The organism is Sunxiuqinia indica (assembly GCF_009847015.1).
GTDB lineage: Bacteria > Bacteroidota > Bacteroidia > Bacteroidales > Prolixibacteraceae > Sunxiuqinia > Sunxiuqinia indica.
In genome coordinates this window covers 57,672-111,968 of the sequence record NZ_WVEM01000017.1, presented here as the reverse complement: position 1 = coordinate 111,968, position 54,297 = coordinate 57,672, and the positions used below count along the sequence as shown (strand labels likewise).

At 40.4% G+C, this 54,297-nt stretch carries 35 protein-coding genes and 1 pseudogene (1 of these 36 cut by a window edge); 3 read left to right on the top strand and 33 right to left on the bottom strand.

The genetic code is table 11. The features are described 5' to 3' along the window. Positions 1-292: 292 nt before the first annotated feature. Complete coding sequence (locus tag GR929_RS19625) at positions 293-1,687, top strand: hypothetical protein (RefSeq protein WP_159523085.1); 1,395 nt, start codon at positions 293-295, stop codon at positions 1,685-1,687. 662 nt (positions 1,688-2,349) lie between these two features. Here the strand turns inward: GR929_RS19625 and GR929_RS19620 are convergent. Together GR929_RS19620 and GR929_RS19615 are read right to left on the bottom strand one after the other, a co-directional pair. Next, entirely contained in the window at positions 2,350-3,117 is a 768-nt protein-coding gene (locus tag GR929_RS19620; RefSeq protein ID WP_159523083.1) for a 4Fe-4S cluster-binding domain-containing protein, read from the bottom strand. Then, positions 3,117-5,345 carry a pyruvate formate lyase family protein gene (locus tag GR929_RS19615; protein WP_159523081.1) on the bottom strand — a complete coding sequence of 743 codons (2,229 nt, stop codon included), beginning with the start codon at positions 5,343-5,345 and terminating at the stop codon, positions 3,117-3,119. Before GR929_RS19615 ends, GR929_RS19620 begins: the two co-directional genes overlap by 1 nt. Before the next feature lie 108 nt (positions 5,346-5,453). Here GR929_RS19615 and GR929_RS19610 point away from each other — a divergent pair, with 108 nt between their 5' ends. Further along, the gene (locus GR929_RS19610; RefSeq protein WP_159523079.1) at positions 5,454-6,293 is read left to right on the top strand and encodes a helix-turn-helix domain-containing protein; all 840 of its coding nucleotides are present in this window, start codon (positions 5,454-5,456) and stop codon (positions 6,291-6,293) included. A 7-nt stretch (positions 6,294-6,300) separates the two neighbouring features. On the opposite strand, the pseudogene GR929_RS19605 reads toward GR929_RS19610, so the two are convergent. After that, positions 6,301-6,645: pseudogene (locus tag GR929_RS19605) on the bottom strand (FAD-dependent oxidoreductase); the annotation flags it as partial. 163 nt (positions 6,646-6,808) lie between these two features. Continuing rightward, a complete protein-coding gene (locus tag GR929_RS19600) occupies positions 6,809-8,224 on the bottom strand; it encodes a sulfatase family protein (RefSeq protein WP_201301067.1) in 1,416 nt (471 codons plus the stop codon). Positions 8,225-8,462: 238 nt separating this feature from the next. Here GR929_RS19600 and GR929_RS22210 point away from each other — a divergent pair, with 238 nt between their 5' ends. Beyond that, on the top strand, positions 8,463-8,597 hold the full coding sequence (locus GR929_RS22210) for a helix-turn-helix domain-containing protein (RefSeq protein WP_159523091.1): 135 nt from the start codon (positions 8,463-8,465) through the stop codon (positions 8,595-8,597). Between the two features lie 7 nt (positions 8,598-8,604). Here the strand turns inward: GR929_RS22210 and GR929_RS19590 are convergent, their stop codons facing one another. The 29 genes from GR929_RS19590 to GR929_RS19450 form a co-directional block, all read right to left on the bottom strand. Next, the gene (locus GR929_RS19590; protein ID WP_201301066.1) at positions 8,605-10,263 is read right to left on the bottom strand and encodes an FAD-dependent oxidoreductase; all 1,659 of its coding nucleotides are present in this window, start codon (positions 10,261-10,263) and stop codon (positions 8,605-8,607) included. A gap of 120 nt (positions 10,264-10,383) precedes the next feature. After that, positions 10,384-12,660 carry a beta-glucosidase BglX gene (bglX, locus tag GR929_RS19585; protein WP_159523073.1) on the bottom strand — a complete coding sequence of 759 codons (2,277 nt, stop codon included), beginning with the start codon at positions 12,658-12,660 and terminating at the stop codon, positions 10,384-10,386. Positions 12,661-12,685: 25 nt separating this feature from the next. Next, the gene (locus GR929_RS19580) at positions 12,686-14,782 is read right to left on the bottom strand and encodes an alpha/beta hydrolase family protein (RefSeq protein ID WP_159523071.1); all 2,097 of its coding nucleotides are present in this window, start codon (positions 14,780-14,782) and stop codon (positions 12,686-12,688) included. Between the two features lie 248 nt (positions 14,783-15,030). Next, positions 15,031-16,242 carry a glycoside hydrolase family 88 protein gene (locus GR929_RS19575; protein WP_159523069.1) on the bottom strand — a complete coding sequence of 404 codons (1,212 nt, stop codon included), beginning with the start codon at positions 16,240-16,242 and terminating at the stop codon, positions 15,031-15,033. 46 nt (positions 16,243-16,288) lie between these two features. Beyond that, complete coding sequence (locus tag GR929_RS19570; RefSeq protein WP_159523067.1) at positions 16,289-18,745, bottom strand: glycoside hydrolase family 2 TIM barrel-domain containing protein; 2,457 nt, start codon at positions 18,743-18,745, stop codon at positions 16,289-16,291. Between the two features lie 26 nt (positions 18,746-18,771). Beyond that, complete coding sequence (locus GR929_RS19565) at positions 18,772-20,499, bottom strand: family 43 glycosylhydrolase (RefSeq protein ID WP_201301065.1); 1,728 nt, start codon at positions 20,497-20,499, stop codon at positions 18,772-18,774. 5 nt (positions 20,500-20,504) lie between these two features. Then, complete coding sequence (locus GR929_RS19560) at positions 20,505-21,890, bottom strand: sulfatase family protein (RefSeq protein WP_159523065.1); 1,386 nt, start codon at positions 21,888-21,890, stop codon at positions 20,505-20,507. 20 nt (positions 21,891-21,910) lie between these two features. Continuing rightward, positions 21,911-22,585 carry a GDSL-type esterase/lipase family protein gene (locus GR929_RS19555; RefSeq protein ID WP_159523063.1) on the bottom strand — a complete coding sequence of 225 codons (675 nt, stop codon included), beginning with the start codon at positions 22,583-22,585 and terminating at the stop codon, positions 21,911-21,913. A gap of 168 nt (positions 22,586-22,753) precedes the next feature. Next, positions 22,754-23,887 carry a glycoside hydrolase family 172 protein gene (locus tag GR929_RS19550; protein WP_159523061.1) on the bottom strand — a complete coding sequence of 378 codons (1,134 nt, stop codon included), beginning with the start codon at positions 23,885-23,887 and terminating at the stop codon, positions 22,754-22,756. Positions 23,888-23,910: 23 nt separating this feature from the next. Beyond that, positions 23,911-24,768, bottom strand: a complete 858-nt coding sequence (locus tag GR929_RS19545) for a carboxylesterase family protein (RefSeq protein WP_159523059.1) — start codon at positions 24,766-24,768, stop codon at positions 23,911-23,913. 18 nt (positions 24,769-24,786) lie between these two features. Further along, entirely contained in the window at positions 24,787-26,919 is a 2,133-nt protein-coding gene (locus GR929_RS19540) for a glycoside hydrolase family 2 TIM barrel-domain containing protein (RefSeq protein ID WP_159523057.1), read from the bottom strand. 7 nt (positions 26,920-26,926) lie between these two features. Beyond that, positions 26,927-28,819: a glycoside hydrolase family protein gene (locus GR929_RS19535; protein ID WP_159523055.1), complete on the bottom strand. Its 1,893-nt coding sequence runs from the start codon at positions 28,817-28,819 to the stop codon at positions 26,927-26,929. Then, complete coding sequence (locus GR929_RS19530; protein ID WP_159523053.1) at positions 28,819-30,594, bottom strand: T9SS type A sorting domain-containing protein; 1,776 nt, start codon at positions 30,592-30,594, stop codon at positions 28,819-28,821. Before GR929_RS19530 ends, GR929_RS19535 begins: the two co-directional genes overlap by 1 nt. A gap of 8 nt (positions 30,595-30,602) precedes the next feature. After that, a complete protein-coding gene (locus GR929_RS19525) occupies positions 30,603-32,108 on the bottom strand; it encodes a glycosyl hydrolase (RefSeq protein ID WP_159523051.1) in 1,506 nt (501 codons plus the stop codon). Between the two features lie 212 nt (positions 32,109-32,320). Next, positions 32,321-33,013 carry an MORN repeat-containing protein gene (locus GR929_RS19520; RefSeq protein WP_159523049.1) on the bottom strand — a complete coding sequence of 231 codons (693 nt, stop codon included), beginning with the start codon at positions 33,011-33,013 and terminating at the stop codon, positions 32,321-32,323. 69 nt (positions 33,014-33,082) lie between these two features. Further along, on the bottom strand, positions 33,083-34,573 hold the full coding sequence (locus tag GR929_RS19515; RefSeq protein ID WP_159523047.1) for a RagB/SusD family nutrient uptake outer membrane protein: 1,491 nt from the start codon (positions 34,571-34,573) through the stop codon (positions 33,083-33,085). A gap of 29 nt (positions 34,574-34,602) precedes the next feature. Next, positions 34,603-37,980, bottom strand: a complete 3,378-nt coding sequence (locus GR929_RS19510) for a TonB-dependent receptor (RefSeq protein WP_235934495.1) — start codon at positions 37,978-37,980, stop codon at positions 34,603-34,605. A gap of 135 nt (positions 37,981-38,115) precedes the next feature. Further along, positions 38,116-39,306 (bottom strand): FecR family protein, encoded by a 1,191-nt coding sequence (locus tag GR929_RS19505; RefSeq protein WP_159523043.1) that lies wholly within the window; start codon positions 39,304-39,306, stop codon positions 38,116-38,118. Positions 39,307-39,378: 72 nt separating this feature from the next. Then, positions 39,379-39,978: an RNA polymerase sigma factor gene (locus GR929_RS19500; RefSeq protein ID WP_159523041.1), complete on the bottom strand. Its 600-nt coding sequence runs from the start codon at positions 39,976-39,978 to the stop codon at positions 39,379-39,381. Positions 39,979-40,038: 60 nt separating this feature from the next. Further along, the gene (locus tag GR929_RS19495; RefSeq protein WP_159523039.1) at positions 40,039-41,451 is read right to left on the bottom strand and encodes a sulfatase; all 1,413 of its coding nucleotides are present in this window, start codon (positions 41,449-41,451) and stop codon (positions 40,039-40,041) included. Between the two features lie 41 nt (positions 41,452-41,492). Further along, positions 41,493-42,275 (bottom strand): 3-keto-disaccharide hydrolase, encoded by a 783-nt coding sequence (locus tag GR929_RS19490; RefSeq protein WP_159523037.1) that lies wholly within the window; start codon positions 42,273-42,275, stop codon positions 41,493-41,495. A gap of 121 nt (positions 42,276-42,396) precedes the next feature. Further along, entirely contained in the window at positions 42,397-43,182 is a 786-nt protein-coding gene (locus GR929_RS19485) for a hypothetical protein (protein ID WP_159523035.1), read from the bottom strand. 102 nt (positions 43,183-43,284) lie between these two features. Then, positions 43,285-45,282: a hypothetical protein gene (locus GR929_RS19480; RefSeq protein ID WP_159523033.1), complete on the bottom strand. Its 1,998-nt coding sequence runs from the start codon at positions 45,280-45,282 to the stop codon at positions 43,285-43,287. 4 nt (positions 45,283-45,286) lie between these two features. Next, positions 45,287-46,579 (bottom strand): acetylxylan esterase, encoded by a 1,293-nt coding sequence (locus GR929_RS19475; protein WP_159523031.1) that lies wholly within the window; start codon positions 46,577-46,579, stop codon positions 45,287-45,289. A 23-nt stretch (positions 46,580-46,602) separates the two neighbouring features. Then, positions 46,603-48,132 (bottom strand): glycoside hydrolase family 28 protein, encoded by a 1,530-nt coding sequence (locus GR929_RS19470; protein ID WP_159523029.1) that lies wholly within the window; start codon positions 48,130-48,132, stop codon positions 46,603-46,605. A gap of 9 nt (positions 48,133-48,141) precedes the next feature. Next, on the bottom strand, positions 48,142-50,469 hold the full coding sequence (locus GR929_RS19465; protein ID WP_159523027.1) for a GH36-type glycosyl hydrolase domain-containing protein: 2,328 nt from the start codon (positions 50,467-50,469) through the stop codon (positions 48,142-48,144). Between the two features lie 35 nt (positions 50,470-50,504). Continuing rightward, the gene (locus tag GR929_RS19460; RefSeq protein WP_159523025.1) at positions 50,505-51,749 is read right to left on the bottom strand and encodes an MFS transporter; all 1,245 of its coding nucleotides are present in this window, start codon (positions 51,747-51,749) and stop codon (positions 50,505-50,507) included. A 23-nt stretch (positions 51,750-51,772) separates the two neighbouring features. Next, complete coding sequence (locus GR929_RS19455; protein ID WP_159523023.1) at positions 51,773-52,564, bottom strand: polysaccharide deacetylase family protein; 792 nt, start codon at positions 52,562-52,564, stop codon at positions 51,773-51,775. Positions 52,565-52,659: 95 nt separating this feature from the next. Then, positions 52,660-54,297, bottom strand: partial view of an alpha-L-rhamnosidase-related protein gene (locus GR929_RS19450; protein WP_159523021.1) — the 3' portion only. Its footprint extends 750 nt past the window's final position; only the last 1,638 of its 2,388 coding nucleotides appear in the window; its start codon lies off the right edge, out of view — the gene reads right to left on this strand; it ends in the stop codon at positions 52,660-52,662.

Sequence of the window (54,297 nt, the reverse complement as noted above, 5' to 3'; positions counted from 1 at the left end):
TTCTGCAAGCTTTTTCCCTAATTTACTAATAACCTTGCAATTTAACACCTTGAAATCACGGATTTTATTCACACTACCTGTTGATAACCAGTGATTTATTTTGTTTTTAAGGATTGACTAATTAACTTGGATAAGAGTCGTTAAATTGATCCGCTATGGCAGCATAGCGGATCAATATTTCATTTATCAATTCACCAACCTACACCAAAAAATCATGAAAATTTTCCTCCTTATAATTTTAACATACCTGTCCGTAAATCTTTCCCTGGCTCAAAAAACAAAACCGATACGAATGTCTGACTTTATGGGAGCAAACACCAATGTAGCATCCTATGATCAAGACTACCTTGAAGACTTGTCTAAATGTGTGAAATGGATCCGGGAGTACCACAATTGGGCTCACTATGAAAGTACAAATGACTATTTCAAATGGGATGATTTCACGCAGGATCAAAAAGGGAACAATTGGCCTCACCACACAAAATTCATCGAAAAATGCAACGAATTGGGAGTGAATGTTTTGATTGATGTTTTAGACCTTCCCGAATGGATAGGTAAGGAGGATCATATTCCAAATAGTTCGGGCGACGGATCCAAAGCTACCGATTACCTGGAAAGAATTGAGTTCGTTAGCCAACTGGTCGCACGATATGGATCTCAAAAAATTGATTCATCATTTCTAAAAACGGCCGATAAACTTAGTGGTCTTAATTACATTACCTATTATGAAGATGATAATGAACCGGATTACTGGTGGTGGGAAACTAAATGGCCTGCGGAACATTACGCCAAATATTGTAATGCAGTTCACGACGGCACAGGCGTACAAACAAATTCCAAGCATCCCTTACTTGGCATAAAAACAGTAGACCCTAATGCTAAACATGTTCTTGCAGGTCTGGCAAAAAAGGATACGGTATATCTTCAAAAAATATTGGATAGTTCCAATGGAAAAGTACCATTTGACGTGGTCAATATTCACATGTATTGCACTGATGATACTAATGGTTATTCTCCCGAAAACGAGAAATACGGATTTGAAAAAAAGCTCACTCCTCTTTTAAACTGGAGGGACCGAACTATTCCGGGAATGCCTTTTTGGATGACAGAGTTTGGTTGGGATACCTACATTGACCAGAATAAACAGCATTCATGCACTTATATCGATTTTGAGCAACAAGCCAATTATTTGCTCCGATCCTACTTCATTTTATTAAAGATGGGATTTGAAAAAGCGTTTATGTATATGGCTTCGGACCATAATAGCCACGATACCATTAAATATGCATCAAGCGGCTATTTCTTTGACAATCGACTGGCTCAGAAAAGAAAACCTTCGTTCTACTACCAGGTACTGGCACAAAATATTCTGGGTTCTTCGATTTTTAAAAAGGTTATTTCTTTTGCTGAAATATCAGGTACCAATGAAAACTATTGCTTCGAATTTGAAAATTCAAATAAATCTGAAAAGATTTATGTGCTCTGGACCAGGGAAACTAACTCAAGCAACGACACGGGCGCAACCTCTGCTTATCAGCTCGATTTAGGGTTTAAACCAACGTCTGCCTATTCCGTTCTTCCGAAAGACAAGCATGAAAATGGTGAAAAAATAGATGCTGATATAAATGGAAAGACAATAAATCTAAAGCTAACAGAAACTCCACAATTTTTGATCATTTACCATTAACAATCGTTGGGATCCACACCATATAATCAAAAAAACTTTCATAAGATTCGAATTATGCTTCAAAATCGGGATTTTCATACTGTTTTCTTGTTGGACGAAGTCACCAATAAATTAATCGTTCCTCTTGGAATCTATCAATGACGATAAGAAAGAATAGCAGACGTTAAAGTTGATCTAAACGTCAAAAATGATACGGTTAACAATTTAGTAGATGCTACTTCCATCCGGGCTACCACAATAATTTTACTGTCTGACAAATACACCATTCTATCCCGGCCTTAAAAAAATTGCTGAAGTTTTAGATGTAGATATCCGAGAATTATTAGCACCTACAAAAATACTCATGACTAATTGTTTCAATATTATTCTTTAAAAACCTATCCTTGATTTCCTGATTTGTCTGGATGACTGCATTTGAATGCATTTTTGCCTCGAACTGTATCTTAAAAGGTTACAAGACCACTAAAACCCATAGAACCTTACATCTCAAACACACAATAATATATTAACTACAGGCAAGTTAAAGCACTTTCCCCATGAAAGCAAAATAGAATTAGGGATAAAAAAATCATACAATCTTTTGGGCAACAGCTTCGCCCGCGAAACTTTTTAAGAAGCCACAAACATCACTAAATGATCGTACCGAAAAATCAAACTACCACTTATCTATCTCTTACAACGACCTTACTACAACCATGCTCAATAAAAAAAGCCCTATAGTGATCAATCATTTGTTTTGACACATTTCCTCTCGGGAGGTGAGAGTCAACTTTTCTTCCAAGTTTTATATACTTCACATTTCCCATCGAGTGCCAGGGTAATATATCGACTTGAACTAATGAAGGATATTTATTTCCCATTCCGGCAATTGCCTGCAGATGCTCTTCCTGATCATTTACTCCTGGAACTAACGGACAACGAAGAATTACACTTGCTTTATTTTTTAATAGAAACTCTAAATTATCCAGAATTCCTTTCAGCGGTCTCTTTGTTAATTCAGAATGAGACAAAGGATCTGTAACCTTATAATCAAACAAATACAGATCAGTAAAAAGCAGCGTCTTTTCTACGATTGTTCTCGATGCATAGCCCGAAGTATCCAATGCAGTGTGAATGCCCGCCTTTTTCAATTCCTGTAAAAACTTTAACGTAAATAAGGGTTGCATCAAAGGCTCACCTCCTGATATGGTTACTCCTCCTCCACTCACATTATAATATGCCAGATCCTTCTTACACTCCGCGACGACTTCCGACAGTTCAACAACCCTGCTACCAAACTGTCCTATTTTCATTTGTTGAGTTTCTGGATTATGGCACCAAATACATCTAAGAGGACATCCCTGCAGAAAGACAGCTGTGCGAATTCCTGGCCCGTCAACTACTGACGTTCGGTGTATATCTGAAATTATTCCTTTCAAGTTATCAGACATTAATACTCCGTTCGAGAAATAACTTCCATCTGTGTAGCTAGATCAAGGTCAATAAACCTCGCTGAAAAACCACCAACCCGTACCAAAAGATTCGCATACTTTTCGGGTGTTTCGAGTGCTGCAATTAAATCATCGCGATTAGTCGTGGTAATCATTATCTGCGTACCACCTTGTAAAAAATAAGTATTGAATAGCACGCGATACAAATCCTTATTTTTCGCTGGAAAAGCCGATGATACCTTCACATTCTGGACTGCTCCAGCATGAATCGACGGATCAGGTTTTGCCTGCGAATTAAGAAGAGCCGTTAATCCATTTCGATCACTACCCGCAGCAGCTGAATTACCAGGAACTAAGGGGTCTCCATGATTTCGTCCATCAGCCGAAGCAGAAGTTTGTCTTCCCCAGAGTGTATTGTGATTGTTGTTTATAATTACAACCAAAAAATGATGAAGACCTGTCCCTACTATTGACCCCTGCGTTTCGTTACAGACATGATCATGGACGCGCATCTGCATACGGTCGGCAGTATCATTGTCATTTCCAAATTTCGGAGCTTCCCTGAATGCTTTTTGCATCGTTTCGTAGCCTTGCCAATCAGCTTTCAAGGCTGTTAGCAATTCCTCAGCCGAATATTTCCTTTGACTGTAAACAAGCTCATCAATCGCTGTCAGACTATCCGCGGTATTATTATTCCCATAAGTTTCGTTGGTTCCACCAAGGAACTCAATTCCCCCATCAAATATTGAACGCCCTTTTTCTAAACAATTATCATATAAAACACTAATTAACGAGAAAGGACATTCCTTGCCGGTCCCCTCATAAATCTGATACTGAGCGAGAGCTCCAACCTCAAGAAAATAAGTCACCGTTTTTTCGTATGCTCCCAAAAGCTGTTCGAAATTTTGATAGTTAGCTATTGCGCCGTAGTCAGGAGCCAATCGCTTCTGATCATGAATTCTTCGACCGTTATTCATTGCCAGTTCAAGACACATTTGCAGATTGATGATGAAATTCGGCGTTCCGCAGCTACGATTTTCTATCATATATTCGCCACACCCGAAAGGGATATACTGTTCGGCTGTTTGCCTGTCAATCCTGAAAGCCTTTTCAACAGCCGGAACATTTACATCATCATTGTAGAGCATTGGAAATGTTTTGCCTTGTCCGATGACGTCATAAGCCTTACTTATTAATTCTTCATTTTGGCCTTGGTAAAACCGCAAAGTCAATTGGGGCATCGGAAGGCTTAATCGTTCGGTCGTTTCCATGGCCAACATTGCAAATTTATCAGCTGCCGCTTCGTTTTCTCTTCCGACTCCACCGATGACAATGCGTCCGTCAAAATGCCAAATTTCTTCTTCGATAATCGTATAAAAATTCTCCATTAACTCCAACGCTTCCTCCCAACTTATTCGGCCGGTGGCAAGGTCATTCTCCCAAAGAGGTCCCAATACCGTATCAAGACGACCAAAATTGATGACTCCGGCAATCGTTTGAACCAATAGAACCAACTGAAGGCCTTCATGAAAAGTAGCAGGCGCTTGGTACAATATCCCGCTTAGGGCACGAAGCATTTTTTCTGTTTTCTGAGATGGAGGAAGCTCCTGGGCTTTGCCGATGTAATATTCGACGCATTTTTTTATTCGAAAAACCGAATGAAGTGCACTTTGAAAGAAAGCGACTGATTCTGGATCATTGGCGTTATTGAGAAAGCAGGTTACTTCTTCCTCTAAGCCACCAATTCCTATATTACCTAACTTCTTTAGATTGACTTGCAACCCCGACATCCGAAAAAGTGCGTAAGCAGGATAATCTAAGTTTTTACCCCCGTCGTACACCCCAGGGAGTCTTCCCCTTATTTCAGGAGAAAATGACTTTAAACATTTTGCTGCTGTTGCTTCATTTGACCAGAATTCCCTCAAGGCTTTCCATTCCTCCAATTCTGTTTGAGAATACTTTATTACTGGGTTTTCGCCATCCCAACTCGTCGTGTCAAAATAAAATCCCATTCCTCCAACTTGTGGAGAATACCCCACCTCCGGGTACAATCTTTTTCCACAGAGTAAATCCGTCTTTCGAGGTGAAACCAGCACTCTCGGAAACTGAACATCTTCACACAAGGATTCACGCACATATTTATTCTGAGCTGATCCGGCTTTATATGCTTGTGTAAACTTCTTGGCGTAATCCAGGCCTAAAACATCAACGTCTCTATAAACTGCCATTTTTCTATGTTTAAATCTGCGTTAGTCTTCCAAACAAAAATACTCGACCGAAACATACTTTAAGTTCAAGCAAATGATAACTTTGTGCTATATATTGATATTATGCTTGTGAAAAATTTGAAATGGAAAACTATTTGCCCCAATGGATCGATTCATCTCGCCAGACTTTATGCTCGTGAATCAGAACATTGGCAACTTCACTCTCACGATTTCCATGAATGCTCTTTCATCATCGAAGGATCTGGCAAACAAACACTAACAAAAACGGACATGCATTTAAAATCGGGAGATCTTATTTTTGTATCGCCAAGAGATATCCATGGACTTAAAGCGAATACGAATAGTGCTCTCTCAATTTACAATGTTGCAATTGAACCTTCCATTGTTATGTCTTTTATTGATAGATACAAATTCCCACTCGATGCCTGGGAAGACAAAAATTCAGAGCCTGCTCGTATTGAACTAACGGAGACGGAACAAAAATCCTTCCTGGAACTAACCTCTCATATCGAGAAAGGATACCATGATCAATTAGATGCAGAATTTTTCCTTTATGGGCTTTTAAGGTTACTACGCCCTTCCCGCACCCCCCTTCTCCACGACGAAGCCCCCTATTGGTTACGAGAAGCATTGCAAGAAGCCACAAATCCTGAATACCTGAAATCTGGAATTAAAAAACTGGTTGAACTTTGCGGTCGTTCGCAAGAGCACATGACACGCACATTCAAAAAGTACATGGGAATTACTCCCACAACCTGGCTAAACAAACATCGCATTGCTCATGCCAAATATTTATTGGTTTCTACCCCTATGAGTATTCTTGAGATTGCACTCGAATGCGGCTTTGAAAGCCCCAGTAATTTTCATCACCTTTTTCGAAAAGAAACAGGAGAGTCGCCTGGACTTTACAGAAAACAGTCAACCGCAGTCCAACTGGGGTTCAAGTAAATCTAGTCTACTGGAGCCGCTGTTTATAATCCAGCAATTTCTCTCTTAACTGACGATATTCAACCTCCTGAACATTCACTTGATTGTCAATTGTCAAACTAGCCGCTGTGGCTGCCGACTGTCCCAACACCATGAAAACAGGCTCCATTCTGATAGATCCAAAAGCAATATGCGTTGCACTCAAACAAACAGGCACAAGCAAATTACTACATTCATCTTTTTTAGGAACACTTGAACGGTAATCAATTGGGTAGGGACCAAATCCTCCGACCTCTATGTTCCCTTCATTTTTCACAAATCCATCACTTGCAACATAGCGCTGAACATTGTGTGAATCCATAGCATACACTACTAAACCAACCGACCATCAAAGGCCAATGGGAAATAATACGGTTAACAAATCCTCACCGATCCATATACGATCATTTAGATGATCAAATTGAAAAGTTGTCTTTTCGTCTTTTGTACTGGCATAAAAAACAATATTACAAAATGTGGTTTTCTCATAAGTATAATTAGTTTTCGGTTCCGGGCATTGTCCCTCTTATTTGTTCTGTTTTTAATCGTTCTCCAGTTTCACGGTCGAACCAGTCGGGGGTTAAATTTTCAGGAGTTGTATCGCCGGTTTCGTTTTGCCAGTTCTTTAACAAAGCTCTCATTTCAACCAGTTTTTCATGATAACGACTTAGGGAAGCCACATTTAGCAATTGTTCTTTTTCAAGGTTAAGGTCAAAGAGTTCTTCAACAGGACGGGGCGTAACAAAAATATCAGCTTGTGCCGGTGTTAAGCTGCCAAGGTCGCGCAGTTCGTTCAGCGACGCTTGTGTTGGTGAGCTTTTCGAGTCGGCCGGACCACAATTACTGAGATTTGGTCGCGCATTAAAAAGGTAAAGAAAGTCTTTCGTCCTCATCATTCGTTCATGTGCTTCATAATCATGCCAGTTATGTTCTGAAAAAACCATCTGCCTGACTTCTGCTTCCGGGTTTTTCAGAATTGGCAGAAAACTTACTCCCTGGTATTTTTTGGGAACCGCAACATCGGCGATTTCCAGAATCGTAGGTGCGATGTCAACGGCACTAATCAGACTTTCGGTGTGACCTACTTTTTTATCAATTTGCGCAGGCCAGTAAACCACAAAAGGTGTTTTCATTCCACTGTCGTAAACCCGGGTTTTACACCGCGGGAACGGCCGGCCATTATCCGCCATAACAATAATAACGGTATTTTCCAGCACTCCCTGTTTTTGTAATTCTTTCTCAACCAGCCCAATATGATAATCAAAACGGACAATTTCGTTGTAATACGAGGCTATGTCCTGCCGCGTTTCCGGGGTATCATTGAAATATACCTGTACTTCAATATTTGCAGGATCATGTGTTATTTTAAAAGTATCGGCGCCCCACGGACGATGAGCATCGTACGATGCCAACCAAAAAAAGAAGGGTTTATCCTTAGGGCGTTCTTTAATAAATCGCACCCAGTTCGCTTCACCGCCATCGCCGTTATTATATCCGTTTCCATCGGTATAGCGATCAAAAGCCCGGTGTGTTGCTTCTCCCATGTGCCATTTGCCGGCATGAGCAGTGTAATACCCGTTTTCTTTTAACAATAAAGGAAAAGGGATTTCGGACTCGGGTAATGCGGTGTGCAGTTCCGCAGCACCATTCGAATGCGGGTATTTACCCGAAATTATGCTGCAACGACTGGGACTGCAGGAACTGGCGGTAAGAAAAGCATTATTGAAAAGTAATCCTTCGCTGGCAAGTTTATCGATATGGGGTGTTTTAACAACTTTATTTCCGTAACACCCGAAATCATTCCAGCTAATATCATCGGCAATAATAAAAACGAAATTAGGTTTTTGAGTACTGGAGCCTTGCGATTGGTTCATCCCTGTAAAAAAAGCGACTGTATACAAGACAAGTAACATTCGTGGAGGTTTTAATCGTTTTAGGTTCATTTGTTTTAGTTTAGTTAGTATTCAAGCCACGTTAAATTATTCCCGACACAAATAATCGCCAAAATATTTGTTGATTGAATCAAACCCCACCACCTAGTGTTCTCTCAGGTTATGTCATATTGCTCAATACATAAATCTAATAATATTATTTTTACCTCTCAATTCAAATTTCAATTAGATGTTCATATTCCACCGATAACCCGATGCAATAATTCATGAAATAGCTTTTGAATGCGGCTTTGAAAGCCCCTGTAATTTTCATCACCTTTTTCGAAAGGAAACAGGAGAATCGCCAGGACTTTACAGAAAACAGTCGCCGGCAGTCCAACTGAGGTTCAAGTAAATTCAATCTACTGGAGCCGCTGTTTATAATCCAGCAATTTTTCTCTTAACTGACGATATTCAACCTCCTGAACATTCACTTGATTGTCAATTGCCAAACTAGCCGCTGTGGCTGCCGACTGTCCCAATACCATGAAAACAGGTTCCATTCTGATAGAGCCAAAAGCAATGTGCGTTGCACTCAAACAAACAGGCACAAGCAAATTACTACATTCATCTTTTTTAGGAACAATTGAACGGTAATCAATTGGGTAGGGACCAAATCCTCCGACCTCTATGTTCCCTTCATTTTTCACAAATCCATCACTTGTAAGGTATCTTTGAACATTGTGAGAATCCATCGTATACGCTCCAAGACCAACCGACAGTTCTGCGGAAATAGAATCCTGAGTACAATGATGTTGCGTCATCACATAGTCGCTAACCATACGGCGGGCTTCACGAATGTACAACTGTGGCGACCAGTTATCATATTCTATATATTCATCTTTTGGCAAACCCCATTTTTTATATTCATCTCTAATTTTTTGAGGAATACGAGGATGATTAGCCAAGGTCCACAACAATCCCAGCGTATAGTTTTTATGAGCTTTAATAATCGCCTCTCTGGTCTCATAGTCTCCGTCCGGATAGTCGTAATTCATTCCGATATAATCTGAAGAAAAACAGCCATAGTTATTGGAGTCCGTTTTCCTGTTTGGCATTTTCGACATGATAAATAGTGGCCACAAATCTGCCTTTTCAAAAGCCCGAAATAAAAGTTCATACTCTTGCTCATCGTACCCGGCTGGTTTCTTAATAGCAATTCTATTTTCGGGCAAATCAGTTAAGCACATCCGGAAACAATATGCCTGAATTTTTTTGTCTGCACTGCCTTCTTCTCCTGCTTCTTCGAAAACATTTTTCAACAATCCGCTCTCCGGATTTCCTGCTATCACATATGGGTCTACTCCATCCTTAAATTGATGATGTGTTGCCCGTTTGGTTTGCACTCCATTTAGGGACTCACCATACTGACTGACACTTTCCCGCCCAAACGTATACGATACTCCTGCTCTTGCCATCAGGTCTCCTTCATAGGTTGCATCGATAAACATTTTCCCTCGGAAAGCTTCTCCATTCTCCATGGAAATCGACATAATCTTTCCACCTTCCTTCGTTACCTCCTGGATTAGATCAAGCCTATGATTGAACCTAATATCAATAGCTTCTGAATTGACCATATTTTGAAATACAATTAAAGCCGCGGACGGCTCGAAGGTCCACATAGCATCTTCACTTTCTCCGGTTCTGGTTTGCCCTCCATCTTTGTATTCCGATCGATCCTGCCAATTCCAGTTATCCGCATTGTCATAATACTTTCTGATGTTCTGATAAAATTCCCGGGCAATACCACCAATGGCATGTTTTTTCCCAATGTCGGTCTGTCCTAGTCCACCAGTTGTCAAGCCTCCTATTCTTCCCGAAGGTTCTAGAACGATAACGGACTTCCCCATTCGCTTTGCCTGAATTGCTGCTGCCAACCCAGAAGAAGTTCCACCATAAATAATGATATCAGCTTCGTTGCTATTTCCAGCCCGTTGGCATGAAGATAACCCCGGCATTAGAAAAAGAATAATAGTACAACGTAAAACTAGTATTGAAAACGGACTTTTTATTCGATTCATTTTTATTAAATTATTTCGTTAGAGTTATCACTCCTGTTCCATATATAAATTCACATATCAACAACCGAACACAATGCGTCACAACCAAAACTTCAGATTTAAAATCTAATGTTTTTCGATTTACTTCAAATAAAATTGGCTTTGGAGTCCTTCGCTTGAGTTTGTCCCCACCCATAAATGAAATTCGCCAGGTTCAGCTTCCCAAACGCCTTTTTTACTATAGAATGTCAGATCTTCCACAGTTAATTCAAACTCAATTTTTTTTGTCTCTCCTGACTTTAGAAAAACCTTTTTGAAATTTTTTAGCTCTTTTACCGGTCGAGTCACACTTCCTACTAAATCTCTAATATAAAGCTGAACCACTTCTGTCCCATCCATTTCTCCTGTATTCTTCAAATTAACTGCAACTTTCAGCGTATCACCCTTCGTTATATCCCGATTGCTGAGCTCCAATCCTGAATAGTCGAAAGTTGTATAGCTAAGTCCGTATCCAAATGAAAATAGCGGACTAACTTTTTCGTCGACATACCTGGTCGTAAACATATAGTCTTCTTCATTCTCTGCCGGACGACCCGTGTTTTTATGATTGTAGTATATCGGACATTGCCCAACAGTGCGAGGGAAAGACATTGGTAATTTACCCGAAGGATTATAATCTCCGAATAAAACATCAGCAATTGCATTTCCTGCTTCCGATCCTAAATGCCAGGATTCGACGATTGCCGAAACATGTTCTGCCATCCAACTAATAGCCATCGGCCGACCATTCATCAAAACAACTACAACATTTTTATTCACGGCGCAAACAGCCTCAAGCAACTCCTGCTGAAGTCCTTTAAGTCCAATTTCAGATTGGCTTCTTGCCTCTCCTGATTGGAAACAATTTTCGCCCAATGCCAACACAACCACATCGGCATCTTTTGCAGCTTCAACTGCTTCTGTCAATCCTGTTCGATCTGTTTCATTAATTTGTACTAAAGTCCCGAATTGAGGAAGGTTTTCAGCAAAAACAGGTCCCTGTTCAAAGGTTACAAGGCTTTTATTTTCGACAGCATTCTGGAGTCCTTCCAGTAACGATACAGCCATATTTCGTCCGCCTCTTCCTCTCCAGTTTCCCAACGGAGTATCTTTGTCATCGGCTAGATCACCGATAACCGCAATTTTCTTATTTTCTTTGCTTAATGGCAGCAACTGATTTTCATTTTTCAACAAAACAATACTTTTTCGAGCCACATCACGGGCTTTTTCCAGGTGTTCAGCACTAAGGAAAACCTCTTCGACATTTTGATTGCAATATCGGTATGGATCATCGAACAATCCCAACCTGAATTTAATAGTCAGAATCCGCCGAACTGCATCATCAATCAGTGCTTCATCAACCTCCCCTTTTTCGACCATTCCAATAAGATTTGGAAAATAGCAATGTCCTTCCATGTCCATATCAGAACCTGCTGTGATCGCTAAAAGAGCAGCCTCACTTTTATTGGCAGCCACTCCATGAAAACGCATTTCATCAATCGAAGCCCAATCAGACACAACAAAGCCATCAAATCCCCATTCTCCTTTTAAAATATCTCTCAGTAAATGAGCATTGCCAGTAGCCGGGATTCCATCAACCTCGTTAAACGAGTTCATAAATGTAGCAACTCCCGCATCTGAGCATGCTTTGCAAGGAGGAAGAACAACATTTCTCAGTGTTGACTCACCGATATCAGCGATGTTATAATCACGTCCTCCTTCAACAAAGCCGTAGGCTGCAAAATGCTTGGCACATGCGGCAATGGTGGTTTCATCAGTTAAATCTCCCCCCTGAAAACCTTCAACTTGAGCCTTTGCCATAACAGATCCTAAATAAGGATCCTCGCCTGCTCCTTCCATTACGCGCCCCCACCGTGCATCTCGCGAAATGTCAACCATAGGTGCAAAAGTCCAATGTAAACCATCAGCAGCAGCCTCTTTTGCAGCTACCCTTGCACTGGTTTTTACTGCTTCAACATCCCAACTTGCAGCTGCCGCCAACGGAATAGGAAATATGGTTTTATATCCATGAACAACATCGTATCCAAAAATCATTGGAATTCCCAGTCTACTGTTATTCACAGCCATCTCTTGTGCTTTACGAGTGGCCTCAGCTCCAGCTATGTTCAACATAGAACCAGCCAAGCCATCTTTAATGTTTTTATGCATTTCTTGTGCTACCTTTCCATCAGGCACCGGACCTGTCATTTCCCATCGGGTGGAATACTGTTGTAATTGACCGACTTTTTCTTCCAGGGTCATTCTTGATATCAAATCCTCAACTTTATTCGAAATATCATCGCCTTTTGCCATGATTGCAGATGAACCGACCATAACGAGGCCAATTATCAGAATTGCTGAAAATGTATTTTTTAACATTATAATTTTTTTTAATTTGTTTTTTTTAAAGTATTCTCTCTATTTGTTCACTCTGATTATTCTTTCCGGAAAACAACGTTTTTATCTTATCATCCGCTCCTTGTAATGCGAATGCCTTTTTCGGGAAGGAAAAAATTCTGATACCCGTTTCCTGAGAAACCGTCTCCCCTTTGGCATTAACCGGATTAATAATTATCAACTCGGAAGGTGCAAGTGATGCTTCCAGATACGACAGGTCATAGTATTGAACTGCTCCGGGAACTGCCGTCCAAATATATTTGGGGTGATAATAGCGCCTATTGATGATATCTTCAAACGCAACCAAAGGATTCACTAATATCGTTTTATCAATCTCATTCTGGAATGCGGCGAAATGCAGGTACGAAGAACAAAGTTCATCTTTTACCAATGAAGTAATGTTTTCAGGGTCAACATCTGGCCTTTGCTTGATATAATTAAAAAGCAACTGCATATCGCTGGCTTGGATACCTGCAATGCTTTTGCCCACGAGATTTGCTCCGATGAAAAGATTATAGGAAACTCCTTGAATAAAGGCGTCTCCTCGCTCATCCGTATTTTTCAATTCTCCTGTTCCCAGAACATCTGCGGCCAAAATTGAATAACCTTTTTCAATATACTTCTCAATCTCTGCTTCGTTTTTCAATAATTCCTCTTTTCCTGTAGAGTTGAAATACATTAACAATGGCCTTTTGTCATTGCTGTATGGTTTGATAAATACAAATGGAATGGGATACTCAAAATCCTCACTCTGAATAAAATACTTCTCAATTTTATAATTTCTCTTCTCAATCTTACCTGTAAATACCACTGACTCAATCTTCCGATCAGGATCATATCCGGAAAGCTCCTTAACCTTTTGAAGAATGACGTTTTTATTTTTATTCAGGCTAGAAGGATCGGTAACTGAACGCTGATTAATGTATTCTCCGGCTAAATCTTTATTTAAATCAAAAACAATTTTACTTTGATAGGAAGTGGTAACCTGCCCTGTTGGAGAAGCCTGTAGCTCCTCATCCGGGAATAAATCAATTTCTAAATCTTCAGATGAACCTGGTAGCTCCAATTTTTTTTGAAAAAACCGATACATACTTTCCCTATTCTTTTTTCTAGTAGTATGAGGCCCGTCAGCTTCCACCATAGTCATATTTTCTGAATGACCCAGTTTCCCGAAAATCTCCTTTGCATTAGCATACGTTTCCCGTGCTCCCTGAATGCTGAAAAAATCCTGAGTGGTTGTAATTATCATTGTAGGCTTAGGAGCACGAACCATCAATAAATCAGAGTGATCTATACCAAGCTTCAATCCGTTAAACATATTTTGTTCCGCATCCTGTGGCCCGATGGACTCAAGCAAGCGCCGGTGACTTGTAATGTAGCATTCAGGTGCAGAAGCGTAAATTCGTTTATCAACAGCTGAAAGCATTGCTGTTTGTTGCCCACCACCCGATCTGCCGGTCATTCCAATCCGGGTGGCATCAACTTCGGGACGTGAACTTAAATAATCCAATGCACGTATTCCATCCCATAAAAAGTAATCGTTGATAGAATATCCAGCTAATAAACATTGCCCGCCAGCAAATGAATGTTCTTGTGTACTTCCTCCTATATTAGACTTTTGGGTTTCTTCATTCAAATATTGAGTCCGCTCCCCCTGTCCGATCGGATCAAAAGAAAAGACAACAAACCCCTTTGTTACTAAATTATGTATGCTAATTTGGTATACCTTGTTGCGAAAAGAATTTTGCGAGTGACCAACCGAATAAAGAATCGCAGGACGTGGGTTCTTCATATTTTTAGGAATGAACAAACTTCCCGTCACATAAAATCCAGGGTGCGATTCATAAACAATTTTTTCAACCCGGAAATTTTCCCTTTCAAGCTTACCTGTAATTCTTGCATTCAACGGTGTCTTTTCAAATTTGGCAACCGGTGAAGTAAGTTTATCACGAGTCTGTTCCAAATATCTCCGCCAATCTTCGACAGACTGGAGCTTGGAAATTTGTACTTGTCGGTCATCCAGAGATTCTCCTGCTAAATCATAAATATATTGATACAAGGCATGCTGATTGTCCGTATATTTTATCCAAACTTTGTCCTTCATGTAGTTTGGATTTAACACCGAAAAATTATCCTGAGCAAATGACACGGAAAAGAAGTAAAGTAAAAAAAACAGGCAAAAAATGGATTTAAACATTCCCATAATATCTTCTTCCTTTATTATTGCAACTCACTGTATATTAATATTAAACACAAAACCTATCTATTCTATCTTTAGTTCTATAAACTTGGTAGCGACATATCTATTCCATCTCCACCCCCAAGCTCACTATTTATTTTGTGCTGTTTTATTCATCGATTTTTATACCTCATAAGCGCTTCTACATAATAATAATCGGCATAAGTCAACGGCACATCAACTTCTGAGTTGTGGGGTTTAGACCCAACACTGTGCATCAGAATAAAATTTCCGTTTTCTCCCACTTTAGCGGTATATTCATCCGAAGCCAGTGTCCGAATCTGCTTATCGGCAACAGTCAAATATTTATCCGCTAAATCTTTGTCTACATAACTGCTTAATTCTATTAAGGCTGATGCGATTAAGGCCCCAGCAGAAGCATCCCGTTCTTCTTTCGGAATTTCGGGAGCATCAAAATCCCAATAAGGAATATAATCCTCCGGCATATTTGGATGATTCAGTAAATAAGATGCAATCCGGTTAGCCTGATCCAGGTATCTTTTCTCTTTTGTTTCGCGGAACATAAAAGTAAAGCCATATAATCCCCAGGCCTGTCCTCTGCTCCAGGATGATTCATCGCTATATCCCTGGAACGTTTGTTGGGCATGCGGTTTAGCAGTCACCGTGTCATACGATACCACGTGGAAACAACTGTAGTCCGGACGATAATGATTGACCATTGTTTTATCGGCATGCGATACTGAAATATGCTTAAATATACTATCACCTGAAGCCTTCGATGCCCACAACAACAATTCCAGATTCATCATATTATCTATAATCACGGGGTACTGCCAGATTTTTTCATTGAAATCCCACGACTTGATTAATCCCATCTTTTCCCGGTATCGTGTTGACAACGATTTTGCCCCCGTAAGCAGTACCTCGTTGTATGCAGAGTCTCCTGTTATTCTCAATCCATTCCCGTAACTACAATACAGCATAAATCCAACATCATGATTACTTGTCATATACTTGGCATCTTCTATTCTTTGGGTATATTGTTGGGCGTATTTTAACAACTCTTCGTCACCACTATCCTCATATAAATACCACAAAACTCCGGGAAAAAAACCACTGCACCACCAACCATAGTCAGATGTAGTCATTTCTCCATCAACAAAGGATCGTGGCAAAACCAGAGGTTGATCCGCATATTTCTCTGCCATTAAAAGACTCTGCTTTACTGATTTATTTAACGCATCATTAATAACCTGCTCAATTTCCTTTTCCTTTGTATTCGTGCAACTTGCATTCAAAGTTAGTATCCCAATAAAGGCTACACACAGTACTTTTTGAAAAAGTCCTCTAATTTTAATCTCCATTTACTCTTCTTTTTTTTGTTCTGAATTTATTTTTATACTATAATATCTACTTAATCATTACGTCAATGCCATCAGATTTGAGTGACTTGGATTTGGCAGTAACATTTACATACCCCACTTTACCCCCTGGCCTTAAAATTGCCATACATCGACCTAAATATGTCATACAACTATCGGACTGAAAGCTTTTCATATCGGTAGGATTTCCGTTTCCAACTGCAATAATCTTTGCGTCGCCTTCAACCGAGAACGTTATTTTCTGATCATCATCCATCACCAATCGGCCATTCTCGTCAAGAATATTGATCTCAATGTATGCCAGGTCATTTTTATTGGCAGCGATCGCTTCCCTTTCTGCTTTTAACGCTATCTGAGACGCTTTCCCCGTTGTCTGAATGGTTTTCCGTCCGAGTTCGTCATCTCCGTTATATGCAATTGCTGTCAGCTCACCCGGTTGATATGGCACTTTAAAATGGAAAACATATTGGGAACTGTCGGTAGCAAATTTCTCAGCAACCTGCACTTCATTCAGCATCAGCGTCACTTTTTTAGCTGGAGAATACACGAATACATCCATCGGATGATTTTCAAAACCAGACCAATTCCAGCTTGGTAATTCATTCCGCCAGCCCCACTTGCTAATCTCCCATTGGTGTCCTTCCGGTGCCGGCTTCTCAACTGCTATCTCCAGACCACTTCTTCCCCAAACAACATCGCGGTAGTAGGATTGCGGCTTCTTAAAACCAAGCAGATCAATATCGCCGCAATATCCATTAAACCAGGGATAAGCCATTTGTACCGAGTCCAGAGAAGCCTGCCCAATGCCGGCCTCTCCAAGGTAATCCATCCCCGTCCAAACAAAATCCCCAATTACATAAGGCTTATCAAGTGCCATTTTGTAATTTTCATAGGCTTCAACTGCAAAAGTTTCGGAACCAATTATTACCCGTTCAGGAAAAAGCTGATGATCGTTTTCATATTGTTTCCACTGGTAATTATAGGAATGAACATCCATCAACTCGAATGCGGGTGCTGAATCTGACCACGGCCGATCCCCCGGATGGTTCCAGAAACCACAAATAGCCTGGGTAACTGGTCGGGTGTTATCCTTCTCCTTAATGGCCCGAATTAACTCTTTTGCAATACGGATGCCCGAAGAATCCGCCCGCTCATAAATCTCATTGCCATAACTCCAGGCAAATATGGACGGGTGGTTCCGATCGCGCATAACCATGCTTTGAATGTCCTTTTTTGACCACTGCTTAAAGTAACGATGGTAGTCATCCGGTTTCTTTGGTTCTTCCCAGCGGTCAAAAGCCTCATCCATTACCAAAATCCCAAGACGGTCGCAAGCATCTAAAAACTGTTGTGATGGCGGATTATGACTGGTACGGATCGCGTTAAAACCGTTAGCCTTCATCAGTTCTACCTTTCGCTGCTCTGCCCTGTCAAATGTTGCCGCCCCCAGGATGCCGTTATCATGGTGCAGGCAGGCCCCTTTCAAAATAACCGGTTCTCCGTTCAGCAGAAAACCATTGTCCGGGCTGAAATCCAGTGTCCGGATACCAAACCGGGTCTCCACAAGATCCACCAGGCTGTCTCCCTCCCTGATTTCCGTTCTCAATGTGTAAAGATTCGGGTGCTCAGGGGACCAGAGTTCCGGGTTTTCAATTTCAAAACTTGTTTCCATTGGCAGAGAGCTACCATCTGTAGGCATTTTCCCCTGCATTTCAACCAGGGTAATTCCTTCGGCATCTACAACCTCCTGCCGGAATACAAATGTCTTCACTTTTTCTCCCTGGTTTTGAACCGTTGTCGAAACGTCAATTGTAGCCCATTTTTCATCCACCCCAACTGTTTTAACAAAAACGCCCCACACCGGAATATTCAACGGGTCGGTCACCCGAAGCCAGACATGCCGGTAAATACCCGAACCGGAATACCAACGGCTGTTTTCGCCAATGTTCTTTGCGCGAACTACAAGAACATTCTCCTCGCCAGGTGCTTTTAAGTAATCGGTAAGGTTATAGTAAAAAGGTGTATATCCGTTGGGGTGAAAGCCAAGGTGATGCCCGTTGATCCATACGTCAGACTCCATATAAACCCCATCGAAATAAATGGTAAAAATCTTTCCCTGGTCCTTTGGAGAAACAGAAAAAGTCTTTCGGTAAAACCCGGTGCCACCAATCGTAAATCCCGTAGAGACTCCTCCCGGGCTGTTTTTAGAAAATGGCCCGATCACTCCTTCCCCTTCAGGCAGGTCTTCAATACTCCAATCGTGGGGCAAATCAAGCACTCGCCATGATTGATCATCAAAATCTGGTGAGATGGCGTCCTCATTCGATGTTTTTGCGAAACGCCAGTTATCATCGAACAAGCGCATTCGTTCAGTATTCGTTGGAGCAACAAAACTAATTTGCTTATTGTCTTCAACAGCAACTTTTTGTTGGCAGGACAACTGAACCAAAATCAGAAGAATAGACAGCGTTGGAATTGTTTTCATAACAGGTTTTTATGGTTGTAGATACCTTACTTTACATACTCCGTAATTTGACTTTTACCAACACCATTTTGATTAAACGATTCAATGGTAAAATAATAGGATAAGTTGGTGTTCAAACTGTTAATTGTAACAGAAGTGTCAGTATAAACTTGATAGGTATGGTAGAGTTTTCCGTTCTGTGATCCGTAACAGATGTTATAACCGTCGGCACTCTCACTCAAGCTCCAGCGCAAAGTTATACTGCGCCTGTCATCTTTTCTGTTCAGTACAATATCATTTACAGCATCAGGGGCTTTCCCGTTCCCCAAACCAAAAACCCGAAATCCTGAAATGGCAAAATTACCGTCAGGAACCTCAATGTTTTTGATTCTCAAATATCTGCATGTCTCTTTTTCAGGCAATTGAAAATACGCATGGCTACGATCATTCTGATTTTGAGATTGATCAATCAAAATTTTCCAATTATTGTTATCTACAGAATAGTCGATTACATACCGATGAAACACGCCATCGGGCCGGTCGTAAATATTGGTTTCATGCTCTGCAAAGTTGATCTGAATCGCGTAAACATCGTAGCTTTTCTCCAGATCGATTACCGCCCATTCATTTTCGCTTCCGGTTTTAGCTGACCAATAAGTTCTGATATCCTCATTTACCATATTTGAGGCAGGAAGCGAATCGATTGACGATGAAACCTGTACAGGTTTATTATAGGAAAGTAGCATCCATTCCGGAAAAACATCATCAAACGACGTTACCTTTTCTCCCGGAATTTGAATGGGAAAGTCGCCAAATTTGGTTACTGAATACAACTCACCGTCTTCATCAAAAAAAGTTGGGAAAAGCCCTATTCGTCGTTCAAATGGGTGTTTCATTGAAATACTCATTGTTCCAACATGCCAATAATTGCCGTATTTATCTTTGAATGTGCTTCCATGACCAGCCCCCGCAGCGAAACCTTCCGGCTTATATGCAAATGGATTATGTTTCGCAATTTTGTATGGCCCGAGCGGCGATCCTGCTACATATACCCCATCTGAATAGCTTTTGAATTCCGTTCCTGGCCCGGCGTATTGCAAATAATATTTCCCTCTATATTTGTTTACCCAAGCTCCTTCAATCCACGGATGATTATCAATCCGTTCATTATAGTCTCCGGGAACTTCCCAACCATGCTCATCCGTTTTAGCCAGAATAAACTCTACCGGATGTCCAATGGTATCAAAGTTATTTTTGTAATCAAGTTCAATTCCTTTGATGGGAAACCTGTGCGAACATTCCCAGAACAGGTACAAACGTTTATCATCATCCAGAAAAAATGCCGGATCCCAAACGGCAATGTCCAACGAATCTCTGGTTATCTCCCATTTGCCCGACAAAGGATCCCCGGATTTATAAATCGTACTTTTGGTTCTGGAAGATGCCAGAAAATAAAGTGTATCATTAATTTCAATAGCCGTTGGCGCATATTCTTCAGTGGGTATTTCATCTGTTTCTACAAAACTCCACTCTGCCAAATCTCTTGAATGCCAGTAGCCTCCGGTTTTTGATGCAAATAAATAGTACTGATCTCTAAAATAAACGACTGTTGGATCAGCAGCTTCCCTGCGAGAAGGATCTTCCAACTGAAAACGATAATCTAAATCCAGCGGATTACAATACGTTTTCAACTCTTTACGATCCTCCTTGCCGCTAATTTTACAGGCCGATGTAAAAATTATTAAAGTAATAATGGCTGAATAATACTTGATCATATCGTTTAATATAAGTCTAATTGATTGGTAACAGGTTTTAGCGTACTTCTATGGGCATCGACGAACGTTTTAATCTCCTCAATGATGTCTGGGTGTTCCGAAGCGACATCAAATCGCTCAGCCGGATCAACCTCCAAATCATAAAGCAATGGCGTTTCATGAACCACTAACGGATCACCTCCATAGCCGGATTTAGTCAGAAAATGAGCCTTGTATTTCCCTTTTCGAACGGCATAGATTTTTGTACCTCTGTAATAGATGATTTCGTTGCGGACTGGCTCATGACCTCCCTGGAGAAGCGGTGAAAGATCACTTCCGTCATAGATGCGATCTTGAGGTAAATCAATCCCACTCAGAGCACAAAAGGTCGGAAATAAATCAAGCGTAGATCCCATTTCCATGACGACTCCTGGCTCAACAATTCCCGGCCCCCAGAAAACGGTTGGCACACGCATACCTCCTTCATACGTTGATCCCTTACCCCCGGAAAGTAATCCTGCAGAACCACCATGAGATTGAAACATTAGCCAAGGTCCATTGTCCGAAGTAAACACAACCAATGTCTTTTTTTCTAGTCCATTATCTCTGAGTGCTTTCAATACCTGTCCGACACTCCAGTCAAGCTCCTCAATTACATCTCCATAACGTCCTCTTTTACTTGTTCCCTCAAATTCATCGGAACGGAAAAGCGGAACGTGCGGCATAGCATGTGCCAGGTAAAGCGCAAAGGGCTTGTCTTTATTTTTCTCGATATAAGCTATCGCTTCCTTCGTATAATTTTTGGTTAACTCAGTCTGGATCGCTTGTTCCTGAACAATTTCGTGATTCCGGTAAAGAGAGATCTGAAAATATTCCTGCTTCGGATGTCTACATGATTTCCAATAATCAATATTCGGATCACGATCCATGTCATTGCTGTATTTCAGTCCATAGAAATAGTCAAATCCGTGACTGGTTGGCAAAAACTGTGGTTCGTGTCCCAAATGCCACTTACCTATACACGCGGTATTGTAGCCGTGATCGCTGAGAATTTTAGCGAATGTAATCTCTGATTCAGGAAGGCCTCCTTTCGATTCGGGAAAAATAACCCGATGATTATCACTGCACATGCCATTACGAATTGGCAATCGGCCTGTCATAATGCCCGCCCTACTAGGCGTACATACAGAAGAAGAAACATAAAAATTGGTCCACTTTTGTCCTTCCTCTGCCATTTTATCCAAATTGGGAGTACGAATGGTAGGATGACCGAATGATCCTAAATCCCCATAACCAAGATCATCGCAAAAAATAACAATGTAATTGGGTTTCTCTTTTCGAATACTCTCAGCTTCTACACCAGAAGTGACTAGCAAGCCGAATACCAGTATGATTAATTGGTTTAAATTCATGATTTCGTTGGTTTAGTCTATTATTTCAAATACGGGCTCATAGCTTTTTGCCAGATTTTATATCCTTTGGCATTTAAATGAAGTAAATCTTCACGGTAGTTTTCGTTTTCCGGAACCCCATCGGGTTCGAGCAAAGGATCCCAAATGTTAATGAAATCAATATCTTCATTTTCCGCAGCAAATTGCTTTAGCTTCCGATTCATTACCAGCATTGTTTCTTTAAGTTCCCATCGCTTTGGACTAGGTTTCATCGATACCAGTGAAATCTGAACACCCGGAATTTGTACTCTCGTCCATTCTACCAACTGCAATAACTCAGCAAAAATTGAATCAGGTTTTTCGCCTGCAGCAATGTCATTTTCACCTTCGTACAAAATAATTTGTTTGGGCTGATATGGCAATATTAAACGTTCTTTGAAGAAAAGGACATCGCTCATTTCTGAACCGCCAAAACCGCGGTTGACCATGTTTTTTCCTGGGAAATAGTCACCCACATCTTGCCAAATCGTGAACGATGAACTACCGAGCATTAAAATCCCTCCGGGTTCGGGCATTGAAACAGAATCCTTTTTCTCATACTTTGCAATTGATTCCCCCCACTTTACTTCGGGATCATATTGTGCAAAAGCAATGTTTCCTGCTATAAGAATTGTGGTTATTAACACCAAGCTAATTTTAAAAAAATGCCTTTTCATAGATATAAATATTTAGTTTTTTTCACTCCAAAATAAAGGGCTAGGTAAACACCTACTCGCGCCCACCCTGCGCGACTTACAACCCACTTTTCATCGTCTTTCTGAATTACTTCTGCACAATGTGCAGGTGTCAAAATTTTAATTAGTTAGTCTCGTTTATTTTGCTGACTACTGGGCATTTAAAGGTGACTCCGGTGAGTCCAAATAAAAATAGGCACACGATGTAACATTGTCAGACCTTTCGAAAAACAAGTAGTTCATTTCTTTTGAAAAATCAACCTCTACCATTTCTTTTCCAGCTTTATAGATGGGGCCTTTCATGTTACTCAACTTTTCAATTTCCTCTCCCTTTGCAAAACCAATTTGCTGAATGGTAACTTTTATATCTTCATAAAAATATACTGGATCTGGAATGTGAAATCGGTAAAACGCATATTCGAAATTCGGTTCATCGGCAATGGTACACCCCTGATACTGATTAGCATATTCGCCTTGTCCCCAGCCGGTTCCAATATAATCTTCGGTTCCTGTTCCGCACAAAGTAGGAAATTCGGAATCACCATCGAGATAAATTTTCACTTCACCCTCGCCCCACCAGGCTCGGTGATATTCTACATCATTTACTGCCACACTCAGATTTACGCCCAGGTACCGACCAGTTCCATTTACTTTCGGTAAAATCTGATAGTCTTCCTTTAAAATGGTAGCCTGTTGCTGATTGAAAATGGCATGGAAGTACAAAACATCGTCGTCAACCTTATCACCTATAGTGTAATTGACATCGTAGAAAAACATAGCCACATCCTTTTCGGTGGTATTTGTCACCGTGATTTTCATACTTTTGCGGAATGGCATCGGAATGTAACAATTGAAACTTCGTCCTTCGGGGCTTGCAAACAAGGCATTTTCAAAGGTTTTCATTTTGCCTAGTCCCTGGTTGAAGAAATCGCCCAAAGGTGCAGAAACAGCTGGAGTTACCGCATCATCCCAGAACATTTCAATTTTTAATCCGCGCAAAAACTCAGGTGTCCGCTCATCAATAGTAAGCCAAATTCTTCTTATCATTCCGCTCGTTCCTGACGTTTCAGCCAACACTTTGCTTTGGCCGGCAGGTAATTTGAATGACGCAGAACCTTTTCGTCCGCCATTTGCCATTCCTCCTTTTCCTTTTTCTCCCTTCCAGTTTTCGGCGCTGGCCCAGCGGGTTTGTGTGCCTGTCGGTTTTTCGAAAAGTGATTGCGCTATCAAATTTCCTGCAAACATGAACAGTGATGCAGCAAGAAATATTTTCAATTTGTTCATCGTTTAAATTTTTGAATCAAAAATTAATCTCTCCTAAATTGATTCATCCAGGTGTAAATATCCTGATCAAATGCATCATAGGCCGAATCCTCCGATCCCATTCCGGAACCATCATACGTTCTGGTCCATGAGTCATGCCCCACACCGGGATAAATCGTCAGTTTGGCTGGAACTTTTGGATTGAGTTCATTTATTGCGGGAACAATCGCTTTAGAATATTCATCAGAAACGGTTCCATCCGCATCACCATGAAAAACCCAAAGCGGAATCTTTGATAAATTCTCATTCCCTTCTTCACTTAATTCACCTTTCCCGCAAATTGGCACAGCAGCAGCAAGATGTGATGCTTCACCAAATGAACAAAGCAGATCAAAAGTAGCAAAGCCGCCCATACTTATTCCGGTAAGGTAAATTCGGCTGGTATCAATCTGATCATTTGAATCCATGACAAATTCTATAAACTGCTTCACGAGATCCCTGTTCCACCAATCTCCATGGCATTGTGGAGATGCAACAAACATTTCAGTTGATGGATTCCATGTCGCGTTTTCAATCATTTTTGTAGGACCATGTTTTAGGACTTTGTTCAAATCGGCTAGCGTGGTTGTGCTATTTCCCCGTTCACCAGATCCATGTAAAAAAATCAGCAAGGGATAATTCCCATCAGAGTTCAATGAACTTGAAGGTGTAAAGAAATAATAACCATACGGGGAACTGGTTTTATCAAGGTACAATGGCTGGTGATACCCTCCATTAACCGGAAAATCCGTTAAGGTTGGTTCTGACGTTTCCTCTTCGATCATTTCATCAACGGTTTGACTATTGCATGAACTTGTTCCTACATAGAACAGCACAATTAATAGACTGATAGCAATTTTCATAGTTTGGTTTTTAGGCAGTTAATCTACTTTAACATCACGAATACTGAATACTTCCTCACCATTAAAATCAATACTGGCTTTTAACTGATAGTCGCCTGTTTCTTTGGGCATTTCAATATCAAAGTCAGTAATTGTTCGACCTACCTCATCGATGCTGATTGATTTTGTGGACTCGGAAACAATCTTCTCGTTCTTTAAAATCTGAAATTTCAAATCACCTGAATAGGTTTCATATAAATCATTGATTGCAAATACTGAAACAGACTTTTTTTCTTCAGCCTTAGCGTGATTAATCCACCAGTCGATCATTAAACCGACAGGTGCAAAAGCTGATCTGGCATGCTTTTCAAAAGGTTTATGCAGAATCAAATTCTTCACGTCTTTCCAGTCGTCTCCAGTCATTGCATTCGTGCTATTTGTCAATGCACAAAAATGTAGCACTCCCGCCATTTGACGATGGCATCTCCAGTATTCGGTTTTTACTGCCAGAGTTCTCGCTTTCCATTCCAGTCTTTTCTCCGGTGTGTCCAGTTCCGGTAAGCGACTGTAAACGCATTCGGTTAACGGGGTAGGATTACCGTCACGGGTAAGCCATACCCAAGCGTATTCGTTATTGATGATTGCATTTGGCCAACGATCGCGACTAATTGGTGGTTGATATTCGTTCGGATCATTGAAAGTTTCAATATATTCGCCTGCCAGCACATCGTAAAGCATTCCCTTTCTAGAAACCTGATCATCGCCTAAAAAATACGGGTGCAGAAACAAGTATGGATGAGATTCAATACAATCGGTAGGAGACATTGGCGCGGAGAAACCATTATCCCAAGGCCGATTTGACAAATCCAAATGCCGGACTTGATTAATCGCTTTTCCAACCTCCTGCCAAAGCGTTTCATTCTGTGCATCCCAAATGACCACGGAAGGGTGATTCCAGCGCTCCCGCATCCAGTCTGTATATTCAGTGACCAATGTGCTTGCCGTGTAACGTTCATGTTGTCCTGTATTCACCCGGCTTGTGTCATCAAGGAAAATACCCCAAAAAGCATACTCATCAGCTACTAAAAAGCCCATTTCGTCTGCAATATCATACCAAAAATGAGGAGCAAAACCAACATGATATCTATAGGTGTTCCAATGTAAGTCCTTAAATTTTTGATGCATTTTAATCACCCAATCCCTATTCCATGGCAAATCCTGACGAACAGTATCATCCATAAAGCGATGCAAAGCCAAATTAGTTCCCCTCATATAATAGGGCTTGCCATTTAGCATTCCAACTTTTTTCTCTGGGTCAAATTTGAACTCACGCATTCCAAAGCGGACATTCTTTGTATCTGATCCGGTTGATAGATGTATGGAATATAAAAAGGGATTCTCCGGCGACCATAGCTGGCAATCAGCTATGGGAACTCGAAAATCGAGCGTATCCAACTGATTTGCTTTTAATAATTTTGACCTGCTCTTGCCATTTTTAACTGCGGCTCCGCTTTTAAACTCAGACAATTCATATTTCAATTGAACATTTTTATCCTGATCACTGATCAGATAGGCAACAACCCTCACTGTATTGGTTTCAATTTCAGGAACAATCTGAACGTTTTCAACGTACGGATAATCGGTGAGAATTAACTCAACCTCATCGTAAATACCGGGAGTATACCGGATTTTTTCGTTATCCTTTCCGTAAGGAATTGTATCCGGCAAAATATCGGTATTTGCCCCAACCCGAATTACAATTTCGTTTGGCTCATTATTCCCTTTTAAGTATCCGGCAACGTCATAAAATTCCGGAGTATACGAATATAACTTTTCGCCAACTGCTTGTCCATTTACAAAAACCTTTTGCCCGTAAGCAATTTTATGCGTTTTGATGATCGCAACCGGAGGAACCTTTCCTTCGACTTTTATCTCTTTTTTATACCAGAAATAATCTCGCAACGGCGATTTTGAATAAACACTATCAAAAGCAGGAGTCGCCAAATCAACTAAGCCGGGAACCTGAACAGTATGGGAATAAGATTCAGGTAAATAATCTGGAGTAATTGATTCCGAAACCTGCCACTCACCGTTTAGCGACATAACTTTTCTTTCGCTTTGTGACGAGCAGGCAGTTAGCGTTATTAGTAGTATAAGAATATAGTTTTTCATTTTAAGTCTAGTTGTTTTCCAATAATATTAATTGCTCTAAAGCGGCCAATCCAAACCAATCCATCGTGTAAGTACAGATCAACGGATAATAATGGCGATAAACGATTCCTGAAGCCCAGGTATCGCCAACGATTCCTCCTCTTGCAAGAATATCATCTCCGGTATATTGATGTTCCATACACCACAGCAATGCCTTTTGGGCTGCCTCCAGGTATTTTGGATTATCGGTGTATTGATAAAGTTGATATAGCAGCAAACTCCATAGTGGTGTTCCTTTTTCACTAATCCCAACTTTTTGTGGATCAACATACAATTGCCACGGAAACGAACCGTCATCAAGCTGTTTACCAATAACATTCTCAGCAAGTGCAATTGCTTTTTTCAGGTAATAATCACCTTCCGGCATCATTTGGTGAGCAGATAATAATCCAATCATTGCCCAGCCATTTCCACGAGTTGTTTGCCCATCTTTCATTAAAATAGGAGTTCCAACCGGTCTTCCTGTTGGCCAGCAATCGTCTGTATGATCTGCCTGATTTCTATGAAACGTTCTATACCACAAACCACTGGGATCTTCCAGAACGTTTATCAGCCCATCCAAATATTCCTTGCCAATCTGTTTATGCTTTTCGTTTTTGGTGTACTTGTATGTTTCGGAAAAACCAATCATACCAAAGCCGGATTCATCCATCGTCCAGTTTTTCCATTTGTTGGCTTTCAAAACGAAATCCTGTTCAACAATGCTATCGCCTTCCATCACTTTACCAATTTGTTCAGATTGAAGAATCGCTACATTCAGGAATCGCTGATCACCTGTCGCTTCATAGAGTGGAATCCATCCCCATCCGGCCAGAAAATGTGCATCAGCCGGGCTCAGATAGCCTGAAAAACCTTCATCATAAATCATTCGTGGATCGTAGCGACAAATGGTAATCCCGTAAGCAGGGTGATCTTTATCCAACATCTGAAACCGGAGGGACGCTTCACCAATAAGCCTCGCGGTTTCAATCAATTTTTCATAGCCAAACTCTTCGGCTAATTCGGGTATTTTTGAAGCATCTAACAATAGCTTTATGGCAGGCCCGTATGTCCACATCCAGTCTGAACGACGGTACATTTTCGAGTCTAAATCATAAAAAAGAAATAAACCCCCATAAGTCGGACTGAGTGGATTCAGGTTTTGAGCACTTAGGATGAAGCTAATGCTTTGGCTTAGGGAGGTAATCAAATTTTCCCTAATTAAATCTGAATCAGTTTGAATTTCTTTCCCAACGGTATTATCCGTAATAACCTCTTCATCCAGTAATAGCTTTTCACCCGCTTTATGAGAGTATATCTTGATAGTCCCGCTCCAAACAGGAGATAAAGTTGTTAGTTGGTAATCGAAATGATTCCCTGATCCTGACAATTCAACAATCTCCTGCAAATAGAAACTCTTTAGTTCTGCTGTCTCAGATTCCACATAAATATGGTTTTCCCAATGTTCCAGGTGATTTGCAAAAACAAGAGTATCCCTAAGTTCAGCATAGCTATTCCAAAAATTACTATTCCAGCTGTAGTGATCGCCATCACTAACATTAGCAACAATTGCAACTGCATGTAGATTTTCTTTTAATTGCAAATCAATGACCGGGAACCACATGTCCTTTCCATGAACCATTCCCTGATTCTCACCCCTGGTATTATCCGGCGAGACATCCGTTAGTTTTGAAACATCCTTATTCCTATCGCTGTGTATTTCCAGAATAATCTTGTCACAACCGGAAGGAATGTCATATGAAAGATGAAAATTGCATCCATCTTTCTCCCAAACTTGATTGACTTTATTCGCAACTATTTCCGGACAAATCCAGAAAAAAAAGAGTTCTATCACAAAAAGTCTTAAAATATTTCGTTTCATTAGTTTAAAATTACAAGTCGCTTAACGTTCGTTCCCCATTTACTATGACACCTCACCAGGTAAATACCCGACTTCACACCGTCACCAAAACGATAAACTTTCTCCCCCTCAACAAAAGCATTTTGTTCCAGCACCTGGATTAATTGTCCATCAGAAGAAAATACCGAAACACTTACCTCGCTCCTGCCAGGAAGCTTAACTAATATCTGAGCCGAAGTTTGGGCTGGATTGGGGTAAACAACCAAATCAGCTTTAACACTATTAAATTGATCAAAACCGGTCTCAATTTCTGACGCAACAATATAGATCGGTCTTTCCGACAAAGTAAGATTTACTTTCGTTCCCTCCATCGTCACAGAAACAGTGTCACCGTCTTCGTCTAAATTAGATGGTACAATTGAATAAACGGCTGACGCACTGCCAATTTCCAACTGATAATCGGTTGTAGCCCCGTTATCTTGGTTCGAATTGGTCTGTCGTGTCCACAGAGCATATTTTTTACCATTATTATCAGGATCATCAAATTGAAGGCAATAAACTTCGTTGTTTCCAGCTTTTTGGGCGTATGTAACAACTCCGTCATAATAGCTTGTCCCCAACACATTTTGCATTGTAGCCAAATGAAAATAGGAAGGCTTTTTCTCATATCCCGCATTTTTATCTTTGATCAATCCGCTGGATGAATATTGTCCGGCATTCGTGCTGTTGACATCTGCAGCCATAAACATGAACGCTTTCTCAAAACCCATTTTCATCAAAATCAGGTTTGCCCTTACCAGGTAATTTGCCTGAGCGTCAAATGTTGCATAAATGTATGAGTGAGATCCGCTAGTTGCTTTATAAGTATCCCAACCAAATTCAGTTATCCAAATGGGCATATCAGGGAGTACACGGTTTTTCCATTTAAAAAGTCCTTCCATCTTAACCTCAAAGCCATAAGTTTCGTGTTCGGGAGAATATCCATTCGTATGATCGGAACAATACATGTGAACATTTAAAACATCAAAAGGAACCCTTCCGTTTGAGTGTTGCAATATTTCATGAAAAATCAATGAATCAGCACCAGCTGTACCTGCAACGACATGCTGGGCATCGGGGTCAACGGACTTTATACCCAGTAAGGGATGAGATGCATCCGGTTGAACACCGTACCCGTCGTGAACCGCATTACAGTATGTCGCATAATTTTCTGCCGGCCATTCGGGCGACCACCACCAATAGTCAGGCTCATTTTCATCTTCATAATATTTGATAATATCTAAGCCAGTTGCTTTGTCAGCAGTTTCAAGTTTTGATTCTTCAATTTGCTTTGAACCATAACGAGCCACCAACTGCCCCATGAACTCAAGTTTCTCAATATAATCCGACGCCTTCGAGCCGTCTCCTGTATTGTTGGGAATATGATCATCATCCAGCCAACCCGGTTTATTTAATGCATCGATAAGAACGTTAATCCCCAATTCAGTACATTCATCCATAAAGTTATTGTGATTTGGCCAGGTGTAAGTATGCGGTTCTTTTGTAATATTATCCCATTTGTAATAATTGTTCGCCGCTTCATAATGTGCCCAACTGTGGTATTCCCGGATCCATTTTACGCAGTTTGATATTTCATCCAAATATTTATTATCGTGCGCAGCGATATTCGTATTTGCACCTAAAAAATCAGAAACATTTTGGCGTTCATCCTGCGAAAAAACAGGGGTGACGGAACTGATAAGGAGCAAAAGTGTTAAAATCTTAATCGTTGTCTTTTTTATGCTAGAAATTTTCATGGTTCCATTTAAAATAAGTTGTCATTTTCGATGACCAGGAATTGTGGTGTTTCTGTAAGTACCACACCTAAATTACCGCCTTGGGGTTTTACAAGAGTGGTATCTCCGTCCATATCTAAATAATTAGGCTTAATCAGGTAGGCATTATTTACGTCTTTTGTAACTTCGATTTGGTATTCAGTTTTCACCCCACTATCATGGTCAGACTCAATTTTTCTTGTCCATAATACCAATACATTCTTTTTAGAAGATCGGTCTGTGAATTTTAAATTAAATACTTCGTTTTCCCCGTGTTTCTGGCGATATGTGAGTGCTTTGTCATAAACTAAGTCTCCTAAGATCCTTTGAAGTGTAGCAAGGTAATAGTAGGAAAGTTTCTTTTTTAGTTTGTTCTTTTTGTCCATAAACAAACCACAGGTCGCATATTGCAATATCTCTTTACTATCAGTATCACCGGCCATGTACATAAAAGCCTTTTCGAAGCCCAAGTGTTTTAAAATAAGGAATGATCGCAACAAGTAGTTTGCCTGGCTTTCTGGAGTTGCATATGCATATGAATGTTGCCCATCTTCATTTTTGTAAGTATCCCATCCGAACTCGGTCAGCCAAACAGGCATGTCTGGTAAAACCCGATTTTTCCACTTCAAATACTCAAAAAAGTAAGTTTCGAAACCATGCTCTTCATTCTCCGGCGAGAATGAATAATCTTTATGATCGGAACAATACATGTGAACATTTAAAATGTCGAATGGAATTTGCCCGTTGCAAGCCTTCATTACTTCAGAAATGTACAGGGTGTCAATCTTTGCTAATCCTGCCATAACATGCATCGCATTTGGATCAACTGACTTTATACCGAGCAATGGGTATTCGTTTGTTGTTTGCAAGCCGGAGCCAGCATGAACTCCTATACAATATTGCGCATAATCGGCAGCACTCCACGCCGGTATTTTCCACCAATAATTAGGCTCATTGTCATCTTCGAAGTATTTAACATATCCGGTACCTGATGTCTTATCTTCGGTTTCAAGTAATGCTGTATCAATTTTTGTTGATCCATACCGAGCAACTAATTGGGATACAAATTCAATACGCTCTATATAGTCGGATGATTTGGAACCATCACCTGTATTGTTAGGAATATGCTCGTCATTTACCCAATCCGGCCGATTGAGCACATCCAATAATACCTGAACCCCAAGTTCGCGGCAGGTTTCCAAAAATTCATAATGACGAGCCCACACATCATCCTTTCGACTGGTCGTGTCAGCCCAGGAATAACGATCATTCTGTTTTTCGTAATGAGACCAGGCGTGGTATTCCCTAACCCATTTTACACAGCTCGACAGGTCGGCGAGGTATTGCTTATTGTACTCTCCCAAAAATGTATTTGCCCCCACGAACTCAGAGAATTTATCTTCATTCTCTTGAGATACGACTTGAGAAAAACAAGTAATTAAAAATACAATTGTAATTGTTAGTCTCTTCAATCGATTCATTAATTCTACTGTCATAAAACTATTTTGAGATGTTCGATCACTGATATAGCTAGCCCTTATGGTCAAATTATACAATAAAGAGGGCCTCAAGTGAAAATCCGGACACTTTTTTTCGAATAACATAGGGACACCAGCAGTAAGTTACCGGCATTATAGATGACTGCAGTTATAGATTCAGCTCACAAACAAGAACTTAGGTGTGCGGCAGATATTAATATCGAAAACTGCTAGACGTTTGACAAATCAATGGTAATCTGCCAATTGCCTGCCTCAAATATTTTAACTTCGCAAGTAAATTTCTCTTTGGCAGCGCCAAATCCTGTTGCTGATTTTGAATCAAACTCAATTTCCATTTCCAGTGGAAATTTGTCCACAACAAATCTTTTATCATAGAATGTTCCAGCGTTCGAGTTAACCCGCAAATTGGAAATACCGACTGTCGAATTTTTCCGCATGATAATAATCTCAACCTGACTCGGAGTTAGCGATTTCTTGGTAATTACCAGCTTGTTAATGTTTGAAGATTTCGATTCTACTTCATATGGCTTTTCATATTTACCAATGTATTCATCATCCTTCCAAAAACCAACGACAACACTATCTGGCTGATTTTCCCTATTAATTACCAATTGACCTTCACCATCTTTTAAGCCATCTTTCCAGTTACCCTTATAAACATTCCCATTACTCCAGGTATATGTTCCATTTCCCTCGGGTAATCCCTTTTTAAATTCTCCTTCGTAAGTGTCTTCGCCAACAGCTATTCCTTCGCCATGTGCTTTCCCCCTTTTACAATCACCATCATATTTTTCTGAAATTTTCGGTAGAAGTACTTTACAATCATCGTCTGGCAATAACTGCCAGGAAGAAAGGAATAACAAAGCAGTTAGCGCTATCATTAATTTTCTGAGTCTGTTCATGGTCTAATCGAATTTATAGGTTAATATCGAGAGCATGCCCCATAGGGACATGCTCTTTTTGTAGTTGGGTTATTGATAAGCCGGATTTTGCTCCAGCGCATCATTTCTAAGTAATTCATCTTCATGAATTGGTAAGAATAGATGATTGTCTGTTGCAGAATTTGTAATTTGCTTTGCATACTCTTTGTCCCAGCGTAGCAAGTCAAACCAACGCATGCCATCTTCATAAATCATTTCCCTGCGCTTTTCATCCCTGATTGCCTGAACCATTTTTTCTTTCGTGTCGACGTCAGCCAATGTTAGAGCATCAATTCCTGTGGTGCCTTTGGGTACATCCCAGAATGGATTTTCATAGTCCGGATCATAAGCACGTGCTCTAATGGTATTCAAGAAATCCAGTGCCGCTTGCTTGTTTGATTCGTAGTCTTGCTCAATCAAAATCTCGTATTTATTAAAATACAATTCGGTTGCCCGAATCAACACAAAGTTCAACTGCTCAATTCCACCGTTGGCATATCCTCTTGGCGGAACGTGTTTGCGGATAGCAATATTATTTGACCATGGGTGGTCTCCGTACATAAATTCCCAACGGATATCTTTTCCTTGTGAAACCATCAGCTCATCTGCAGTATCGAATAAATCGTACACTTGATCGGCAATTTCAAAATCAAATCCCATGAACCAGCCAAACAGACCCGAACCGAAAAAGCCGGGAGAATAATCATTTTGTTGCTCAAAAATAGACTCACTTGAGTTCATTGGCTCATCAAAGATACTTCTCCATTTTACGGCTAGAGGGTATAAGCCACTGGCGATAACTTCTTCAGATAATGCAAGGGCTGTAGTTAAGTCTCCTTGATACATTGCAATTCTGGCCAAATAAGCTTTTGCAGCCCATTTACTTGCACGTCCTTTCCTCAAGTTAGTTTCAGAAGCGTCAGCATAATTTTCCAGTACTGCTGGCAGGTCATTAGCGGCAATAGTCAAATCAGCTTTAACTTGCTCAAGAACTTGCTGATGTGTTGACTTGGCAATCTCATTATCCTCGGGGCCACCAGTCTTCAATTCGAGTACCAATGGAACATCTCCCCACATCATGGTCAAATAATAATAAGTTACACCACGTAAGAAATGTCCTTCTGCCAACATTTCTTTTTTCCTGTTTCCACTGAATTTGTCGTCTGGAATTTCAGCGGTCTTCTCTAAAAACAAGTTAACATTCGCAACGGCCTCATACATTTTGGCCCACGAGCCATTATAACCACCACCAGATGATGGATTTGCCGTTAACTGAGTGCGATCTTTCAACTGAAAACACCATCCACTAGGTTGCTTGATATCGTCGGTTGATACCTGAAAATAACAGATCAACTGAGAATAGGCACTTTCATTAAAAAAGCGGTTATAACATCCGGTCAGGCCTATTTCCGCAGCACTTTCCGAATCGTACAAGGCATTCATCTCAATACTCGAATACACGTCTTGCTCCAATACTTCCTGACATTGTACAAAAAACAATACAGCCGGGAGTATTAATAAGTATTTATATATTTTCTTCATTTTTTGAATATTAAAAATTACAAACCTGATTAGAATGTTATATTAACACCAAGGCGATAAGCTCTTGATTGTGGATAAGAACCATAATCATAACCACGCAGCAATCCACTGTTTGATCCGCCATTAACCCCAGTAAAGTGGTCTACTTCAGGATCGAAACCAGAATATTTGGTAAATGTCAAAAGGTTGTTTGCTGTCAGGTATATTCTTGCTGATTTAAGATTAAGTCTTGACAATAATCCTGACTCAAATGTGTAACCAAGAGTAACTGATTTTAACCTCAGGTAAGAACCATCTTCTAACCATCCTGTATGAGGAAGCGTGTAATCATTGTTCCTATCGTCATAGTTAATAACCGGATATTCAGTCACATCACCAGGTTGCTGCCATCTGTTATCAAATGCTGTCTGAGTAGTATTTGCACCAACAATTGTACGATCATTCAAGGTCATTGTTTCTAACCATCTGCGAGTGGCATTATAAATCTTATTTCCATAAGAATACTGCATGAAAATTGAAAGATCGATATTCTTATATGAGAAGTTATTTGTTAAACCTCCAAAGAAATCAGGAAAGGGGCTTCCTGCCATAATCAAATCACCTTCGTTCGGAAGGCCTCCGCTTTCATCCTGATCAACAATCACAATCGTACCATCATCAGGATTAACATACTTTTCTCTTTCATATAAGTAGAAACCAATCGATTCTCCTTCTCTTGCAATACTTCTGCCTCCAGCTCCACTTACAATTACATCCTTACCTCCCAATAGTTCGAGAACTTTATTTTGGTTTGTTGAAATATTAAAGTCAGCATTCCAGTTGAAGTTTTCTTTCGTTATAATGGTTCCGTTTATTCCAAACTCCAAACCCCTATTCTCCATTTTACCAATGTTATCAAGCTTAGAACCAACACCTCGGGTATTGGGAAGTGGAACCTGAAATAACAAGTTATCAGTAGTTTTTACATAGTAATCAAAAGTGAAATTCAATCGACTATTTAACAAGCTCACATCAGTACCAATATTAAACTGGGTTGTTTCTTCCCATTGCAGCTCCGGAGTTGGCAAACTTGAAATTACACCACCGGTTTGATTATTGTAATTACTACCGGAATTCGTTCCTGTACCAACAGTCATAATACCACGAGCAGCATAGTTTGATATTTCCTGATTACCTGTTACACCATAACTCGCACGGATTTTCCAATCATCCAAAAAACTCAAGTCTTGCATGAACGATTCTTCGGATACTCTCCATGCTACAGACCCTGATGGGAAAAAACCATAACGGTTGTCTTTACCGAAGCGTGAAGAACCATCGTAACGTGCATTCAATAACAGCATATATTTTCCTTGATAATCGTAATTGAAACGACCAAAGAAAGAAGTAATACCATATGCTTGTTTATCAGAATCAGCGACATCAATGTCGGTTCCTGCGTTTAGAGTGGCCACTTTGTCAGAAACAATTCCACTCACCAATACAAAGCTGTTTTCCCAAATTGTTTCCTGAACGGTATTACCCGCTAAGAATGTAAAACTATGATCTTTAACTCCTAATGCATAAGTGACGTAATTTTCTAGTGTCCATGCTTTTTGATTAAACGTACGCTGAGATTTTTGACCTCTCCAATCCACGCCTTCAAAAGCATTTGGATTTGGTGGATCGAACCAATTTTCCAGTTCACCACGAATGTCACCCGAAGCCTGAACACGATAATTCAATCCAGGTAATAAATCTACTTTAGCATAAGCTGAAGCAATGATACGAGTTACGTTAGTTGTAATATCAACATCCAATGCTTGCCTGACCGGGTTGCCATATTCTTTCTGAAATGGATCATTGGTGAAAGTCCCATCAGCCAGGTAGACTGGAGTTACCGGAGCTTTAACCAAAGCTGTTGACAATACTGATCCTCCATAAAGATGGTTATTATTTGAAGCGTCTGCTTTATCGGGACTACCGTCGTTTTTAGTACGGTTCTGATCGGTAAAAGCTGCATACAAACTAGTTCCCACTGAAATATGCTCTCCTAAATCCTGATCAACATTTGCACGCATGTTGTAGCGACTAAAATCGGAACCAATGATGATCCCTTTTTGGTTATAATAACCTGCACTAACCATATAACGTGTTGCTTCGGTACCACCACGCATCGACATGTTAACTTCATTGACCGATCCCATGCGGAAAATCTCATCCTGCCAATTAGTATTAACCGGAGGATTATTAATCATACTTTCTGGGTAAATATTCACATATTCCGGCTCTTCTTCACTAAGTTGAGAGCGACCTTCATTCACCATCCTCATATAATCCGAAGCACCTAGTAAATCGTATTGACTTGTCACTTCAGACATTCCGGTATAAACATTTACACTAAATTCACCTTTCCCTTCAACACCTCGTTTTGTGGTAATCAACACAACCCCATTAGCAGCACGCGCACCATAAATAGAAGTTGCAGCTGCATCTTTCAGGATTTCAATTGATTCAATATCTGCAGGATTAATTTGCGACATCCCATTTACCCTGTTCTCTCCAACGTTACGGTTACTGGTCTGCGTATTCTCCAGTGGAATACCATCGATCACATACAACGGATCGTTACCCGAACCAATTGAGGTTGTTCCTCGAACGCGGATCGTTACACCACCACCTGGTTCACCAGTATTATTGGTGACCAATACTCCGGCAGCTTTACCTTGAATGGCCTGGTCAATTCCTGTTGCAGCCATGCCTTTGATATCTTCGGCAGAAACAGAAGTGATCGCAGCTGATATTTTCTTACGGCTTTGAGAACCATAGCCTACAGCGACAACCTCTTCAATCCCAATTGCATCATGCTCCATAACAAGGGTAACCTGATTTACTCCTTCAATTGAAACTTCGGTCTGTTTCATACCAACAAAAGAAACCGAGAGTGTTTTTGCAGATGTTGGAACAGTAATCGTAAAGTTTCCATCAAAATCAGTAATAGTGCCGATTGTAGTTCCCTGCACGAATACAGAAGCTCCCGGAATCGATTGTCCGTCGCTATCCTTTACTTTTCCGGTAATTTTTCTTTCATCCTGTTGTGAATATTTCAACTGGCTCAATGCTTTACGAATAATAATTTGCCTTTCGTAAACATCATAACGGACTGTTTCATCAGCCAACACTTTATCCAAAATTTGATTAATTGTTGCATTTTTAAGATCAACAACCACTTCCTTAGACACATTGAGATCTTCATTTCGGTACAAGAACACAAATTCGCTGTTCTCTTCAATGTACTGAATGACATTATTTATGGTCGTTCTTTGCAAGCTAATATCCAGCCTCGTGGTCTGGGAATAACTATTTGCTGAAACCGATAAAAAACAACCTACAATAAATAGCATTAATAAGCGCATAATTCGCCACATTTTTTTACAACTTCCCCTTCCAGGAAAGCCAGTTAACGATTTTTTTTTCATAAATTTGATCAACTTAATTGTTAATAAATACTTTATTCTTAAGGTATTTGTATTAAACCGGTTTGTGCGTCACCACTTACCGGTTTATTTTTTAATTAGATAGTTATTCTCATTCACTCTTTTATAATTAGTTTGTGACACTCTACATAAATATTCTAGTGCTTCTTCTATACCCTGCGATAAATCAAGTTTTCCAGTTATCTTTCCTCGTGCAACAACCGGACTTTCAATACTCACTAAAACGTTATAATAACGCTCAACTTTTCTAACAATTCGACTAAACTGTTCGTCATTAAACCTTAAGAGGCCTTTCGTCCAGATTGAATAGCTGTAAGCATCTACCAGATTGACTTTTGATGCTTCTGTTTGGCGGTTGAAGACATATTGCTGGTTGGGTTTTAAAACCAATTCCCGCTCAAACAATCCGGCTTCTCTTTTTTTAACAGATATACTTCCTTCTTCCAGAGTCGTTTGTATTGTATAGTCGTCTGGGTAGGCGTTAACATTAAACCTTGTCCCCAAAACACGAATATTTAAATCAGTAGTTTTAACTATAAAGGGTTTAGATTCATTGTGACTCACGTCAAAAAAAGCTTCCCCATATAAAGTAACCTCCCTGTTTTTCGCCCCAAATACCTCAGGGTACATTAAGCGACTTCCTGCATTTAACCATACTGTAGTACCATCGCTCAGTATTATTTTAGAACGATTACCATAGGGAATAACGAGCTGATTAATTCGTTGACGATTGTTTTGAGTTGCCTTTATTACTTTGTTTTCATTCAGCAATATATCTCCGCGTTCACTATAAGACAGTGTCGATTCGGAATCCTCAAGTCCAATTTTATTATTTTCAGAAAGGATCAGGGTGGGCTCATTCACCTGCACCGGTGTGTAAACAAATTGATCAAAGGTATTTTGAACATCCTTATCCATCTGATAATACACGGCAATGCCACTAATTATTGAAAACACAATAGCAATAGCCGCATATTTAGACAACTCTTTTATGAATCGTCTACTGCGAAGCTTCTTATCTTCATTTTCCAATGAGTGAATAATGTTCGAAGAAAGAGTTTTCTTTTCTGCAGATGACATTATTTCGTTTGGGTGATTCAATTTCAATAAGTTTAATTTTGTTTCCAGAATAAAATCTACATCATCTGGATTTTCCTTCATATATTTCTCCCAATAGGCATCAACCATTTCATCGGAGTTGAATACCCATTTGAAAAATAATGGATTATCAATTATTTCTAGATTTCGTTTATTCATAGTAGTGACGCGTTACTATATAGAAAGAGGAGAGAACAGTGAAAAAGGGACAAGAAAAAGTAAAAAAAGAATTTAGGTCCTAAAACATAAGCAGAAGAGTTCCATCAGTTTTTGGCCAAACCGCCCTCTCAGGTCCTCTAACAATCGGTAAACCTGTTTCTTGGCGGTGTCGGGTTTGATTCCAAGCAAATCTCCTATTTCCCGGTAGTTAAGGCCACTGTAGAACTTCAAATACAAAAGTTCTCTTTTCCGGGGATCTAAATTTGCTAACATTTTCTGCAACGAAGCCGTTCGGTTATCAGCCGATTCTCCTTCGATCAGCTGTTCTTCAAGGTCAAATTTAAGATGAAAGCTTAACAGCTCTTCCTCACCGACTTTGGCAACTTTTTTACTTTGCTGAATTTCTTTGATTATCGTTCTTCTAAGTGAACGCAGAAGATAAAATTCCAGATATTCCGGCTTAGTCAGGTTTTTGCGGTATTTGTATAAACTTATAAATAAGTCCTGAATACAGTCCTGAACCAATTCCCGATTAGGTGTGATTTTCATTCCATAGGCGAAAAGTACATCAACGTATTCATTGTAAATTTCGTGAAAAGCGAGTCTATTCCCATTGATGAACAGCTCCCAAATCCCCTGCCAGTACTCCCTATCTTTCAATCCCTTATTCACTTGCGATAATATAAAGTTAAGCTTTTATGTCTTCTCTTAACCAATCAGCTTGCGATCAGTTTACTTCGTTCTACTCTCAATAGCTTGATGTAACTTCCTTTGAAGCACCTTGACGGTATCTTGTATCGATACGTCAGAAATGATATTCTGGTTTTCATCCGGATCAATATTGTGATCATAAATCATTTGTCCCTGGATAACACCATTCTCATCAGTCCACTCAGAATAAAGATATCGCTGGTTCTTAATTGATTCCCCCCGTATATATCGACTATAAACAGCATCTTTCCATGTTCTTTGAGGGTTTTCCAGTACAGGTACAAAACTTTTCCCCTGAAGCTGTTTTGGTAAATCTATATTGGCCAACTCGCAAAGTGATGGAAATATGTCAACAAACTCGACCAAAGCTCTCGTTTCTCCCGCATTCTTGAAGCCAGGAGCTTTAACAATTAGAGGCGAATTCAAAGAGGTCTTAAAATTAGCATGTTTACACCAAAGGCTATGTTCGCCCAGCTGCCATCCATGATCACCCCATAAAACAACAATGGTATTATCTGCCAACCCAAGTTCATCAAGTGCATCAAGTACGCGCCCAATTTGTGCATCGACATAGCTGACACAGGCGTAATACCCGTGTATTAATTGCAGGGCCATTTCATCAGAAACAGGCCCTTTAGCCGGAACTCCATAATAACTTCTCAATTCGCCAAAATTATGCATGGCCTCTTTCGGAACACCCTGTGGCGGATAATAATTATCAGGTAGCTGGATCTCATCCGGCTCATACATATCCCAATATTTTTGGGGTGCGTTAAACGGAAGATGTGGCTTCAAAAAACCAGCAGCTAAAAAAAACGGTTTGCCCATTTCTTTCAACCTTTTTAAATCATTTATTGTTTTTTCGGCTAAAAGTCCATCATTGTAACCGTTATCATCAACATCAGCAGCCTCGTATGGTAACCCCCGTTTTATTCCGCTTCTCAAAATATTCAAGTTAGTGTCAGCTTGATAGTTCAGGTACGAACCGCCATTCTCCGCTGGGTTCCAAGGATCTTCTGACCAACTTTCCCGGATATCATTTAAATGGTGAAAAACTTTTCCATTCGATATGGTATAATACCCTTCATTTCGAAAAACTTCAGGAAGACTAACCGCTTGTGGTGCATCTTCCTCTGCTCGGGTAGCATAGCCTACAAACCGATCAGCCGTAGGCCTCATCCCAGTTAACAAGCTTGCTCTCGAAGCTCCACAAACCGGAACATTGCAATAGGCATTTATGAACGTAAGCCCCCCTGAGGCAAGGCGGTCAATACTAGGCGAAATGATTTGTTTCTGTCCATAGCAGCCCAATTCAGGACGCAAATCATCGACCGCGATAAACAATACATTGGGTTTCTTGGCCTCTTTTTTTCCCTGACAGGATAGTGTTACCGATAAAATAATAAAACACCCGATTTTTAAAAGCTTGTACATAGGTTTAGTTTTTGTTCGTTTACATACTGATTTGTTGATGTCTAATCATCCAGCTTCAACAGTTCTATCTTCTTAAAATCAACAGGTTGCCCTTCGGCCTGAAGTGCGATATATCCATCCTCAATAATTGCCCCCACAGGAATGGGGTAATTTTCAGGTAATAAAAAACCACCAATTTGTGGCTCGGAACAGTGCAAAACGGTATCACCCTCCATAACATGACTTATTGATCTGGCTCCATTTACAATGATTTCAACGGTCACCCATTCATCGTCAAAATAATAATTTGAAGAGGCAGGGACAATATGCTTCTCAGTTCGCTGCCCTCTCCATTCAACAGTGGTTCCCGGTGTGCAGAGATTTGCCGTATGCTGCTTCACAGAATCGGAACTTCCCAGCAACTGTGTTTCCAAAGACACCGGCCAATATTGCTCAATACCCATGCTCCCGGCCGATTGGGAATGAATCATGATACCGCTGTTTCGGTAACAAAACGACTCGGCATCGGGTAACAAAGAACCAACAAACCGGTATTCAACTCTCAGTTTGTATTTTGAAAGCTTTTCCTTGTAAAAAAGATGACCATAACGATTATTGAACTGATCGTATTCGTCGTAACAAACCCGAAGCAAGCCATCCTCCACACGAAAGACATTCAATGTATTTACACCCACTGAGTCACCTGCAACTTTTGGAGTCCAGCCATCCAGATTCTTACCATTAAAAATACTAAGCCATCCCCTATTATTATCGGAATGTAAAACCTTTTTTGTTCCTCCCGTACAGGAGCAAAGCACCATTAGCAGAATACTGATTATTTTCATAAATTCAGTTTAAATTGAATAATTTTAGATCAAGCAATTCGTTTTTATTCCTTCGACACGTTCTGTTTAAACATAAGAAAACAATGAGCGAATTGTGTTTCACAACTCGCAATCTTCTTCTTTAAAAATCATATTTTATTGTTGATGGCTGCGGTTCTGTTGCCAACTTACGCCATTCTCCCTCTATTTTTATAACCACAATATCATTGTCCTTATCGTAAAAAATGGTGCCATCCTGACTATTTTTAAGCGACTGATAATTCACGTGTTTGGCACTCTCTTCATAATTCTGTTCATCATCTCCCTCGGGTTTCTCCTTCCGAATATCATCAGTCCCAATCCTTCCTAACGTCAGCGCATTCGAAAGTGTCAGCGATCCGTAAAAAATAGCCTGGTCGCGGCCAAATAGAAACGAATGTTGCCGGACATCCGAACCTATGCGAAACCAATTGTAAGCCAGAGTAGAATGATTATACTCAGTCCCGTAATAATACATTTCAGCAACAGGTTTCCCTTGCTCGATGTGCTTATTGACCAAAAGCGTGATGCGTGATTTGTCGTCCTTCGCATATCCTTCGAAAACATGAAACCCCCAACGTTTTTTGTTTTTCTCGTTTTGGTTTCCGCGAACCTGAACCATATAGGGCGTACTTAAAATACCATTTACAGTGGTGTACATAGGAGTTAACGTCGGATCAAACCCAAAATGATATCCCCTGTTCGTCCACTTGCTCCAGGTTGAATCAATATCTGATTTCAACTCAATCCTAAAGCGATCGGAATGGGGAGATCCTTCGAATAGCTGAAAATATTGCCTTGCCACTTGTTTCTCAACCTTAGCTTGCCCAAACGATGCAATACTGAGAACCAGCAAGGTTAATACAGTAACAAAACTTATCACTTTCATAAACCGATATTTTAAATGACTGTAAACTTCTTCAAGTTAAGCTATTTACTTTAACTTTCCGTTTTTTACGCTCCAACGTGGTACAATTACCATCAAGGTTTATTATAGCTCATCCACTTGAACGATCACGGGACGCTCCGATACGTTGACTTCTACTTTGTGATTCACTACGGTCAGCGCTTCCTTTTCACCAAGCTCTTTTTGGTCCTCTAAACGAATTTGTGTGACTGAATTAACCTTTTCTGATAAGTTTAATTGAAATCCATCAACCGATGTCCCATCAGAAGTAGGACACCAAAGCACATAGGCTCCCCTACCATTCTCTGGATTCTTAAATTGATAAATCCACACATTCTCGTTTCCTGAGTCCACTTCTTCTTGAAATAACATGTCAGATAACGCATGTTTTAGCGTTTTCACATAAAACCACGATGGCTTGTACTCTTCGTCGACAGTGATAAAACCACATTTACCGTAGACTCCGTGTGGATAATTTTTCAGGTCATTGGCCAAAAACATCTGCATTCTGTCTAATCCTGCTGCTGCACCGATTAGAAATTCACGAACCAACCACTGTCCCTGAATTTCTTCCATGGTAATTTTTTCGGGGTACAACTCATGTCCCCAAGCTGCAGACTGATACGTTGATGAGTCGGTGTCCCAACCAAATTCGCTTAACCATACTTCTTTGTCGGGCAAGTTCTTGTCTCTCCAGGCGATGACTTTTTCAAGCTTTTCTTTTAATTTATCTGCTTCGGGACTTATCCCATAAGCTTCTTCCCCTGAGTGTTGTTTCCCCATCGTATTGCAGTAGTTGTGTAGATTGATCACTTCGGATGGGAAACTGCCATCACGATGATAATCAGACCATAATTTCATAGCCTGTACATAACTCAAGGATATACCGGCAAGCCCTCCAAACACAAAATTGATATTCGGGTCAGCATTCTTTACCCCAAATCCTTCCCCCATTTGATTCAGGTGTCCATCATAGGAGGCACTGCAGAAAGCGGCAAATTCGTAGGGTGTGAAATGTTCAGACGGCCAACCCCACCAGCCATTCGGCTCGTTCCAGTTTTCAAAATAGCGAATCAATCCCATTCCCGTTTTCTTTGGGCTTACTTCAGTGGTTCTTAATAGTCGGTCCTCAACCGGATTGTGCCCATAGCGAGCCACGTATTGAAACGAATAATCGGAAATTAATTTATACGAAAACGGATCGTCAGGATCACCTCCAAAATTTGGCTTACTTTCTTCTTCATTTTCCTCGTCAACATGTCGATGAATACATGGTACACACTCAATTCCCATGTCCAGCATTTTTTGATAGTATTCATCACTATTGCCGATTTCCATTCCAGCGTATTCATTGTGTCCTTTATCACTTCTGATGTCACCCCAATCGATTGGAGTCTCCAAATCCATCACTCCATTCCAACGCCATGGACGATATTCCCGAACGCTACCAATGGCTTCATGAACTCGGTCTGGAGTGCTGATGTATGAATTCATTCCTATAAACTTATCCATGGTTGTTGTTACCGGCTTTTGAGTAGCAGCAACATCTTCCACTACCTTCTCTTCCAACGGATAACCAACAATAACGACTTCTTTTATGGCAACATCACAATTCTTAGGAAACTCAGCAGTTTTATCGTATTGCTCTGTTGCATGCTTTTGCAATTGGACAAATTGCGTTTGAGTATTTAAGTCAATTTTTAACCATTTGCCGCTGTTTTGCATTTCCAACACATGAGGATTCTCCCAAGCAAATGGCTTACCTGATGAAACCTGAAATTTACCACCTTCAATATTTTTATCTTTTTTGCCATCAAACACCCAAATTGAAGTGATTTGATAGTGGCACCCTAAGTCAATAATAAGCCCAGCAGGCCAATACGTTGTTACACCATAAGTGTCCCAAAGAGTCTCGGGAATACCGGTCGTATCTTGCTCATCGAACCAGTTCATATGCTCTCCCGAACCGGTTTCGTTTATGACCATTTCTTCGGATATCTTTATTATTTCAGGTGTTTTAGAAGTACACCCAATTATAACAGACAATATGGATGCAATAAACATAGCATTTTTCAATTTCATAATTTTAGTTTTTTGTTAGTTTTTCGATTAACCAATCAGCCAGTTTTTCTTCCTGCTCCGGATAAGTCCAGTGTGCTGTTTCTGGAACGATAAATATTTCCTTGGGAGCTGTAATTGTATTGTATGCTGAAAACGTGGAAGTGGGGCCACAAACCCCATCATTATATCCCCAGGAGTACAGCCCGGGTACCTTTATAAACCGAGCAAAGTTGACCACATCATAGTAAGCTGAAGTTTCTACTTTTTCAGCAATGGGATGCGGTTCTCTCTGAAAATGAAAGGGCCATCCTCCCGCCCGTCCATGCAAAAAGCCAGTATGATCACAGAAAGCCGGATAACGGACAGCCAGATAATCAATTCGGGAATCAAGCGAAGCGGTCACAATTGAAAGTGCGCCCCCCTGGCTTCCGCCGGCAACGGCAATATTTTCTCCATCGAACTCTGAAAGTGAACAAAGAAAATCGACAGCTCGCACACACCCCAAGAATACCCGTTTGAAATAGTAGTCATCTCGGTTGTCCAGATTATTATACCAGTAATCTTTTAAAGCACCTTCTCTTAAATTAGCATATACCGAAGACTCCATGGTAACCGGAATGCCATGAATACCAATCGCAAGGGTTATAATTCCTTTTTTTGCTTTTTCAACATCACCGTACATCGGCCAAACTCCCGCACCAGGCACTTCGAGCAACGCAGGATGTTTTCCCTCGGAGGTTGGCACACAAAGAACTCCGAATATTTTGCCTGTGATATTATTGAAGCTTACTTCATATACTTTCACTCCACCTGCTTCGCGTTCTGGCAGTTCCCTGAAAACCGGTTCCAAAGGAATCTCTTTCAATTGCATTTTTCCTTGATTCCAAAATTCCTCGAAATCCTTTGGAAGCTTACCCGTTGGCTTTATCTTCTTTGGTTCATATCCTACAGTTGCCGTCCCTGTATAGGTTTTATTTTCGTACTTAAAGGTAGCTGTACATCTTAAAAAACCGGGTTGCGCCATGCCTTTGGCATCTACAATTAAACCACTTTCTGGAATTGCTACTGTTGCTGAATCGATAGCAGGCATTTTTTCAGGTCCTATTGTATAACTTATCTGAGCACCTTCCAATGCCACATTCGATTTTAACACTTTAATCGAAAAGCGAACCGACTCATTAACCGCATAATTCCAATCACTGTGATCAGGTGAAACAACTACCTTAATAAATTCTTCCTTGGGCTGACAGAAAACCTTCTCGGGAGCCATCCCCGCAAAAGTCATCCACCAGATTAGAAAAAATAGTTTACTTCTCATTCTCATAACTTACGTCATTCTGGTTATTTAATATTCTTTTTTTCAATGGATTTTATTCGGTTGTCAAGCCTGCAATTCTTACCGTTTTTAAGGTAGGCTTCCGGGTGGGTGGTTCCGGGAGGGACAGCTAGCTGTACATCTTCAATCAGCAATCCGTCAAAATCTTCGCCATAAATGGCATTCGTATAGTAATCGGGCATTTCATCCAACCATTGCACAGAATAGTTTCTAATTGAAATATCCTTTGTTCCTTTCAAATAGATAGCAGGTATATCATGCGCGAATACTGACAGCTTATGGTCTTTGGAAGGGCGTAAATCAAAGTTTCCTCCTGAATATTGTTGAAATTTTCCATTGGAAATCTGCATATCAACTCCATCAAAACTGATATTTCGTATTGAGCCCGGATGAAAAGCGTACAACAAAACACCAGCTTCGCTATTAATCTGAATATTGGAAAAACGAATGTTTTGAATGAGCGAATGTTCCCGCCTTTTTTCGGCATCTTCATAGGAATTATCCAACGGCATTTCTGAAATATGAATGGGCTCCGCTTTTCCCCACCACCCCGAATGCAAGCGGGTATTAATAATTAAATCGGAGAAAATGATGTTTTCAATAGTTTCACCCAAACGACCGTTGATGCAAATTCCCCGATTGCTATTCAAAATCAAATTTTGAAAAACACAGTCACCAATCCTGCTTTTTGCCCAACCTAGGCGGATGGCAGCCGAACGAGATTCGATGGTGCAGTTTGTTACTGTAATATCCCGAGCTTCACCATCACAAAAGCCATCGGCACAAGGGCTAATGGCGATACCATCATCACCCGCAATAATGGTGCATCCAGAAATATGCACATGCTGAGACTGGCTGATATCCAGTCCATCAGAATTAGGAACCAACAAACTGTTCAGCACTTTGATGTTAGTAAAATCAACGTATTTGCAGCATGCCAGATGAATGTTCCAGTTTGGTGCTTTCTGAACAGTTATTCCCTCAAACAGCATGTTTTCGCACTCAATGAACGTCATCAACATACCGGGACGGTCTTTCGTTTTTAGCGGACCATCCGGTAATCGAACTTTAAAATCATTCCCTTGCCTAACCACGGAATAATCCACCTGCCACTCCGGCCCAGTGACATCTGCATCAAAAAAAGCCATGTCATTGCCATCAATCACTCCACGACCAACAATCGAAATATTTTTAGCTCTCTTTGCCCATATAAACGAAGTACTTCTGCCTTCTGATTTTACACCGAGGTCATCGTAATCTTCCAGATTTGGGCTGGCCAGGATTTTTGCACCGGCATCCAATTCAAGCGTCACACTACTCAGGATTTGTATCGATCCGGAAAGATAAACGCCGGAAGGAAAACGAACCGTTCCCCCTCCGGAATTATGACAATCTTTAATTGCGGCATTGATTGATTCCGTATTTAAAAATTTCCCGTCGCCGACAGCCCCATAGTCTTTTACATCAAATTCTTTCGCAACGAGAATTTGAACAATAAAACAGAGAGCCAAACAACAATAAATAAATTTCATCATCAGAAATATTTAAGGAATCAAAACTTTTACAGTGTTGGATGCCTGACAATCAGCTAATTTAATTTGATTGCCTTTGATCACATTTCCATTAAGACTTACAGTTATCTCAGATACAGTGGAGCGATTAATCTGAATATCAAAGCTCTTGCCTCTGAAGATGCGACTAACACTGATTTCATTCCACTCAGCAGGCAGTTTGGGATCGATAACAAGTTGATCAAAATCTGGCTGAACACCAACCATTTCCTTAGTCAATACATTGTAAAACCATGCCACTGATCCTGTAATCCATGTAAATTCCATCTGGAATTTGTTGTTTTTATGGTCAGGGCCGTAGCAGCCATTCGCATAAATATAGGGAGGCATATTTTGTTTGGCATCGCTGCCCGATCCTTCAAAATACCCCGGCGTAATTTTTTTGAATGCCTGATAGGCTTCTTCCACACGACCTGCTCGTAACAATCCCATGACCATCCAAACATTAACATGTGAATAAACGGTGCCATTCTCGCAAATACCCGGTTCCATGCAACTGATACGGCCAATATTCGGGTCGAAAGAAGTAAAAGTTGGGGCCAAAAGCAGGTAGCCAATATCTGTATTCAGCATTTTATTGGCTGAGTCAACCACTTGTTGCTGACGTCCTTCATCAGCAATCCCGGCAATCATTGACCAGCTTTGGGTATTCAAAAATATTTTACCTTCATGGCTTTCACTCGAACCAACCGCACGTCCATTATCATCGTAACAACGGATGTACCAATCACCATCCCATGCATTTTTGTTGATTGCATCCTTAATATTTTGGTATCTAGAATTGTATCCATTGACTTTTTCATCTTCCAGATGCTCAAATAAGTCAATCATTTGTCGTAACGCTTCGGCATAAGCCATACTCAGCCAAACACTTTCGCCACGTCCTTCTTTACCGATTGCAGTTAAAGAGTCGTTCCAATCGCCAAATTTAATTAGTACTAAATTGTGGGCGCCTTTGTTATTTTCAAGGAAATTTAAAGCCCGTTCAATATGCTCCAAAACGGTAGCTGAACCTTCATCGAAAAATTGAATTTCCTCAGATAGAAAATCAAAATCAGCGGTCTCTTTTAAGTATGACACCAATGTAAACACCAACCATAAAGCGCTATCAGAGTATGGCTTGGTATCCACAGGATTCCACCCACGAAGGGCCATTCCACTGGTATATTGGTGTTGTAAGGCTTCACGCAAAATCACTTTGGTCCGCTCCGGATTGAAAGAAGAAACCCCGTAACCGTGCTGTACGATATCGCGGTAGCCCATCCAGCCCCATCGGCACCATTGCGCACCGTAGGCAGTTTGGTGTTTCATCCACACGTTCAACATCCTGTTCAAGTGCTCGTCCGGTGTATTAAAACGGTTGTTCGCAATAAAATCGTTGTGATATTCTTTTAATTCCTCGAAAGCCTTATCCATTTTGCCGAGGTATTTATCCTTCAACGGCGTCATATCTTCCACCGAATCTGAAATACCCAAAACCAAATTGATTTTTTCAGATTGTCCCGGCTCCAATTCCAGTTTAAATTGGGTAACTCCAACTGTTGCATCACTTGACCCAATTGAACTGCGGCACTTTCCTTCTACCACCACTTGTGGCTCGTTCATACTATTGTACTGACCAACGAACGCATCGCGACTACCGTCAAAACCAATAATTTTCTTATCAGGAGCCATAAAGGCTGTTTGATGATTATGTGGGGTTACATGTGGATGTTTGTTGGCAATCAAAGCGTTGTTTTCTTCATTCAAATAGGTAGTTCGGAAAAACATATCGCCGTAACTGTTGAAGCCCCACTTGTACGAGAACTGAAATTGGTTGTACACAAAAACACTCAGGTCTCTTTTCTTTCCTGATTTGTTTTCAAATCCCATGGTCCAAAGCTCAACCGGATCTTTGCCTTTAGGCACAAAAATTCGGAAAGATGATCCGATTTGATTGGTTTCCGATTTAATGATGGAATAACCCAGGCCATGAGTACATTCGTAGGAATCAAAAGCTTTCTTTACCGGCTCCCAGTTCACATTCCAATACTCTCCGGTTTCGTTATCACGCACATAAATCAGGCGGCTCATCAAATGATCGCGACCAAAAACATCGAAATCACAAATCCGGCCAATACCAGTAAACAACTGCACTGCTTCCTTTTCATCCACCTGGTAATCAAAAAAACCCACCCCTGTTTGATGTACTCCTGAAAAGAGTACATCGTTCCACATAAAATTATCAAAAGCCCTGGGGGTCTTTGGATCGGTTATCGTAAATTCTGTTCCGTCTTCGTTAAAATATCCGTACTTACTCATTGTCTTTCTATTTTGAAATTATTCTACTTTAATGTTTATGCCTTTTTATAGTTTCGAACCTTCTTAATCAGCATTTGAGCCACCGGAATGGATAACGCTTGAATCAAAGCAATTATCACCAGAACATATCGTAATGCAAACTCAGGCGAAGCATATTCGGATGCTATCAAGAAAAGAAGACATCCAATCATACGACCTACAAATAATCCCGCTTCGTGATTAAAGATGTAAGCAAACTTGTTTCGTTTTTCCAATTCGGATATGTGATCAATTACACCCAATTGAATCGGATAGTAAGCTGCATCAAGCAACGGTCGGGATAACGAGTTGCATATTTGGTAAATCACTACTCCAATAGCACTGAAAAAGATGCTATTGACCATGCCACCCATGAGAAAAACCAATAAGCCAAATGAAAAAACATAGATTCGATGCTCTGGCCTGGAAAATCGACCAATCAGGTAAAGAACCAACGCTGTGATTATTGATCCTACAGCAACCAGTCCGCCCAGTGAGCCTTCTTTACCGACAAAGCTAAGAATCAGCAAAATGGGGAAAAAGAAAATAGCGGCCTGGGCTATCCCCTTAAAACCTCCAAGTAACAACATCCAATTCCAATCTTTATGAAACTTGAAAAAGATAAATCGTTCATTTTTAGGATTATCGAAATCACCTTGATGCACCATGATCGAAGAAAAAATCGTTAATCCGAAGACGACAACGGTTAATGTGATGTAGGCTGCTTTTGCAGGATACCACCCAAACTCCTCACCAGTGGCAATAAAATAACCTGCAATGGCGGGAATAAAAATAAAAGTAATCGTGTAGAAAAAAGTTTCCATGCTGAAATAGTAGTTCCGATTGCTGTCGTTGGTAGAAGACAGCGACAGAAAATCGCGATTAGCCCAGAAAAATCCATACGAACACCCCATCACCAATCCTGAAATTGAAATTCCAACAATATCAACTGAATCCAACATCATCATGATGGTCATTGCGACACCACTCATCAGCATACCAAGCGAATAAAGGCGAGCAATTTTTATTCGCCGAAGCAACATTCCATTGACCAAAAAAGCGACGGGTATACCCAGGTAAACCATTAGTTGGTAAACTACCACATAGGAAGTATTATCGGATTGACGCAAGATATAGGCGCCAACAAAAAGCTCCAAAATTGGTAATACCAACGCGTAAATAAGGTTAGTTAGCAACAAAATTCGCATGTTGCGCGGGAACGATGTAAAATGATCGTATTCTTTTTTAAATAATTTCAACATAGTCTTTATCGGTTAGTCAATTTTTAGTTTTTCGTATTTTGAACAAATCCCATCACCTCCGTAAAAGTGGCCACCCAAATTTCATCTTGTTGATCATTTATGAATTCAAGAAGTTCCTGGTGCACGCCCGCATCAACATCAATGTAATCGCCTCCAACACCATGAAAAAGAAAGATTCCCAATCCACCATTTTTCACTACAGTTTTAGCATACTGAATCAAATCATTTGCACTAGATCCCTGCTTTACACCGTAAGCTGGAACTTTGTATGGGTTAAGATTATCCAGGCTTGTAATACCATCAGTATCTTTGCCGTTTCTGGCATATTTCACTAATCCCGATTGTTTTAATGAATCCGAGTAATCGACACCTCCAACGACCGTTTCGCCACATGGATAGGCATAACTAACCGGCTTCTTCCCGGTTATGGCAAGGATAAGTTTGCTCATCATTCCTATTTCCCTAAGGATAGAAGGAACATCGTAATTCTCAGAATAGAAACGTGAAGATTTACCCGCTTTCCCATTTCCTTTACAGGGATGAAAAAGTGAATGATTCCCAATTTCATGCCCCTGATCACTTACTTGCTTCCATTCATCAAATCTGTTTTCAGGAAGGTACCCATAAAGAAAAAACGTTCCTTTAAAACCAAAAGCATTCAGCTGAGGAACAACATTATCTAAGTGAGAATTCAATCCGTCGTCGTATGATAAAACAATGGCTGCTTTTTTTCCGTCAGGCCATGCAAACTGAGCATTAATTACCTGACAGGTCAACACAATCAGAACTATTAAAAGTATAATTCGTCTATTCATGATGCCATCCCCCTTGATAGATTCAACTGCGGATATTTTATCCCAACCTTGTTTGTATTAATCAATTTTACGCTCATCTCATATCGATATTTCGATCAGTTTAAGTCAATAATATTTTTCCCGGGACTTATGTGAATATGCTTACCTGACCATTCGAATGTGCCAACGATACTTTCAGGAAGGGATACAAAACCTGTAATACCTGATTTCCCTTTTCTCGTTAACTCAATTTCAATTATTCCATTGGAATGCGGCATTTGGGCATGAACAGTCTTCAAATCACCAAAAGCTGGCTTTATAGAAACTTCTTTGAACCCGGGCTTTGATGGTCTTATACCACAAACAGTAGCTAAAAGGTCATAATTGGGGCTTGAACTCCATGCATGACAATCTGATCGTTCTGAATAGTCCCCCTCTTCAAAAGTACTTAACCCATTCTCTATCATTTTCTTCCAGTCATCTAACTGATGCAAATAATCATTTGCTAAGCCCGCTTTATACATGGCCTGAAAAAGATAAAAGCGAAAATAAATACTGGTCTGAATTAGCGATTTATCCTCAATCACGCGCTCAATCAGTTCTTTTTGCTCCGATTGAGGAATTGCATCTGTTAATACAGCCCAGATGTTAGTGTGCTGCGAGTAAATTTCATCTGTTGGAATGTCGCGAAAAAAGCCTTTTTGACGATCGTAACAAAGCTTGTAAACAGCTTCTTTTATATTTGATGCCAAATTCTTGTATTGTGAAGCCTCATAATCATGGCCAAAATACTGAAATAACTCGCTTGCATTATCCAGTGCATATGCAAATTGCAATGAGATAAGAGCTGAGTTGCCAGAATCTGCACCTGAAGGCATTCCACACATGAAACCATCAGTCCAGTCGGTAAAGTTGAACCAATCAAGTGATCCCAACAGCCCATTATCATCCATTCGTCTTTCAAACCAACCTAACACTGAACGAATCCCTGGAAGAAATTGACGAACAAAAACAGGATCATTTCGGTGCATATAATAATCATGAACCAGATCAACCCAATACAACGAGAATGGGGGAATTACCTGCAGATTATTGGTTGGTCCTCTGCCCATCGTTAGTCCCTCCGGCATTCTCGATTGGTCTGCTTGCAACAATAAATTTCTCATTAACCGGTCATCACCAGAAACATATAAGGAAATCAGAGCCTGAATGCGGGAATCACCTAGATATTGAAGCTGTTCCCAATAGGGGCAATCCATGTATGTTTCACCAGCGCATAGACGTGCCGTCCACCAGCCCGTGTCCCATATTTGAGTTAAGGAAGGATCGTCTGTTTTGAAGAAAGCATTTTCCTCAAACGGATAGGCTGTGAAGATTAAATAAAAATCTTCTAATTCGAGAGGTTCTTCCGATGTCGTTATTTCCAGCTCCGCATAACGGCAGGTACGGAGCCACAATGGAATAAACTTCCTTTTTGTTCCACCATCTGGTATAAAAATATCGTAATAGCCTTCTATTTCTTTGCCCTCGATGATATTTCGGTTCCCTTTTTTACCATCTTTTGCATAGAGTGCCTCTGCATAGGTGACTTTTATGGAGCTATTTTTACCTCCTGATACAATCAGCTCCGGATATCCAATAGTCAATTTCTCATGATCAAGGAGCAACTTCACCTTTGAATTGGCCGGAACAATTATTCTTTTACCTCCACTTAAGAATTGCCGATCAGCTTCAATCCCCTCTGTTCGAGCAAT

Coding starts and splice junctions, on each gene's coding strand:
- GR929_RS19625 (WP_159523085.1), top strand. CDS start 293: ATGTCTGACTTTATGGGAGCAAACACCAATGTAGCATCCTATGATCAA.
- GR929_RS19620 (WP_159523083.1), bottom strand. CDS start 3,117: ATGTCTGATAACTTGAAAGGAATAATTTCAGATATACACCGAACGTCA.
- GR929_RS19615 (WP_159523081.1), bottom strand. CDS start 5,345: ATGGCAGTTTATAGAGACGTTGATGTTTTAGGCCTGGATTACGCCAAG.
- GR929_RS19600 (WP_201301067.1), bottom strand. CDS start 8,224: ATGTTACTTGTCTTGTATACAGTCGCTTTTTTTACAGGGATGAACCAA.
- GR929_RS19590 (WP_201301066.1), bottom strand. CDS start 10,263: ATGAATCGAATAAAAAGTCCGTTTTCAATACTAGTTTTACGTTGTACT.
- bglX (WP_159523073.1), bottom strand. CDS start 12,660: ATGTTAAAAAATACATTTTCAGCAATTCTGATAATTGGCCTCGTTATG.
- GR929_RS19580 (WP_159523071.1), bottom strand. CDS start 14,782: ATGAAGGACAAAGTTTGGATAAAATATACGGACAATCAGCATGCCTTG.
- GR929_RS19575 (WP_159523069.1), bottom strand. CDS start 16,242: ATGGAGATTAAAATTAGAGGACTTTTTCAAAAAGTACTGTGTGTAGCC.
- GR929_RS19570 (WP_159523067.1), bottom strand. CDS start 18,745: ATGAAAACAATTCCAACGCTGTCTATTCTTCTGATTTTGGTTCAGTTG.
- GR929_RS19565 (WP_201301065.1), bottom strand. CDS start 20,499: ATGATCAAGTATTATTCAGCCATTATTACTTTAATAATTTTTACATCG.
- GR929_RS19560 (WP_159523065.1), bottom strand. CDS start 21,890: ATGAATTTAAACCAATTAATCATACTGGTATTCGGCTTGCTAGTCACT.
- GR929_RS19555 (WP_159523063.1), bottom strand. CDS start 22,585: ATGAAAAGGCATTTTTTTAAAATTAGCTTGGTGTTAATAACCACAATT.
- GR929_RS19550 (WP_159523061.1), bottom strand. CDS start 23,887: ATGAACAAATTGAAAATATTTCTTGCTGCATCACTGTTCATGTTTGCA.
- GR929_RS19545 (WP_159523059.1), bottom strand. CDS start 24,768: ATGAAAATTGCTATCAGTCTATTAATTGTGCTGTTCTATGTAGGAACA.
- GR929_RS19540 (WP_159523057.1), bottom strand. CDS start 26,919: ATGAAAAACTATATTCTTATACTACTAATAACGCTAACTGCCTGCTCG.
- GR929_RS19535 (WP_159523055.1), bottom strand. CDS start 28,819: ATGAAACGAAATATTTTAAGACTTTTTGTGATAGAACTCTTTTTTTTC.
- GR929_RS19530 (WP_159523053.1), bottom strand. CDS start 30,594: ATGAAAATTTCTAGCATAAAAAAGACAACGATTAAGATTTTAACACTT.
- GR929_RS19525 (WP_159523051.1), bottom strand. CDS start 32,108: ATGACAGTAGAATTAATGAATCGATTGAAGAGACTAACAATTACAATT.
- GR929_RS19520 (WP_159523049.1), bottom strand. CDS start 33,013: ATGAACAGACTCAGAAAATTAATGATAGCGCTAACTGCTTTGTTATTC.
- GR929_RS19515 (WP_159523047.1), bottom strand. CDS start 34,573: ATGAAGAAAATATATAAATACTTATTAATACTCCCGGCTGTATTGTTT.
- GR929_RS19510 (WP_235934495.1), bottom strand. CDS start 37,980: ATGTGGCGAATTATGCGCTTATTAATGCTATTTATTGTAGGTTGTTTT.
- GR929_RS19505 (WP_159523043.1), bottom strand. CDS start 39,306: ATGAATAAACGAAATCTAGAAATAATTGATAATCCATTATTTTTCAAA.
- GR929_RS19495 (WP_159523039.1), bottom strand. CDS start 41,451: ATGTACAAGCTTTTAAAAATCGGGTGTTTTATTATTTTATCGGTAACA.
- GR929_RS19490 (WP_159523037.1), bottom strand. CDS start 42,275: ATGAAAATAATCAGTATTCTGCTAATGGTGCTTTGCTCCTGTACGGGA.
- GR929_RS19485 (WP_159523035.1), bottom strand. CDS start 43,182: ATGAAAGTGATAAGTTTTGTTACTGTATTAACCTTGCTGGTTCTCAGT.
- GR929_RS19480 (WP_159523033.1), bottom strand. CDS start 45,282: ATGAAATTGAAAAATGCTATGTTTATTGCATCCATATTGTCTGTTATA.
- GR929_RS19475 (WP_159523031.1), bottom strand. CDS start 46,579: ATGAGAAGTAAACTATTTTTTCTAATCTGGTGGATGACTTTTGCGGGG.
- GR929_RS19470 (WP_159523029.1), bottom strand. CDS start 48,132: ATGATGAAATTTATTTATTGTTGTTTGGCTCTCTGTTTTATTGTTCAA.
- GR929_RS19465 (WP_159523027.1), bottom strand. CDS start 50,469: ATGAGTAAGTACGGATATTTTAACGAAGACGGAACAGAATTTACGATA.
- GR929_RS19460 (WP_159523025.1), bottom strand. CDS start 51,749: ATGTTGAAATTATTTAAAAAAGAATACGATCATTTTACATCGTTCCCG.
- GR929_RS19455 (WP_159523023.1), bottom strand. CDS start 52,564: ATGAATAGACGAATTATACTTTTAATAGTTCTGATTGTGTTGACCTGT.